The organism is Bifidobacterium sp. ESL0790 (assembly GCF_029395435.1).
In the GTDB taxonomy this organism is placed as follows: Bacteria; Actinomycetota; Actinomycetes; order Actinomycetales; family Bifidobacteriaceae; genus Bifidobacterium.
In genome coordinates this window covers 1,557,130-1,614,800 of sequence record NZ_CP113915.1, presented here as the reverse complement: position 1 = coordinate 1,614,800, position 57,671 = coordinate 1,557,130, and the positions used below count along the sequence as shown (strand labels likewise).

General features: G+C 56.0%; 42 protein-coding genes, 1 tRNA gene and 1 pseudogene (2 of these 44 only partly in view). 36 read left to right on the top strand and 8 right to left on the bottom strand.

The genetic code is table 11. From position 1 onward, the window contains the following. The 9 genes from OZY47_RS06015 to OZY47_RS05975 form a co-directional block, all read left to right on the top strand. A protein-coding gene (locus tag OZY47_RS06015; protein ID WP_277177445.1) for a DEAD/DEAH box helicase crosses the window boundary here: on the top strand, positions 1 to 2,870 show its 3' portion. 1,426 nt of this gene lie to the left of the window's left edge; the window shows 2,870 of its 4,296 coding nt (coding positions 1,427–4,296); the start codon falls outside the window, past its left edge; its stop codon occupies positions 2,868 to 2,870. Between the two features lie 27 nt (positions 2,871 to 2,897). After that, complete coding sequence (locus OZY47_RS06010) at positions 2,898 to 3,845, top strand: restriction endonuclease (protein ID WP_277177444.1); 948 nt, start codon at positions 2,898 to 2,900, stop codon at positions 3,843 to 3,845. 292 nt (positions 3,846 to 4,137) lie between these two features. Then, the gene (locus OZY47_RS06005; RefSeq protein ID WP_277177443.1) at positions 4,138 to 7,407 is read left to right on the top strand and encodes a helicase-related protein; all 3,270 of its coding nucleotides are present in this window, start codon (positions 4,138 to 4,140) and stop codon (positions 7,405 to 7,407) included. 2 nt (positions 7,408 to 7,409) lie between these two features. Next, positions 7,410 to 8,096, top strand: coding sequence for a DUF4391 domain-containing protein (locus OZY47_RS06000; protein WP_277177442.1), 687 nt, complete (start codon positions 7,410 to 7,412; stop codon positions 8,094 to 8,096). Between the two features lie 10 nt (positions 8,097 to 8,106). Beyond that, positions 8,107 to 10,071, top strand: a complete 1,965-nt coding sequence (locus OZY47_RS05995) for a site-specific DNA-methyltransferase (protein ID WP_277177441.1) — start codon at positions 8,107 to 8,109, stop codon at positions 10,069 to 10,071. A gap of 9 nt (positions 10,072 to 10,080) precedes the next feature. Then, entirely contained in the window at positions 10,081 to 13,323 is a 3,243-nt protein-coding gene (locus tag OZY47_RS05990; RefSeq protein WP_277177440.1) for a DEAD/DEAH box helicase family protein, read from the top strand. A gap of 47 nt (positions 13,324 to 13,370) precedes the next feature. After that, entirely contained in the window at positions 13,371 to 14,954 is a 1,584-nt protein-coding gene (locus OZY47_RS05985) for an RNA-directed DNA polymerase (RefSeq protein WP_277177438.1), read from the top strand. Positions 14,955 to 15,103: 149 nt separating this feature from the next. Continuing rightward, entirely contained in the window at positions 15,104 to 16,021 is a 918-nt protein-coding gene (locus tag OZY47_RS05980) for an ImpB/MucB/SamB family protein (protein WP_277177437.1), read from the top strand. A 10-nt stretch (positions 16,022 to 16,031) separates the two neighbouring features. Further along, positions 16,032 to 16,550 (top strand): Na+:H+ dicarboxylate symporter, encoded by a 519-nt coding sequence (locus tag OZY47_RS05975; RefSeq protein WP_277177436.1) that lies wholly within the window; start codon positions 16,032 to 16,034, stop codon positions 16,548 to 16,550. Positions 16,551 to 16,600: 50 nt separating this feature from the next. Here the strand turns inward: OZY47_RS05975 and OZY47_RS05970 are convergent. Next, positions 16,601 to 17,813, bottom strand: a pseudogene (locus OZY47_RS05970) (IS256 family transposase). A 161-nt stretch (positions 17,814 to 17,974) separates the two neighbouring features. On the opposite strand from OZY47_RS05970, the gene OZY47_RS05965 reads away from it, so the two are divergent. Next, entirely contained in the window at positions 17,975 to 18,280 is a 306-nt protein-coding gene (locus tag OZY47_RS05965) for a hypothetical protein (RefSeq protein WP_277177435.1), read from the top strand. Positions 18,281 to 18,345: 65 nt separating this feature from the next. On the opposite strand, the gene OZY47_RS05960 is transcribed toward OZY47_RS05965, so the two are convergent. Next, positions 18,346 to 19,221 (bottom strand): Abi family protein, encoded by an 876-nt coding sequence (locus OZY47_RS05960; RefSeq protein ID WP_277177434.1) that lies wholly within the window; start codon positions 19,219 to 19,221, stop codon positions 18,346 to 18,348. A gap of 227 nt (positions 19,222 to 19,448) precedes the next feature. On the opposite strand from OZY47_RS05960, the gene OZY47_RS05955 reads away from it, so the two are divergent. Beyond that, on the top strand, positions 19,449 to 20,048 hold the full coding sequence (locus tag OZY47_RS05955) for an NAD(P)H-dependent oxidoreductase (protein WP_277177433.1): 600 nt from the start codon (positions 19,449 to 19,451) through the stop codon (positions 20,046 to 20,048). A gap of 568 nt (positions 20,049 to 20,616) precedes the next feature. Here OZY47_RS05955 and OZY47_RS05950 read toward each other — a convergent pair. Both OZY47_RS05950 and OZY47_RS05945 read right to left on the bottom strand, forming a co-directional pair. Further along, positions 20,617 to 21,984, bottom strand: coding sequence for a CapA family protein (locus OZY47_RS05950; protein WP_277177431.1), 1,368 nt, complete (start codon positions 21,982 to 21,984; stop codon positions 20,617 to 20,619). Between the two features lie 255 nt (positions 21,985 to 22,239). Beyond that, the gene (locus tag OZY47_RS05945; protein WP_277177430.1) at positions 22,240 to 23,262 is read right to left on the bottom strand and encodes a hypothetical protein; all 1,023 of its coding nucleotides are present in this window, start codon (positions 23,260 to 23,262) and stop codon (positions 22,240 to 22,242) included. Between the two features lie 359 nt (positions 23,263 to 23,621). On the opposite strand from OZY47_RS05945, the gene OZY47_RS05940 reads away from it, so the two are divergent. The 8 genes from OZY47_RS05940 to OZY47_RS05905 all read left to right on the top strand — a co-directional run bounded on the left by OZY47_RS05940 (position 23,622) and on the right by OZY47_RS05905 (position 32,588). After that, positions 23,622 to 24,158: an NAD(P)H-dependent oxidoreductase gene (locus tag OZY47_RS05940; protein WP_277177429.1), complete on the top strand. Its 537-nt coding sequence runs from the start codon at positions 23,622 to 23,624 to the stop codon at positions 24,156 to 24,158. Between the two features lie 195 nt (positions 24,159 to 24,353). After that, positions 24,354 to 24,989: a CE1759 family FMN reductase gene (locus OZY47_RS05935; protein WP_277177428.1), complete on the top strand. Its 636-nt coding sequence runs from the start codon at positions 24,354 to 24,356 to the stop codon at positions 24,987 to 24,989. 536 nt (positions 24,990 to 25,525) lie between these two features. Beyond that, positions 25,526 to 26,869: a xylose isomerase gene (xylA, locus tag OZY47_RS05930; protein WP_277177427.1), complete on the top strand. Its 1,344-nt coding sequence runs from the start codon at positions 25,526 to 25,528 to the stop codon at positions 26,867 to 26,869. Between the two features lie 307 nt (positions 26,870 to 27,176). Continuing rightward, complete coding sequence (locus OZY47_RS05925) at positions 27,177 to 28,280, top strand: sugar-binding protein (RefSeq protein ID WP_277177426.1); 1,104 nt, start codon at positions 27,177 to 27,179, stop codon at positions 28,278 to 28,280. A 125-nt stretch (positions 28,281 to 28,405) separates the two neighbouring features. Then, complete coding sequence (locus tag OZY47_RS05920; RefSeq protein ID WP_277179188.1) at positions 28,406 to 29,944, top strand: sugar ABC transporter ATP-binding protein; 1,539 nt, start codon at positions 28,406 to 28,408, stop codon at positions 29,942 to 29,944. Positions 29,945 to 30,000: 56 nt separating this feature from the next. Continuing rightward, entirely contained in the window at positions 30,001 to 31,221 is a 1,221-nt protein-coding gene (gene mmsB, locus OZY47_RS05915) for a multiple monosaccharide ABC transporter permease (protein ID WP_277179186.1), read from the top strand. A 317-nt stretch (positions 31,222 to 31,538) separates the two neighbouring features. Then, positions 31,539 to 31,880 (top strand): hypothetical protein, encoded by a 342-nt coding sequence (locus OZY47_RS05910; RefSeq protein WP_277177425.1) that lies wholly within the window; start codon positions 31,539 to 31,541, stop codon positions 31,878 to 31,880. Positions 31,881 to 31,955: 75 nt separating this feature from the next. Beyond that, a complete protein-coding gene (locus OZY47_RS05905) occupies positions 31,956 to 32,588 on the top strand; it encodes a sugar O-acetyltransferase (protein ID WP_277179183.1) in 633 nt (210 codons plus the stop codon). 196 nt (positions 32,589 to 32,784) lie between these two features. Here OZY47_RS05905 and OZY47_RS05900 read toward each other — a convergent pair whose 3' ends face one another. After that, the gene (locus OZY47_RS05900; protein ID WP_277177424.1) at positions 32,785 to 34,305 is read right to left on the bottom strand and encodes an FGGY family carbohydrate kinase; all 1,521 of its coding nucleotides are present in this window, start codon (positions 34,303 to 34,305) and stop codon (positions 32,785 to 32,787) included. 336 nt (positions 34,306 to 34,641) lie between these two features. Here OZY47_RS05900 and OZY47_RS05895 point away from each other — a divergent pair, with 336 nt between their 5' ends. The 13 genes from OZY47_RS05895 to OZY47_RS05835 all read left to right on the top strand — a co-directional run bounded on the left by OZY47_RS05895 (position 34,642) and on the right by OZY47_RS05835 (position 49,079). Then, positions 34,642 to 35,871: an ROK family protein gene (locus OZY47_RS05895; RefSeq protein WP_277177423.1), complete on the top strand. Its 1,230-nt coding sequence runs from the start codon at positions 34,642 to 34,644 to the stop codon at positions 35,869 to 35,871. 356 nt (positions 35,872 to 36,227) lie between these two features. Further along, on the top strand, positions 36,228 to 36,812 hold the full coding sequence (locus OZY47_RS05890; RefSeq protein WP_277177422.1) for an ECF transporter S component: 585 nt from the start codon (positions 36,228 to 36,230) through the stop codon (positions 36,810 to 36,812). 136 nt (positions 36,813 to 36,948) lie between these two features. Further along, positions 36,949 to 37,025, top strand: a tRNA-Ile gene (locus tag OZY47_RS05885). Between the two features lie 244 nt (positions 37,026 to 37,269). Beyond that, positions 37,270 to 37,878 (top strand): ImmA/IrrE family metallo-endopeptidase, encoded by a 609-nt coding sequence (locus OZY47_RS05880; protein WP_277177421.1) that lies wholly within the window; start codon positions 37,270 to 37,272, stop codon positions 37,876 to 37,878. A gap of 57 nt (positions 37,879 to 37,935) precedes the next feature. Beyond that, the gene (locus OZY47_RS05875) at positions 37,936 to 38,349 is read left to right on the top strand and encodes a hypothetical protein (RefSeq protein ID WP_277177420.1); all 414 of its coding nucleotides are present in this window, start codon (positions 37,936 to 37,938) and stop codon (positions 38,347 to 38,349) included. Between the two features lie 1,546 nt (positions 38,350 to 39,895). Beyond that, positions 39,896 to 40,108 carry a 50S ribosomal protein L31 gene (gene rpmE / locus OZY47_RS05870; protein ID WP_277168027.1) on the top strand — a complete coding sequence of 71 codons (213 nt, stop codon included), beginning with the start codon at positions 39,896 to 39,898 and terminating at the stop codon, positions 40,106 to 40,108. Positions 40,109 to 40,270: 162 nt separating this feature from the next. Next, positions 40,271 to 41,359 carry a peptide chain release factor 1 gene (prfA, locus tag OZY47_RS05865; protein WP_277177419.1) on the top strand — a complete coding sequence of 363 codons (1,089 nt, stop codon included), beginning with the start codon at positions 40,271 to 40,273 and terminating at the stop codon, positions 41,357 to 41,359. A gap of 17 nt (positions 41,360 to 41,376) precedes the next feature. Beyond that, complete coding sequence (gene prmC / locus OZY47_RS05860) at positions 41,377 to 42,444, top strand: peptide chain release factor N(5)-glutamine methyltransferase (RefSeq protein WP_277177418.1); 1,068 nt, start codon at positions 41,377 to 41,379, stop codon at positions 42,442 to 42,444. 199 nt (positions 42,445 to 42,643) lie between these two features. Then, a complete protein-coding gene (locus OZY47_RS05855; protein WP_277177417.1) occupies positions 42,644 to 43,303 on the top strand; it encodes an L-threonylcarbamoyladenylate synthase in 660 nt (219 codons plus the stop codon). Next, positions 43,300 to 44,571: an MraY family glycosyltransferase gene (locus tag OZY47_RS05850; RefSeq protein ID WP_277177416.1), complete on the top strand. Its 1,272-nt coding sequence runs from the start codon at positions 43,300 to 43,302 to the stop codon at positions 44,569 to 44,571. Before OZY47_RS05855 ends, OZY47_RS05850 begins: the two co-directional genes overlap by 4 nt. Positions 44,572 to 44,682: 111 nt before the next feature. Continuing rightward, positions 44,683 to 46,233 (top strand): IMP dehydrogenase, encoded by a 1,551-nt coding sequence (guaB, locus tag OZY47_RS05845; RefSeq protein ID WP_277177415.1) that lies wholly within the window; start codon positions 44,683 to 44,685, stop codon positions 46,231 to 46,233. Between the two features lie 580 nt (positions 46,234 to 46,813). Continuing rightward, entirely contained in the window at positions 46,814 to 47,464 is a 651-nt protein-coding gene (orn, locus tag OZY47_RS05840; protein WP_277177414.1) for an oligoribonuclease, read from the top strand. A gap of 202 nt (positions 47,465 to 47,666) precedes the next feature. After that, positions 47,667 to 49,079: a PIF1 family DEAD/DEAH box helicase gene (locus OZY47_RS05835; protein WP_277177413.1), complete on the top strand. Its 1,413-nt coding sequence runs from the start codon at positions 47,667 to 47,669 to the stop codon at positions 49,077 to 49,079. Between the two features lie 64 nt (positions 49,080 to 49,143). On the opposite strand, the gene OZY47_RS05830 is transcribed toward OZY47_RS05835, so the two are convergent. Both OZY47_RS05830 and OZY47_RS05825 read right to left on the bottom strand, forming a co-directional pair. Next, positions 49,144 to 49,521 (bottom strand): XRE family transcriptional regulator, encoded by a 378-nt coding sequence (locus OZY47_RS05830; RefSeq protein WP_277177412.1) that lies wholly within the window; start codon positions 49,519 to 49,521, stop codon positions 49,144 to 49,146. After that, positions 49,508 to 49,711: a hypothetical protein gene (locus tag OZY47_RS05825; RefSeq protein WP_277177411.1), complete on the bottom strand. Its 204-nt coding sequence runs from the start codon at positions 49,709 to 49,711 to the stop codon at positions 49,508 to 49,510. Before OZY47_RS05825 ends, OZY47_RS05830 begins: the two co-directional genes overlap by 14 nt. Before the next feature lie 268 nt (positions 49,712 to 49,979). Here OZY47_RS05825 and OZY47_RS05820 point away from each other — a divergent pair, with 268 nt between their 5' ends. The 4 genes from OZY47_RS05820 to OZY47_RS05805 all read left to right on the top strand — a co-directional run bounded on the left by OZY47_RS05820 (position 49,980) and on the right by OZY47_RS05805 (position 55,412). Continuing rightward, on the top strand, positions 49,980 to 51,794 hold the full coding sequence (locus OZY47_RS05820) for a proline--tRNA ligase (protein WP_277179181.1): 1,815 nt from the start codon (positions 49,980 to 49,982) through the stop codon (positions 51,792 to 51,794). Between the two features lie 302 nt (positions 51,795 to 52,096). Beyond that, positions 52,097 to 52,945: a 3-hydroxyacyl-CoA dehydrogenase gene (locus OZY47_RS05815; RefSeq protein ID WP_277177410.1), complete on the top strand. Its 849-nt coding sequence runs from the start codon at positions 52,097 to 52,099 to the stop codon at positions 52,943 to 52,945. A gap of 453 nt (positions 52,946 to 53,398) precedes the next feature. Beyond that, entirely contained in the window at positions 53,399 to 54,250 is an 852-nt protein-coding gene (locus OZY47_RS05810; RefSeq protein WP_277177409.1) for a 3-hydroxyacyl-CoA dehydrogenase, read from the top strand. A gap of 520 nt (positions 54,251 to 54,770) precedes the next feature. Further along, positions 54,771 to 55,412, top strand: a complete 642-nt coding sequence (locus OZY47_RS05805) for a single-stranded DNA-binding protein (RefSeq protein WP_277177408.1) — start codon at positions 54,771 to 54,773, stop codon at positions 55,410 to 55,412. Positions 55,413 to 55,638: 226 nt separating this feature from the next. Here OZY47_RS05805 and OZY47_RS05800 read toward each other — a convergent pair whose 3' ends face one another. Then, positions 55,639 to 57,671, bottom strand: the 3' portion of a protein-coding gene (locus tag OZY47_RS05800) for a M13-type metalloendopeptidase (protein ID WP_277177407.1). Its footprint extends 46 nt past the window's final position; only the last 2,033 of its 2,079 coding nucleotides appear in the window; the start codon falls outside the window, past its right edge; it ends in the stop codon at positions 55,639 to 55,641.

Sequence of the window (57,671 nt, the reverse complement as noted above, 5' to 3'; positions counted from 1 at the left end):
GCTCTCTGCTTTCGGTGCTGTGCGGCGCGGACGAACGCGGCGACCTCTACCTGAGCGGCGACGATATCAAGGAGTTCTCGCGCACGATTCTGCCCGCGCTCGATCCCGTGGCCGAGAACGCTTCGGATGGCGCCTCCGGCGATAGTGATATGGCGAAAGACGGTTCTGACGGTGTTGCCGATGGTGTCGCTGATAGCGCTTCCGATATAGCTACCACTACCGCAAACCCAGCTGGTGAGGCATCGCTGACGCCATCCGTCCCCGGGGCTTCCCGCGGCACCTCGCATCATGGCATCGCCGTCAAACTGCCCCCAGAGCTCATCAAAATGCGCCGCGTGCCCTGCGTCATCGAGACCTACCTCGACCGCGACAGATACGGCATCACCTGCGACATCCAGGCCCGCTACGGCGACGACCGTTTCCACGTCTTCTCCGGCATCGGCCCCGACGAGCCCGTCGCCCGCGACCACGCCGCCGAGCGCCTGGCCGTGGAGGCCGCGCGCCATTATTTCCCCGTGCCGCAAGGCCCCATCGCCCGCATCAAAGAGGACGACGACAAGGCCATCTACAAGCTCCTGAACGAGGGACTGCCCGTGCTGCGCGGCCTGGGCGAGGTCTACTCCACGCCATCGTTCGACGGCCTCACCTCATCTCCGCACCCCGTCTTCAAGATCGGTCTCTCCGTCAAATCCGACCTGGTCGAGATCTCGCCGATCGCCGACGAAATCGACCCCTCCGAGGTTCCCGCGCTGCTCAACAGCTACCGCAAACGCCGCAAATTCCACCGCCTGCGCAACGGCGCCTTCGTCAACATGGCCGACGTCGACACCAGCAAACTCGACGAGGTGAGCGCCGACCTTGGCCTCAAGCCGGTCGACCTTGATTCCGGTTCGGTCACCGTGCCCGCCTACGAGGCCTATTATCTCGACGGCGAGGCGGACGACGCCGACAAAAGCGACGAGTTCCGCAGCTATCTCAACGATCTGCGCGTCATCGACCCCAAGACTTACCATGTGCCGGCCTCGCTCTCCAAGGTGCTGCGCCCCTACCAGGTCGAGGGATTCCGCTGGCTCAACGCCGTGTGCGACAAGGGATTCGGCGGCATCCTCGCCGACGAGATGGGCTTGGGCAAGACCGTCCAGATGCTCTCGCTGTTGGTCGCGCGCCAAGCCGAGCAGCGCCAGGTCGGGCCGAGCCTCATCGTCTGCCCCGCGTCGCTGGTCTACAACTGGGCCGCCGAATGCGCCAAATTCGCGCCGTCGCTCAAGGTGGAGGCGCTCGCCGGCTCCAAGGCCTCGCGCCGCGCCATCCTCAAGAACACGAAGGCTTGGTATCAGGGGAAGAGGGATTCGGAAGGTTCGGGCAATTCGGCTTCGAGTTCGGACCTACTGACTTCTAATCTGTTGCTCGCTGTGGATCAACAGACCGATGATTCGGGGGCTTTTGCGGCCAACGTCAATAATCCTGCGGTCACTTCGTCTGTAACCGAGCCAGACGACGACGGCTGGCAGAGCGCCACCAGCCCGCAACTTGATATCGACGAAGACGATACCGCGATGACCACGCCCCCCGACGTGCTCATCACCTCCTACGACCTGTTGCGCCGCGACATCGAAGACTACGAGGGCCTCGAGTGTTATTGCATGGTGCTCGACGAGGCGCAGTACATTAAGAACCACGCCACCAAGTCCGCGCGCGCCGTGCGCAAGGTCAACGCGCTGCACCGCTTCGCCCTCACCGGCACGCCGATCGAGAACCGCCTTTCCGAGCTGTGGAGCATCTTCGACTTCCTCATGCCCGGCATGCTTGGCGCCTACAAGCATTTCCGCGACCGCTTCGAGATGCCGATCATGAGCGGCGACGAGGACGCCCAGCGCAAGTTGCAGGCGTTCGTCGGCCCGTTCATCCTGCGGCGCCTCAAATCGCAAGTGTTGAAGGACCTGCCCGACAAGATCGAGAACGTCATCACCGTGCAGTTGGAAGGCGAGCAGCGCCGGCTTTACGCCGCCCTCGAGCAGCAGCTGCGCGCCACGCTCAACAAGCAGCGCGACATCGAGTTCAAGACTGGCAAGATCCAGGTGCTCGCCCAACTCACGCGCCTGCGCCAGGCCTGCTGCGACCCGCGCCTGCTCTTCAGCAACGTGGGCAGCAACGTCGTTAAGAAGGACGCGCACGTATGGGGCGCTCCGAGCCGCGAGGTCGAGCGTGCCGACGACGAACCGATTGACGAACTCAGTGAGACCGCCGATGCGTCAGCGAACGCGCTTGTGGGAAATGGCGATTTGACGGGCTTGAATGCTTCGGGAGCGTCCCAAACCGGCACCGCCACCAAGCCTCGCAAGGTCTCGTCGGCGAAGCTTGACGCCATCGAGGAGCTGGTCTCCAGTTGCCAGGACGCCGGCCGCAAGATGCTGATTTTCTCCCAGTTCACGAGCTTCCTCGACCTGATCGCTGAACGCCTGCGCAAGAACGGCGTCGCCTACAACGTCATCACCGGCGCCACCCCCAAGCGCAAGCGTCTCGAGCTGGTCGACCAGTTCAACGCCGACGACACCCCGGTTTTCCTGATCTCGCTGAAGGCCGGCAACACGGGCCTCAACCTCACCGGCGCCTGCGTCGTCGTGCACGCCGACCCGTGGTGGAACGCTGCCGCCCAGAACCAGGCCACCGACCGCGCCCACCGCATCGGCCAGACCCAGGACGTCAACGTCTACCAGATCGTCGCCAAGGACACCATCGAGGAGCGCATCTTGAAGATGCAGCAGTCCAAGAGCGACCTTGCCCACCGTTTCGTAGACAAAGCCGGTTCCAGCAGCGCCGGTGGCATCAGCAACCTAACGAAGGACGATTTGTTGCAGTTGTTGGGATAGTGGCTATCTAACGGTAATATTTTATGTATGACTGATTTCGAACTTAGCGACGCGCTCATACCAACATTGACGACTTATGCGATTCCGCTGGCGATAGGCGTTGTCGGTATTGTTCTCATTGTTCTGTTGCTTCGTCAGCTCTACCAGATTTGGTTAGCTGGGCAGGTTCGTAAGAACTGTAATGTTGAGGTTCCCAAAGGAATCAGGATTGGGCGGTCGGATGGTGAGGAAGGAATCGGCAATTTCACCTTGCATTTTCCATATTGGCAGTTCCCCAAGAAAGACGGAACCGCGGATCAGCGTCACTCGAACAACAAGATTTACCAGCCCAAAAGCGTTCTTGAGGTGGCTGGATTCTCGTTCAAATCCGACAATCCGTTGACCTTGTATAGCTTTGTTCTGGAAATGCGTAATCATGGCAATGCTATCGGCTATTCCAATATGGAATCCTTCAAACGTCAGCGTGCGGTTCAGCGGGCCAAAGTACGTCAGAGTTCCACATCCGTCGATGCGATAGTCGCTAGTTTCTCATCTAACCCCAGTGAGTTCGAGCCGTTCTGCGCTGATTTGTACCGGCATTTCGGCTACCGGGTTGCGGTCACTCCGTCCGCCAATGACGGTGGTTTTGACCTGAAAATGACCAAGAATGGCCGCACGTATATCGTGGAATGCAAGTGCTTCGAGCCTACTCACCATGTCGGTCTACCGCTTTTGCGAAAGCTCGTCGGGGCCAATGCGATACAGCATGCGCAGGGCCTGATCTTCATCACGACGAGCACCTATACGTCCCAAGCCATCAAGTATGCCAAGGAATCCGGCATCGAGCTCATCGACGGCAACGCCTTGGTCCGGATGTGCCAGCAAGCCTGGGGCAACTCCCTCCCTCAGCAATCTGTAAACCCGAGTGCCTTCGAGCTAACTCAAAACGACCTACTAGCCCAAATCCCCGAGGATATGTGGCACGAGTTTGTGTAATGTATTTCACCTTGAAATACATGTCCTTTTCAAGGGTAATGAAGAACAGTTCAAAAGTTTGGTAGAAGGAAAGCCACGGACGTCGAAAAGTATGTGTGTTCGACTTTTTAGTTGGGTCAAGAATTTTATATTTGGGGGGGCTCAAGAGACAGCTGGTTTGAATAGTACAACGGGCTATCCGATGAGTGAGTTATATGTAAGAGAGTAAGCTCTAATGTCCTTTTAAAAGGGATGGCAGAGAACTAAACAAATAGAGAATGCAAAGATGCAGTCATACTACTAGAATTGATAAATGATGAGTCAAGACTTTTTTGATAACAAGACGGTTATCGTCAAGGACGATTTGGTGCGTAGGCTGCATAGCGGCGATCGCATCGCAGTTGCTGCATCGATTTTTTCTGTGTATGCCTATGAAGAGCTGAAAGAACAGCTGGAACAAGTTGATGATTTTCGCTTCATTTTTACCGACGAAGCCTTTACTCCGGATATCGGTAGCCCAAAAGAAAAACGGGAGTTTTATATCCCGAAGTTGGAACGTGAGCAGGGGCTGTATGGTACCAAATTCGAGGTCAGGCTACGTAACGAGCTGACTCAGAAAGCCATCGCAGTTGAGTGTGCCGATTGGATTCGTCGAAAGGCGACGTTCAAGTCTCTTTCACAATCCAACGGAATGCCAACATTTCTGTCGATTTCCGATTGCGAAAATAATTGCATGTACAGCCCATTTGATGAGTTTTCTACTAGTCAGCTTGGCACGAGTAAGCCAAAATCCAAACTTGTAGCTATTAGTAGGCAGGAAGGCTTAGCGGCAAGGGGATTCCTTAATACCTTCGATCAAGCTTGGAATTCCGGAGAACTTAGCGATGTGACCGAGACTGTTATCAGCCGGATCACCCAGATGTATCAGGAGAATTCTCCCGAAACAATTTATTATTTGGCGTTATACCGAATTTTCCATGAGTTCCTTGAGGATGTTGATGAGGACACATTACCAAAGGAAGGAACAGGCTACCGCAAGAGTAGGATCTGGAACACCCTTTATGATTTCCAAAAAGACGCAGCGATAGCGATTATCAATAAACTGGAAACCTATAACGGTTGTATTCTTGCCGATAGCGTGGGCCTCGGCAAGACATATACGGCTTTGGCGGTCATTAAGTATTTCCAGTCAAGAAACTGCAGAATTCTCGTGTTGTGCCCTAAAAAGCTCGAAAGCAACTGGACATCGTATACTCAGAATCTGACCAGTAATCCATTGGTCTCGGACAAGTTACGTTACGACGTCCTTGCTCATTCGGATCTTTCGAGGGATGGAGGGACTAGCACAACGGGTATGCCTCTTGACCAAGTTAGTTGGGGTAATTACGACCTCGTCGTCATTGATGAGTCGCACAATTTCAGGAATGGAGCCGACAACGCTTCGAAGAATGATGATAAGCAGAACCGGTATCAAAAACTAAAAGAAAAGGTTATCAAGCAAGGCGTGAACACCAAAGTGCTCATGCTGTCCGCAACCCCAGTGAATAATCGTTTCCGTGATTTACAGAATCAGCTTGCTCTTGCTTATGAAGGATCAGATAAGGACTGGCAGGAAAGCATAGGGCTTCATAACGATTTGGACACTATTTTCCGACAGGCGCAGCAAAAATACAACGAGTGGAGCAAACTCGATGAGGCGGAACGTACTACCACGGCGCTCACGAACATGCTCGATTTTGATTTCTTCAAAATTCTCGATCAAGTCACCGTTGCGAGAAGCCGTAAACACATCCAAAGTTATTATGATATGAACGCCATAGGGCCGTTCCCCAAACGACGCAAACCATTGTCGTATTCACCGGCGTTATCTGTAGATGATGATTCGCTTAATTACGACATGATTTATGAACGTCTGGAACAGCTCAATCTCATGCTGTATTCTCCTTCATCGTTCTTACTATCCAGCAAAGTTTCCAAATACTTCGATGAGGATGGTCAGGGATTGACCACAGCTGGCCGAGAAGAAGGTATCAAACAGCTGATGGCCACCAATCTACTGAAACGTTTTGAAAGTTCGGTAGACAGTTTCCGAAAGACCCTGCAGCGCATTAGCGGCTTCATGGAACAGACTTGCGTTCAGATTGACGCGTACGAGCAGAAACGTAATTCTCATGCTGAAGATGGTAAGGATGCTCAGTTTGGCCTGTCTGATGTTGAAGAAGGATTCGACCTTGACCAGGATGATGACGATGAAATGGACTTCACCACTCAGGGTAAAAACCGATTTAGCCTCTCAGATATGGACTGGAAGACCTGGAGGGGCTATATCCGCCACGACATTGATACGATTCATGATCTTTTGGAGCTTATTCAAGGAATCGATGCTGAGCATGACGCCAAGCTTCAGCAATTGCTTTCATTGATTCAAAACAAAGCTGAGAACCCATTCAATACCGGAAATAAAAAGGTTCTGATTTTCACGGCTTTTGCAGATACTGCTGACTATTTGTATCAGAACGTTAGTGGATACGCCCAAAGTCTTGGTCTTGAAACGGCAGAAGTGACTGGTGCTCAAGTAGGGCGATCAACCATGGCTCAAGTCGGCGGTGACATGACATCGATTCTTGCGTCATTCTCGCCTGTTTCAAAGAACAGAGATCAAACAGCACCTAAGACCGGTAATGCCTCTATTGACATCTTAATTGCTACCGATTGCATCAGTGAAGGTCAGAACCTTCAAGATTGCGATGAGGTGATTAACTATGACATCCATTGGAATCCGGTTCGAATCGTGCAGAGGTTTGGTAGGGTAGACCGTATCGGGTCACCAAACAAAGAAATACAGCTGGTGAATTTCTGGCCAGCGACTGATCTTGACAAATATCTTAATCTCAAAGACCGAGTTAAGAACCGAATGAAGGCTGCCGTCATGTCAGCCACAGGCGATGATGACCCGATTAATGAGGAGGAACAAGGCGGACTCGCTTATCGTTCTCGGCAGCTTAAGGAAATGCGTACTTCGATACCTGACCTTGAAGATATTCAAGGAGGAGTGAGTATTACTGATTTGGGATTAAATGAATTCCGTATGGATCTCATCGATTATCATAAAAATAATCCCAATATTGAGTATCTACCTTCTGGTATTGACGCTGTCGTCGAAGGTGAAGATCCTGGTGTCATCTTCGTCCTTAGAAATATCAATGGAGGAGTCAACATTAACGGCAGTAATAGGCTTCATCCGTTCTACTTGGTATACGCCAGGTCGGATGGGTCCATTCTGCATGGGCATCTTGATCCTAAGGCGACGCTTGATATGATGCGGATTCTTTGCAAAGGGAAAGATAGGCCAGACGAGACGCTCTACAGGCCTTTTAATCGGGAGACTAAAAATGGCAAAGACATGCATAGTGTCTCACTGTTGCTTCAGACTTCGGTCGAATCGATTGTCTTTGGGAATGATGTCAATGCCATGGAGAGTTTCTTTGGCGATAAGGGAACCAGCTTTCTTGACAAAGATGTGCAGGGACTCGATGATTTCGAGCTGATTTGCTTCCTTGTGGTCCGAGCGAAGAGGAGGTAAATATGACAGTTGTGTCATGTGGGCCCATAAACGCCATCAGTCTGGGGCTGCCAAGCGTAACAGCGGTGGATCAGCGTAGGGGCAGGCTGCCCAAGGAAACTTTCTACCGACACAATAAGATAAGCGCCTCATTGAAACGCAGTTTCATCGAGGACGTGGATTCGATTACGGTCATCGCTTCAATCAGGGAGAAAGAAACACGCATTCCTGCCGGCAAGGATGTCAGCGAAATTCTGGTGCTTGCCCTTATGGTGAAACGGCATGTGTTGCCAACTGACGTCATTGAACACATCTCTCGAAACAACGCCAATAAAATAGCCTTCATTTGTAACGATGGTTTGCAGACTATCGCATGCGCATGGCGTCCGGCTCACCAGAGTGTGGGTTTGGAGTCGTCCGTTATTCTTCATGGGGAGTGGCTGGAAACGAGTGAGCTAAGTTTCAAATTATCGGGAGAGGATTTAGACGTGGCATGGGACTCGATATGTTCGCAAATAGAATTTGGCTCGCTGGAAGGTGCTGATTTCGACTGTCGTCTTGCTTTGAAGATTCGGCGTGAGCAGTTGGAGGATGAGCTTGACACTTTACGGGAACGACACATGCGCACTGTGCAGGTGGCGACACGGAACAGGCTGTTCAGTAGAATACAAGATATAAAACGAGAGCTTTCGGAAATCGATGGCATGTAGGAGCAGCAGGATGGAAGTAAATAAGCCAATGATGGACGAGATCAAGACAGCTACAACTGACATTACCGACGAGAATATCCAAAGGATTATCGAGTTGTTTCCGAACACGGCCACTGAGGTTCGTGACGAAGAAACCGGTGAAGTAAAAAAGAGTATTGATTTTGATGTATTACGCGAAGAGCTAGGTGATGTCGCCGAAGGCACACGCGAACGCTACCAGTTCACCTGGCCGGGCAAACGCACCGCGAAAGTCGAGGCTAGAACACCCATCTCCAAAACCCTGAGACCAATCAAGGAATGTAGTAAAAACTGGGACACAACCAAAAATCTTTACATCGAAGGTGACAATCTGGACGCGTTGAAGATTCTCCGCGACACCTATGCCGGCAAGGTGAAGATGATTTATATCGATCCGCCCTACAACACGGGTAATGATCGTATCTATAAAGATAATTTCGCCAAAACGGCTATTGAGAATCGTGCTGACGATGGTACATATGATGAAAGTGGTGGCCGGTTAGTTTCGAATTTAGAAAGTAATGGTCGTTTCCATTCTGATTGGTGCTCGATGATTTATCCGCGCCTGCTGTTAGCGCGAGATATGTTAACTTCAGATGGAACGATTTTTATCAGTATAGATGATAACGAGGTAAATAACTGCGAGCGGATATGCGATGAGATATTCGGAAGAGATAATTTTGTCGCCTGTTTTATTTGGAGAAAAGTTGATAGCCCTAACGACAATCATGCTGTAATTACTCCAGACCATGAATATATTCTTTTGTACTGCAAAAATAGTTCAACAGCTAAGCTGAGGCAGCGTTATGCGCCAGATCTTGTTAAGGCGTATAAGGGTCCTGATAAGCAAGGAAGATATTGGCGCGATAGGTTACTGCGAAAAAATGGTAAGAATAGTCTTCGAAGTGATAGACCAAGCATGTTTTATCCACTTATTTCGCCGGATCAAACCGAAATTTGGCCGATTCGTGAAGATGGTCGAGAAGGGTGTTGGTCTGCTGGTCTCGACAAGGTTAATGAACTTGATAATCATGGGGATTTAATTTGGAAACAGAGAAGTGGGACATGGATTCCATATACCCGTGAGTATGCTGCAGAAAATCCGACAAAACCCTGGATGACTATTTGGAATGATTTACCTGCGATGAGACAAACTAAGTCAGGTATGAAGGAACTATTTAAGTTATCAAATGTGTTTGATACCCCAAAGCCTCCTGCTTTGATAGAGCGTTGTATGGAACTTGCTGGAGTGGATAGGCAAGATATTGTGCTTGACTTTTTCTCGGGTAGTGCAGCAAGTGCACACGCTACAATTGAATTGAATGCTCATGATGGGAATAATCGTAAGTTTATTATGATTCAGCTTCCTGAATCATGCAATAATGACTCCGAGGCCGCCCAAGCCGGGTATAGTACGATTTGCGAAATCGGCGAAGAAAGAATTCGTCGCGCTGGAAATCAAATAGTGCAGCAGATTGAAGAATCGAATACGCAGCTTGAACTTGATGCTAGTCCTAAGAGAGTTCCAGATATTGGGTTTCGTGTGTTTCGTATAGAAGATTCCAATTATAAGGATGTTCGTGTGTTGCCCGGGCAGGTGGAGCAGGGTGCTCTTACTGATTTTGTCGATAACGTGGAGTCTGATCGGTCTCCGATGGATTTGCTGTTCGAAGTGTTGCCGACTTTCCAGATTCAGTATGATGCCGACATCAAGACAATGGACGAAGAGGAATTTGATAGTTTCACGGTCTTTAACGTGAATGACGGCCAGCTTATTGCTTGTTTCGATGCCGATCTTCCAGAGAAGGTGGTACGTGCTATCGCGGAACTCCATCCTTCATATGCAGTTATGTCTGAAAAAGCGTTCCCGAACAGTGCCGCGAAGACTAATTTCGCCGAGATTTTTAAGCAGTGCGGTGTCAATGGTAAGCCAGTGACTATTACCAAGGTGTTGTGACCAAAAGTTATGAAATTCAAATTTTCACAGTACGAGTATCAGTCTGATGCTGCCAAAGCCGTGGTTGATGTGTTCAAAGGTCAGCCTCTGCAGGGGCGACTGAGCTATGTCCGTGACCTGGGTGTCAGCAAGACCGATATTAGGCAGAATATGCTTCATGGGAACGTAGGTCTTTTCGCGGGTTCCGATATGGACGATTCGGCTGGCTACCGTAACGCGGATATCGCGCTTGACAAGCACGGTCTTCAGGACAATCTAAAGAAGGTACAGGGGCGCCAGGGGCTTCCTACGTCCAACGAGCTGTATGAAGGCAATGGAGCGGTCGAACTTGATGTTGAGATGGAGACAGGCACCGGCAAAACCTTCGTCTACACTAAGACGATCCTTGAGCTCAACCGCCAGTACGGGTGGACGAAATTCATCATTGTCGTTCCGTCGATAGCCATACGTGAGGGCGTGGCTCAGTCGTTGGAATCTACTAGGCAGTATTTCTATACCGCTGGTGTGGATGGGACTGAGGGGTATCGTAAACGACTCAATTGGTTCATTTATGATTCTGGCAACCTTACTGAATTGGATAGGTTCGCGGGCAGTTCCGACATCCAGGTCATGATTATCAACATGCAGGCGTTCAACACCTCAATGAAAGAGAAGGGGAAAAGTAAGGCTTCTCGCATCATGTTTACCGAACGTGACGAGTTCGGCTCCCGTAGGCCTATCGATGTCATCAGCGCTGTGCGTCCAATCGTGATTCTCGACGAGCCACAAAAGATGGGTGGCAAAGCGACCCAGAAGGGCATCGGCCTGTTCAAGCCGCTGTTCGTGCTGAACTATTCGGCCACGCACAAGCAACACCATGATCTGGTGTACAAGCTCGACGCGCTGGATGCATATAACCAGCGTCTGGTAAAACGTATCGAGGTCAAGGGTTTCGAACTGAGGAACATGAGCGGCACCGATGAGTATGTGTATCTGCAGGACATTCGTGTAAGTCGGAACAAGGCCCCGCAGGCAGTGTTGGAATACAAAAAAATCAATGCAAGCGGACGCATTGTCACTGCGATGGGAACCTTCAACGAAGGCGATAACCTATATACCGCTTCCCGTGAGATAGAGGCCTATCGCGATGATTGGCAGATTGCGCCCGATGGTATCGTCCCGGATCAAGATGGCAGGCTCGGATACGTTCGTTTCCTCAACGGCGTCGAAGTGCATCGCGGTGAAGTCATCAATGATTCCAGCGAGCGTGATCTTCGGCGTGTGCAAATTCGGGAGACGATTTGGAGCCACTTGGAGAAGGAAGAGTCTCTCTGGGAACGGGGCATCAAATGTCTGAGCCTGTTTTTTATCGATGAGGTATCCAAATACCGCCAGTACGATGAGGACAACAAGCCTGTGAAAGGCGAGTACGCGCGCATCTTCGAGGAGGAATACGACAAATGTGTCCATCTTTTCCTCCAGGGGCGGCTTGACGACGGACACGGCTATCTCGATTATCTGCGCAGGGCCGATGCAGGTGATGTTCACAAGGGATATTTCAGTATCGATAAGAATGGCCATAGCGTCGATACCAAAACCAAGGGTAAGGAACAGGTCGGCGACGACGAGAGCGATTACGATTTGATTCTCCGCGACAAGGAACGGCTGCTGAGTTTCGACGAGCCGACGAGGTTCATCTTTAGCCATTCTGCACTGCGTGAAGGATGGGACAATCCGAACATTTTCCAGATTTGTACCCTGAAGCACTCGAATTCCGAAATTAGCAAACGCCAGGAGGTCGGTCGCGGCCTGCGCCTGTGTGTTGACAAGAATGGTGTCAGGCAGGATATCAATGTGCTTGGTGACCAGGTCCAAGACATCAACAAGCTTACTGTCATTGCTTCAGAAAGTTATGCTGAATTCACCGATGCACTTCAGAAGGACATGAGCGCTGAACTTGATCAGCAGCCTGTGTCCATTGACGATGCATTCTTTGCTAAACTTAAGCCTTTCCCGGTGCAGTTACTTTCTGAAGCCGATGATATTAGTAACGATGAGCCGAAAAGATATATTACGTTTAGCAAAGAAGAGTCTAAGAGACTTCACCGTTTGCTCATACACCATTACCTTGTCGATGATGATAATGATCAGTTAACGGATAAATATAAAGAAGTTGGACTGCAACTAAGCAATGAAGAGCTAATAAAGCTGCATATGTCTACGGAAAAGATTAGTGCTGTCACCTATGTTCTAAATACAGTTTTGGAACAAGCGACTGCTAAGAACATGATAGCTAACGGCATGGCTGCCAAGATTATCTCGAATCCACTGAACGACAACTGGGACAAGCGGGAATTCCAGGAACTCTGGAAACGTATCAACCACAAGTATGCGTACACTGTCAACTTCGACGACAAAGAGCTTGTCGATAACGCTATTGAAGCCATCAACGGTACGAATAGTGAGCGAGGTCTTACAGTCAGTAGGCTCTCCTACACAAAGACACAAGGCATCCAGGAAACTTACGCTTCCAGAGACGATCTTGAACATGGCACTCATTTCACAGGCAAGCGAAGCGAAACCTACAATCTAGACTCGGACGCCAACAATGATGTCTCCTATGACCTGCTGGGCGAGATTGCCCAGGCGGCCACGATCACCCGCAAGTGCGCTGCTGAGATTCTCTTCGGCATCAGGGCTGACAAGTTCAGCCAGTTCAAGGTCAACCCCGAAGAATTCATCGCCAAGGTCGCGCGGCTGATTGTTCAGGCTAAGGCCGACATAGTCATTGACCGTATCACGTACAACCGCATCGAAGGGGAGTATGATTCAAGTGTCTTTACCGAACATGTCCCCCAAGACCAGTCTAAGGCATATCAAGCGGATAAGAACATTCAGGACTACGTTTTCCCTGACGGCACTTCAGCTAACAGTGTGGAGGCAAGGTTCGCGCGATCTCTCGATGAGGCCGGCGAGGTTGCGGTCTATGCCAAACTGCCCCGAGGTTTCCAGATTCCGACACCAATGGGAGGCTATGCCCCTGATTGGGCAATCGCATTCAATGAGAATGGAGAAATCAAGCACCTTTACTTCGTTGCTGAAACTAAAGGAACGATGGAAGCTCCAGAATTACGTAGCATCGAGAAAAGTAAAGTCGACTGTGCATACAGGTTGTTCAACAAGTTCCATCTCGCCGATGATGTCCGCTATGAGCAGGTAAACAATTATGAGAATCTGCTTGATTTGGTAAAAGGCCTGGAGAAGAATAACTAATATAATTTTAGGTGCTTGAGATACTGCAGAAAGCTTAATTGAATATTATGGATATAAATGAAGTTCAAAGCGCAGATGGATGTTTACGCGAAGGTAGCGATTCTGTCAGTCCAATAGCACTTAGCAAAGCTGATCATCTTCAGGCCCGTGCTTTTTACTTTTCTACGGCTGCTTATTATACGTTTATCTTGCCTTCATATTTTGACTTTCAACCATTGTTGTCAAACTTATCTGAAAAGTATCCTGAATTTTATCGTCTTCAAAATAATGAAAGGACTGAGGTTCGGTCCAACGTTGCAAACTATCGCTTGTTGTGGAACAAGGATGGAGCTTATGCATGGCGCCCTATGGAATTGGCGCATCCGGCTCTTTATGCTAATTTAGTAGCGTTAATGACGACGGAAGAGAATTGGAAAAAGATTCAGCAACGGTTTCGTTATTTTAGCGATGAGTGTGAAGGCAAAGTTAAAGTTGCTAGTTTGCCTACTATTTCACTTGATCAAGATTCTATTGCAGAGTCGAATATTATGACATGGTGGACAACAATTGAACAAGAATCCATTCGCTTGTCATTGAAATATAAATACGTAACGATAAGTGATATAACAAATTGTTATGGTTCTATGTATACGCATACAATTGCTTGGGCTTTACACGGGAAAGAGGAAGCCAAACGTCATAGAGGTAAATTTGATTTATTGGGGAATACAATCGATTGCTTCATGCAAGATATGAATGCAGGTCAGACCAATGGCATCCCACAAGGTAATGAAATCTCCAATCTCATTTCTGAATTAGTGCTAGGTTTTGCCGATACAGAGCTGGTGCACAAGATTCAGGAAAAGCATGGTGGTTGGGAAACAGGACGATATAAGATTTTACGTTATCGAGATGATTATAGGATTTTCACTAATACTGCTGAAGACAGTAATGAGATTATGCTATTACTTACGGGTGTATTAGCTGATTTGAATCTGAAAATAAATAGTTCAAAGACGAAAGTTTCTGATGACATTATCTCTGTCTGCATTAAAAAGGATAAAATTGACAGACTTATAACTCATCATTTCGATAGAAATTTACAGAAAAATTTATTATTAATCCGAGAATCAGGTAAACGTTATAGGAATAGCGGAAGCTTAAATAAGAATCTAGCGGAATTTAGAAAGAGGCTTGACTGGGTTAAAACAATGCCCAAAGATAATGATGTTTTGTTACCAATAGTGGTAGATATTATGCATGCGAATTCTAGAACATATCCTACTTGTGCTTCCATTATTGGTAAACTTTTGGATTATGAGCGCAATGACGATGGAAAAGTTGGACTCATTGATGCAATTCTGACAAGATTTAATGATATTCCCAATATTGGTTATCTTGAAATATGGTTACAACGAATATCAATAAGCGTCAATCAGAGGTTGGAACATCATTACGACGACTCTTTATGCAGGATACAAACCAATCAAGATCGTTCCATATGGAATAGTGATTGGATTCATGAGAACTTGGATATTCGTGATGTTGTTGAATCGACATGTGTTGTAAATCAAGAAGAGTGGGGCCGTCTAAGTGATGTAATCCCGGTAGCTGAAACAGAGTTGTTCGTAAATGACAGTTATCCAGGCTAATCGTTAGTTTGATTTGGACTATAAAGAAAAGATATAAGTTGGATTCTACTTAAGATGAATAAATTTCAATAATAATCTATTCTATCTGTAGTGCATCAGAGATGTTTTATAAATGTACAGTAGCAATTGTTTCGAGGAGGAAGCGCCCTATGGAAAAAATGATGCAGCGCACAGTTGCGTTTTACCGACTTCAGTTGAGGTCTCGTGAAGATGTTGCGTATAAGAATATTGAAGGCGTCAATTGGGAGAAGCATCTCTCTGAATTTTCAAAATTAAAGTGGGAACAGAAAGCTATAGGAAGTGTACGATATGATGCTTTATTTGTTAAAAAATATCCAGTATTGAGCGTTAGTGAGCAGTTCGATCCCGCTTTTATGCAATTTGTAGATGGAGAGCATCAACGAGTAATGGATTATATGGATAATTATTTAGCTGATGGGAATGGAAGACTAGCTAAATCTTCAGCGTTTGCATTTTTCCCTGACCATGGGTTGGTTGGGCGTGTAAGCGGGTCGTCTGGTAAGAGTACAGAACCATTGAAAAAAGCTTTAAATAATTACTGGCCAGCAGATACTGGATGGGAATGGGACGTTATGCCAGTTATCACAACTGATAGTCTTGAACGCTTTGAAAATGAGCTAAAGGGCTTAACGTCGTTTACAGCATGTTTTACTACTGAACGTAATCTTAGTTCACGTCCTGAAGATGGGGGCGATACCGGCGTTTTTTATAGTAAAATGTCTGATCGGATTGGTGCTGATCTAGATATTGAGCTTAAAGTTTCGCTATCGCGAGGCGGGCCGTTTTCCGTATCTAGTCGAAAGTTTAAAAAAACTGTAAGTGACTTGGTTCATTTTGTTGCTGGTCAAGATAAGCAAATGCATGTCGTTGGTACTGACTTTGCGGATAAAATGCTTGAGCTCAACCTTGTCAAGCATCCCGTAGTAGAGCAGGCGAATATTGTTATCGAAGAGAATGAGCCTCGGCAATTCACTCTTCTGATAAATCATCTTATCGAGATTTGTGCTCAAAAACAGGATTATTTATATGAAATCGTCCAAGAATAATAATCATTTTATGAGCATTGTATTGGGGTTGGAAGACTTCTTAGTTGCTCATCCCAGTATTGATGTTGTAATTTCTGTGCTTATTCTTATCACGTGGATTATTTGCGGAAAGCCAATTCCTGATATTAGTAAGACAGGTTCTAATTTATTTGTCGCGCTGTCAACACTTTCAGGTCTTGTGATGGCTGCAGCTACTTTTATTTGTACAATGACTTATCAATCTGAGTCAAGACACATGCGAATAGTACGTAAACGCTACTCAGGAGAATTATCTAGGAACTGGATAAGTGTAATAATTTGGACTTTCATTGCTGCGGTTCTGCCGCTTATTTCTGTAGTCATCTGGGAGACTCATTTAGTAATTGCAGTCGCATTTTCGTTGTTCGCTTTGGCGATGTTGGTTATAAAGTTCGTAAGATGCCTACATTGGTTGAAGTACACGTTGTTTATGCAAAAAGTGTCTACAATTATTCAAGAACCATTTACTGAAGATGATATGCGACCATTAGTCAAAAATGAGAATAGATAAATGTAAACACTCGATTTGATAACGTCCGGTAAGTTGCGCACTTTCGGTTTTCAGCCTTGATTGCCTGTGTGCGGTGTTCCAACCGTGTCTTTCATTATCGGTTCGAGCAGTGACATGTCCAGGTAGCGGCGGTCCTGCCAGTCCTGGGTGACGTAGCGGATCCTCGCGGTGACGAGCATGAGGGCGCTGCGGCCGTCGGGGAACTGGCCGACCACCCTTGTCCTGCGCCGTATCTCGCGGTTGAGGCGTTCGATCATGTTGTTGGTGCGGATCAGCCTCCAGTGCTCCGGCGGGAACTCGGGCAGCTGGTAGACGGTCGTTTCGCCGATGCCCCCGCGAAGGCACTTGGCGGCCTCCTTCAGTCTTTCCGAATCGAGTTCGGCGGCCACCGATTCGGCCTTGGCCAGGGTCTTGTCGCGGTCCTCCATCGCGAACACGGCCTTGAGCTTGGCGGCGACGGGCTTGCGTTTCCTCCTCGGCACCTTGGCGAGCACGTTGCGCTGGAAGTGGACCATGCACCGCTGGTAGCGGGCATCGGGCAGCAGTTCTCCGACGGCGCGCACCAGCCCCGGGTTACGGTCGCCTATGGCAAGCCTGACGCCGGAAAGCCCGCGGCCGATCATCGAGCGGATGAACGACTCCCAGCTGGCCGAGTCCTCCTTCATGCCCTCGGCCACGCCGATGACCTCGCGCCGCCCGTCGTCGCCGACGCCGATGGCGACCAGAACGCTGACGTTCTCGACGCTCCCGCCCCAGCTCCGTTTCAGCCAGATGCCATCCATGAACACGTAGGGGAACGCGCGCTCGAGCGGCCGGCAGCGCCATGCGTCGATGTCCTTGCAGACTTTCTTGAGGTCGTCGCTCAGGCTCTGGGGCGGCATCCGCTCGCCCCAGAGCACCTGGCTGATGTCGTCGACCTGCCGGGTGCTGACGCCCCTGAAGTACATCTCCATGAGCGCCTCCTCGACGCTCGACTCGCGCGTGCGGTAGCGCTGGATGACCGCCGACTCGAACAGAGCGCCCTTGAGCTTGGGAACCCTGACGGCCATGCTGCCGGCCTTCACGGTCAGCCTCCGATCATAATGCCCTGCGCGATAGGCCTTCCGGCCTTCCCTGCGCTCGTATCGGGCGGCACCGGCCACCTGGTCGGCCTCGGCGTCGAGCATCGCGTTCAAAATCTCCTCGACCTTCGAGGAGACCAATCTGTCGAGCTCGGTCCCGGTACTTGGACTCGTCGACCTGTATGATTCTGCTGGCGGGCATGGTTCCCACCTGCTTTCCAATCAGCGATTATTTGATCTGGCGATTGAAAATCGTACACAGGCAAGGGGCCACGCCCCCTATCAAATCCCAAAACCCAATTTGCGCAAACTAACGGACACTACCTGTTGTGGATAGTGTAAAACCTATATAAAAGTACTGCCGTGAGTATAACGATCGAGGCGTGTAACCATCCACCGGCCAGAAGCCGAAAGCGCGGCGTCGTGGTGCTCGTGGGCATGGGCCGGCTCGAAAGCACCATCAACACCAAGGCGCTTATCATGAGCCAGGTCGACCTGCGCGGTTCGAACGGCGGCACCAAGGAAGACATCGCCGGTGTCTACGAGCTCATGACATCCGGCAAACTCGATCCGGTCACCACCAAGATCCCGTTCAGCGAGATTCCTGAAGGCCTCAAAAAGCTGCAGGCCGGCGACGTCCGCGGTCGTCTCGTTGCCGTGTACGAGTGAGGAGACAGCATCCGTTAAGGTGCAACTAGTCTTTGTTCCGTTGAAGTTGAAAAGTCGGTCAGAATTTAATATTTCGAGTGCATAAGTCCGGATGCGTAGCTGCTATCGGGTTCGACGAACTTCAAGAGAGAATTGGAATAGTCTTGGTTCTCTTTAATGCCATCCACAAGATAAGCAAGTGTTATCAACGATATCCAAACGGATTCTGAATCATAATTAAATTGGCTATATTGCTGTTTTAATGACTTCAGCAAAGGCGGTTCTATCGTCATTTTGCGGTTCCATAAGCGGCAATGATGGGAGCAAAGATTTCGGAGATAAACCATACCGTGAATGATTCCAGCCGCTCGACTTCGGTTCTTACCCAACCGCATCGAGCTACACACTGCGTCAATGGCATGCGTGTTGTTATGCAAAGAGAAGATTTTCGAGACGGTATCGAAGGGGAGTATTTCTACCAAAGCCCAGATCGGAACAACTTCATTGCCCTGCAAGAAATGGTGGATGGAAGATTCGCTGGATTTTCCAACCCATTTATTGATATTTTCGATGAGAGATAGCCGTATTTCTTTGCCGTTTCGGTACGTCTTGTTTCGGTAGACTCGTCGGTCTAAATAGCTGTATGCGTCTCCATGAATCGCGAGTGAATAGGCTAAATGAGCGCGTAGCGTCTGCTCGACGACTGAAGTTCCTTGGAGTATACGTGCACGAAGTTGTTCGTCCTTGAGATATGGAACCATAAAATCTTTGACTGTCGTTCCAGGGCGAAATATATCGTTGCCTTGTTCAGGATTAATTTGGAAACAGCGAAAGTATCCTGAAAGACGGTAATAATTGCAATCCAAGAGAATTCTTCGCAGAGTTTCGGTATCGCGAACTTCCAGTTGCCGTTCGTTGACTAGCAAATCGACCATTTGATCTACTGTTTTTGCCTCTTTCATTCCCTGCCTCTGCGTAGGTGTGAAAGGACCCTCGATTTGAGCACTGTAAGTAGGCTTGAGGGTCACTGTTACTATTTAATATCTCATACGGCATGGATTTCGTCTGTTTTGAGATATTTTATGTCTCAGATGATACGCGACATGTCTCGCATGCTTCATTTATTGCTCTATATGCTACAAACGAAGGCACGGCTGTCGAAATCGGCTTGCGTTCGTACAATGGCATTATGACCAAATTCCTCGTATTTACGGCGAATCCGGAACCGGAGTCGCTGACGCAATATATCGGCAAGGCGTTCCTCGAGGGCGCGAAAAGCAAGGGCGCGGACGTCGAGTTCGTCGACCTGCACGCCATCGGTTTCGACCCGACCTATCGCATGGCCGACCGCAGGCAGTACCTCAACGAAGGTCCGATGCCCGACGACGCCGCGGCCCTGCAGCAGAAGATTCTCGACGCCGACGTCATCGCCATGGTCTGCCCGATTTACTGGTGCTCCATGCCCGCGATGATGAAGGGCTTCACCGAGCGCGTGCTCTGCCGCCACTTCGGCTACAACCCGGACCACAGCAAGTCCGTGATCGCCGACAAGAAGTTCCGCTTCATCATGCTCACCGGCAGCTCCGAGCAGTGGTACCACGAGTCCGGCATCCACGACGCCATCTACAACCAGGTCATCTACTACATGTTCCACCATTACTGCGGCGTGAAGGATGCCGAGTTGGTCTACGTCGACAACCTTGAGATGGGTGACGATTCGGTTGAGGCACGTGAGGCCGCGTCCAAGCACATCGAGCGCATCAAGGAGCTTGGCGCCTCGATGGTGTGAACGCGGAATCGGTGAACGCTGCCAGCAGAGGTCAACGCAAGCGCGAAAGCGGAGACTGGTGCGGGATGCGAGCGGCAGCCAATCCTCAGATGTAGTTGCATGAGCGGGTCATATTCGTAAGATCGACCCGCTTTTCATTTTCGCAGCACGGAATTCATTTGACCGATTTATCATGATTCCGTGCTGCCGCAAAATAATAGCTGCTTTTCGGATTGTTGGAATTCCAACGATTAGCCAATCGTCAAAATGATGCCAGAGTCGATTCCGCAGCATTGAAGCCACAATGAACCCGAATTGATCGTTCAATGCTACGAGCGCACAGCACCGAAGTCGCAATGGGTCTATTCCGATTTTTCAGTGTTATGTCAACCTTCCAATGCTATATATGCAGCACTGAAGCATAAGACACCGCAAAATATCATTGAATGCTTTCGAAAGTTCCGTTTCCGGCAATGGTAATCGCCGGCCGCGTGAATTTCAGCGTTCCGTAGCCGTTCTGTAGCTCTTCCGTAGCAGCTTCGTATCCGTTCCGCCGCCGTTTGTGCCGCGGAACAAGGCGATGAACGCCCTACTTCCGCTCGTCGGTGATTCGCCACTCGCGCACGATATTGCCGTCGGCGCCCAGCGAATAGATGACGTTGTGAATCCGTTGCTCCACCCTCGCGTCGGTCGCCTGGTCCCAACAGACGCCGTCGGGGTGGTCGCTCGCGATCGGACACCATCGGTACTGCCCCTGCCGCATGTTGGCGGTGGGCACCCAGTCGATCCGGTTGACCCGCCACGTACCCGGCTTGCCGCGCTTGCCCGCGAACTGGATGCGCGCGCTCACGCCCTGGTTATTGACCTCGTTGCCGGGAATGTACGAAGTCACCGTCACCGCGTTGCCGAGCCCATAGACGATCCACGTATTGTGATAGTGCTCGATGGGTTGTGCGCAGTGGCATCCGGCCCCGTAGATCACGTCGAACGCCCCGGTGTCGGCGAGCTCGTGCGCCTCCGAGACCTGCCACGAATCGGCGTAATCCAGGTATTCCTGCACCGAGTGCATCGCGATCGCCACCACGTCCGCGCCCTGCTTGCGTGCCGCGTTCGCCTTCGTGACGGCCTTCTGAATGTCGGCCTCGTGGTTGGGGTCGCCGGCCTCGCGCAGCCGGTCGACCTGCCAATCCTGGTCGGCGGTCATGCCGTTCAGGGAGACGGTGCCGGTCAGGAGCCCGAGCTTGCCGCCGCCGGTGGGGGAGGTGATGACCAGTGGCTTCATCGAATCGGCCTGCGTCTTGTACGAGCCGGTCTGCGCGATGCCGTCGGCCGCGAGCGTGTCCCACAGCCTCGCGATGCCTTCGCTGCCTTGGTCCCAGGAGTGGTTCGTGCCGTGCGTGCAGGCGGTGTAGCCCACGTGCGCCGCCGCGTCCGCCACCTCAGGAGGAATGTTGAAGATCGGATACGCCGTGTATGGCCCGCCGCGTTGCGCGATGGGCGTCTCGAACTCGCAGATCGCGATGTCGGAGGACTGGATATACGGCTTCATCGGCGCGAAGAGCGGATCGAAGTTGAAGGCCGTGCCGTCCGTGGCGCTCGGATTGTTCTGGAAGTTCTTCCACAGCCCCTCGTGGAAGAGCAGGTCGCCGTTGACGAAGATGGAGATGCAGTCGTTGTCGGGGCAGTCCGGCGAGTTGCCGTGGTGCGTGGTCACCGGTTTCGGCGTGGCCTTTTTGCTGAGCGCGACGGTGTTGCCATTGGCCCCGTTTTCGCCGGACGCGGTCGATGAATGATAGTGCTCGAAGCCGATGAACAGCGCGACGCAAGCTACGACGATGATGGCCAGGATGACGAGGATCGGCGTCACCGTGCGGGTTGATGCGCCGGTTCCGCTCCGCCTCGCATGCGCCGAATGATAGGCCGTATGCCTCGCGTCGTGTCGTGCCTTGTGTCCCATCGCACCGCTCTTTCTCTCACGTCATTGTTGATTCCACCATACCCGCGTTGGCTTTGGGCCGTGCCGAGTAAGAGTATTTTGTATTGCGTCGCGTTGGCGGATGGGAGATTGTTGAGGAATGGTTTGGGGAATTAAGTTGCAATGGTTATTGAATAACGCCCATTAATTAATGGCATTATTTTTAGTACCCAAAATGGTGAGAGCGAAATATGCTCGCATTTGCGCATTCGGCTATTGCCGACGTTGGTATTCCAGTTAGTTGAACCCGAGATAACGGCGACGATTCCGCTGAAGCATCCACGGGTCGGGGGAATAGACGTTCGCTTCAGGAATGGCCCGCCCGTCGGCCGAACGGAACGTGCCATCGGATTGCCGTAATATCCGTGAATCCCTGATGGCATTGAGGAATACCCGAGTCTCGCGGTCGGTCTCGAAAGGGTAAGGAGTGGTGCACCACACCGGGTCGGCTTCGATGATGAAAGTGTCGGGTTGGCTCCGTGTTCGCGTCTGTATCTGCACCTGTGCCTCTTCTTTGTTTCTGCCCTTCTGAGCGCGGAAACCGACGATGATGCTGGCGTCGCCCAGCCCTCCGATTCGCGCGGCCTCGCTTGCCGCCTGTTCCGCAAGCTGCTGGTATTCGCCATGGAACGTCGCCCTGTCGAACACGGTGGCGATCTCATGGCTGTCAGGTGTCAGATGCACGCAGTATCCGCAGGACGCCACCGCATCTCCGTCGTGGACGATGACGCACCATTCCTCTGCGATCCCAGGTATATGGCCGTTGACGGTGACCAGCGAATCCAACGGTGCGCTCGCAAGATCATGCTGCAGCGTGGCCAGGTCGCGTCGCGCCGCGCGGAACTCGGGCACCCGTCCCTGGTCAAGTTGCGACCAAGGTTCCTCACCCAATTCAGCAGGCATCCGTGTCCAGCTCAAAATGTCGGCTACGGAGGTGGTCAAGGTCGTGCGTCCAAGCAGTTCAAAAGGCAATGACGACATCCATCCAGCAGCCGGCGTCTCAAAAAGCAGTGGCTCCATGCCTTTGGCTTTCCGCCATTCGTTGAGTGCGATGAGCAGGTCCGGCGTGACCCAGATACCCTCGGAATCCTTGATATCAAGCGCCGGAGCAAGCCCGTTGTCGTGCGCGAGCGTCCACGAATCCGAAGAATCCGAAGCGTCTGCAAGTCCGGCAGTTCCGCAAATGTGACATTTGTCCAAATAGTCCTCGAAGGCGTTTTGGACCCAGGAAAGTGTGCAGATTATGCGCATGATGACCATTCTGGATATCTTTCTGGCAAGTGGAGCAATCGGTTCTCCAAGCCTACCCAGCCTGACGAATATCCGAAAACCGTTGAGAAGTCTTACGTTTGGGTTGCGGAGCCGGAGAAATCCAAAGTCTTTCTGCCACTCGCGTCCGGCCCCTTGCCTTATTCCCGCTTATCTGGCAGCGCAACAAGACAGACAGTTTTGCATTGCTTAGTATGGCTTCCATGAGGCGGCAACGCTTCTCAAACACAAGTGAATAAGCCAAACACGCGTTTCGTCCCGTCGCGGGCACCATTGTTCAACGGCCTGGCAGACGTTCGAAACAAGTGACAACAACAAACCAGCAAACGCAACAAACAAGGAGCAACATCATGACCAGGATCGCCGTTTTCGTCGGATCGCTGCGCAAGGACTCATTCAACATGAGCCTCGCCAAGAACATCGAGCGTCTCATGCCCGAAGGCTTCGAGTTCGACTACATCGATATGGACCTGCCGCTCTACAACCAGGATCTCGACGGCGACATGCCCGCCAAGGTCCTCGAGATGAAGAAGACCGTCGAGGCCGACGACGGCGTGCTCTTCGTCACCCCCGAGTACAACCGCAGCTTCTCCGGCGTCATCAAGAACGCCATCGACTGGGCCTCCCGCCCGTGGGGCCAGAGCTCCTTCGGCGGCAAGTCCGCCGCGATCATCGGCGCCTCCATGGGTGCCCTCGGTGCCACCCAGGCCCAGCAGGCCCTGCGCAACGTGGCCCTCTTCCTTGACATGAAGCTCATGGGCCAGCCCGAGGTCTACTTCAACGCCGCCGCCAGCCTGGACGAGGCCGGCAACGTCGTCGAGGGTTCCAAGGACTTCCTCAAGGGTTTCGCCGACGCCTTCGCCAACCACGTCGCGGCCAACAAATAAGTCATTTCAGGCCTCGATGTGTGAATGCTGTCACGTTTTCCCGTCCTCGACGTCCCATAAAGGGGTGCTGGGCGGGAGAAAGTGATAAATTACCAGTAGACTTGTGTCTTATAGACACATTGCGGACGGCCGCACAACCAAGCCGATGGGGTTGGGGTGCGGCGACGAGTTTCGATTCTGCGGAAGGGGAGTACATTGGCTCTTGAAGAGACGGACATCGTGGCGTTGGCGGCCAAGGCCGAGACTGGAATCCAGCAGTACAGCCTGACCGTCGTGAACGCGGGCATCTCCGAACCTTCCAGCACGCTTCGGCTGGCGAACGAGGTCGCGCAAAAGACGGCCGAATACATGGGCAAGCAGGGCAAAGAGGTCATCGTCACCACGGTGACGCTCAAGGATTACGCCGACGACATCGCCGAGGCGTCGATCACCTTCAAGCCCTCCGAGCGCCTCGCCGAGGCCATCAAGACCGTGACCTCCAGCGACGGCCTGATCGCCGCCTCGCCGATCTACAAGGCTTCATATTCCGGGCTGTTCAAGGAGTTCTGGGACGTCGTCGAGCAGGACGCCATCGCCAACATGCCGGTGGTGCTCGCCGCGACCGGCGGTTCCGACCGCCACGCCCTGGTGCCTGACGTCGTGATGCGCGGGCTCTTCGCGTTCTTCCGCGCCGTTCCCGCCGCCACCAGCCTCATGGCCACCAAGGAGGACTTCGATACCCCCGAGTTGGTCAGCCGCGAGGAGCGCGCCGCCAGCGAGCTTGGCGCGTTGATGCTTTCCGGCGTGCGCCATCAGGCGCCCGTTGAGCCGGCGAGCAACTTCAACTGGTGATGAACCGGCGATGAACCGGCGACGTGCTGGCGATATGTTGAATGAGTCGCCGCGGTCGACTGGTTGATCGCACGAAGCGCCACTTGATGGTTTGGCGCTTTTCGAAACCGTATGGCTATGAATGGGCCGGGACTTTGGTTCCGGTCCTTTTTTCTATGTATGGGGCATGGTCTGCTGGATGGGGAAGGGCGGTTCGATAGTCCATAAATGTCTCGTTTCCGCATGTCCCGCAACAAAGTAATCCCGCCCGGGCTTGCAGGTTGGTGTCCATAATATTTGGATGTGGATTTTGAGGATTTTTGGTGTCGCGGCACGCCGATGTGTCAGCCGAAACCATAAGATTCTTGCATGTCAGAACTTAGTGATTTGTCAAGCGCCAGTAGGCCTATCACCTAACGATAAACAAGTCGAACCAATGGTCGAAATGGCGTTTAATTAATTCATTTGACATACTTAGGAAATCCGTTGTACTATGTCTCTAAGCGTTGAGAGACGTGGATTCAGTGGCATATAAAACACTCGCAAAGGAGCATCATATGGGTTTGTGGGACGTTGACAAGATTGAATATGTCGGGCACGACAAAGGAGTCAAAGAAGAGCTCGGCTTCCATTACTATGACGCGGACCGTGTGGTCGCCGGCAAGCCGATGAAGGACTGGCTGCGTTTCGCCGTGGCCTGGTGGCACACCTTCGACCAGCAGCTCGTCGACCCGTTCGGCGATGGCACCGCGCACCGTCCTTATTACAAGTACACCGATCCCATGGATCAGTCGTTGGCCAAGGTCGATTACGCCTTCGAACTCTTCCAGAAGCTCGGCGTTCATTACTTCTGCTTCCATGACCGCGACCTGGCGCCTGAAGGCGACACGCTGCGCGAGACCAACGCCAATCTCGACAAGGTGGTTGACAAGATCGAGGAGAACATGAAGGCCACCGGCATCAAGCTGCTGTGGAACACCTCCTCGCTCTTCACCAATCCCCGCTTCGTCGATGGCGCCTCCACCTCGCCGTTCGCCGACATCTTCGCCTATTCGGCCGGCCAGCTCAAGCACAGCCTGGAGATCGGCAAGCGCCTCGGCGGCGAGAACTACGTCTTCTGGGGCGGCCGCGAAGGCTACGAGAACCTCTGGAACACCGACATGGCCCGCGAGAAGGACCACATGGCCGAGTTCTTCCACATGTGCGTGGACTACGCCAACGAGATCGGCATGAACGCGCAGTTCCTGATCGAGCCGAAGGCCAAGGAGCCCTGCAGCCTGCAGTATGACTTCGACGCCTCCACGGCCATCTCGTTCCTGCAGAAGTACGACCTGATGGGCACCTTCAAGCTGAACCTCGAGGGCAACCACGCCAACCTCGCCACCCACACCTATCAGCATGAGATCCGTGTGGCGCGTGACGCCGGCGAGCTCGGCTCGCTCGACGCCAACCAGGGCGACAAGCTCATCGGCTGGGATATGGACGAGTTCCCGACCGACCTCTACGAGACCACCGCGGTGATGTGGGAGGTCCTCGCCGAAGGCCAGATCGGCCCTCACGGCGGCCTGAACTTCGACGCCAAGCCGCGCCGTAGCTCCTTCGAGGCCGAGGATCTGTTCCGTACGCACATCGCGGGCATGGATTCCTTCGCCGCCGGCCTGCTGGTCGCCGCGAAGATGCACGATGACAAGTTCATCGAGGACCTCGTCGCCAAGCGTTACAGCTCCTACGACTCCGGCATCGGCAAGACCGTCGAGGACGGCACCGCCACGCTGGCCACCCTCGAGGACTATGCGATCGACAAGCCGCAGAGCGAGCTCATCGCCTCCACGCACTCCGATCACCTCGAGAGCGTCAAGGCCACGATCAACAACTACATGATCGAGGCCCTGAGCGAGTAATCCGTTCAATCCCAAGGAACCTGCCACGCGGTGAATGCGTGGCGGGTTCCGCCCATACCAACAAGCGATGCAGTGTTATCGGTTTCACATCGCCGTGCGATAGCTGTGCCAGCAACGTGTTTCATTTCAGCCCTCGAGGTTGAGCAACCTGGAACGAGATGCGATTTTCAAAGCAATGTGCCATGAAAGTGGCACAGCTGTAAGTATTTGACCATCAATAAGTCATATCTTTTGATTTTTTGCGCAAGGTGTCATCCCTTGCGTGAATGCAGTAGGAGAAGTTCCTCCGAAGGAGAAAGGGAAATCAATGAATAAATGGATGAAGGGCATCGCTCTCGCCGCGGTGGCCGCCATGGTGGTGCCTGTCGCCGCCTGCGGTGGCTCGCGAAGCGGTAACACCGGAAGCAGCAAGTCCGGCCAGACCAACATCGGCATCTCGATGCCCGAGCAGCAGCTCGAGCGTTGGCAGATCGATGGCACGAACCTGAAGAAGCAGCTGGAAAGCTACGGCTACAAGGTGACGCTGCAGTACGCGGACGGCAAGACCGACCTGCAGTCCTCGCAGATTCAGAACATGGCCAACCAGGGCGCCAACTACGTGGTCATCGCCTCGATCGATGGCACCGCGACCGGTGCCGCCGCCGAGCAGGCCGCCTCCAACGGCGCGAAGATCATCGCCTATGACCGCCTGATCATGAACACCGACGCCGTCGACTACTACACCACCTTCTCGCTGACCGAAGTCGGCAAGCTGCAGGGCCAGTACATCGAGAAGAAACTCGGTCTGAAGGAAGGCAAGAAGGGCCCGTTCAACGTTGAGCTCATGTCCGGCTCCCCGACCGACAACAACGCGAAGTACTACTACGAGGGCGCTTGGTCGGTGCTCGGACCCTACTTCAAGTCCGGCGTGCTGCAGTCCAAGTCGGGCAAGGTCCCGAAGTCCCCGGCCGACTACCAGTCCATCGGCATCGACAACTGGGATCGCCAGAAGGGCCAGGCCGAGATGGAGAACCGTATCAACTCCTTCTACAACAACGGCACCAAGCTCGACGCGGTCCTCGCTCCGAATGACGCCATCGCGCTCGGCACGGTGAACGCCGTCGAAGGCGCCGGCCTGAACTACTACCCGGTCATCACCGGACAGGACGCCGAGAAGGCCAACGTCCGCGCGATCTTCCAGGGCAAGCAGTCCATGACCGTCTACAAGGACACCCGTAAGCTCGCCAAGACCACCGCCGTGCTGATCAAGGATCTGGTCGACGGCAAGAAGCCGAAGGCCAAGGACACCTTCGACAACGGCAAGAAGAAGGTTCCCTCCTCGCTGCTGACCCCTGTCTCCGTCGACAAGGACAACGCCAAGCAGGAACTGGTTGATTCCGGTTACATTTCCGCCAAGGACGCGGGAATCTGACGGAAGCGTAGTTGAGGTGCCGTGCTGTGTTATTAGCTGTGAATTGATAAGCGGCACGGCACCTTTTCTTTATATCGGTCTACGAAGGAGTAATTGTGCCTAATCAACAGGATGTGATTCTCGAAATGAAACACATCACCAAGCGGTTTGGCCCGGTGACGGCGTTGAGCGACGTCAACATCAGCGTCAAGCGCGGCGAGATCTTCTCGGTGTGCGGAGAGAACGGCGCTGGAAAATCGACTTTGATGAACGTGCTTTCGGGCGTGTATCCCTATGGGTCTTACGATGGGGACATCGTCTACGACGGCCAGACCTGCGAGTTCAAGACCATCCGCGATTCGGAGAAGCTTGGCATCGTGATCATCCACCAGGAGCTGGCCTTGGTGCCCTACATGACGATCGCCCAGAACATCTTCCTGGGCAATCCCATCAAGAAGGGGATCTTCGTCAATGACACCGAACAGCGCAAGATCGCCAAGGAGGTCATGGACACCGTCGGGCTCGATGAGAACCCCGACACCCTGATCGCCAACATCGGCGTCGGCAAGCAGCAGCTGGTCGAGATCGCCAAGGCGTTGACCAAGGACGTCAAGCTGCTCATCCTCGACGAGCCGACCGCGGCCCTGAACGACGAGGAATCGGCGAAGCTGCTTGACCTCATCGACAGATTGCGTCGTGAACGGGGGATCACCGCGATCATCATCTCCCACAAGCTCAACGAGATCGCCGCCTCCGCCGATACCGTCCAGGTCATCCGCGATGGCCAGACGATATCCCACTACGCCATCGACAAGGAGCATCCGCTCGACCAGGACGCCCTGATCCGCGACATGGTCGGCAGGTCGCTGACCAACCGATACCCGGACCACACCTCCAAGATCGGCAAGGAGGTCTTCCGCGTCGAGCACTGGACCGTCCACCATCCCTTGGATGAGGAGCGACTCGTCTCCAACGACGTGAGCTTCAACGTCCGCGCCGGCGAGATTGTCGGTCTGGCGGGTCTGGTGGGTGCGGGCAGAACCGAGACGGCCATGAGCATCTTCGGCCACCAGTACGGCACCGGAGCCACCGGCAAGCTGTTCGTCGAGGGCGAGGAAGTCAAGTTCCCCAACGTCAGCTCGGCCATCGACCACGGCGTCGCCTACGCCACCGAGGATCGAAAGGTCTACGGCCTCAACCTGCTGTCGACCATCAGGGAGAACACCTCGATGGCCAACCTCAAGGGATTGAGCAAGCACGGCGTCATCGACCGCCAGCGTGAGGTGCAGGTGGCGGAGAAGTACCGCCGCGAGTTCCACACCAAGGCGCCCACCATCGAGATGCCCGCGGGCAACCTCTCCGGCGGCAACCAGCAGAAGGTCGTGCTCGCCAAGTGGGTCTCCGCGGATCCCAAGGTGCTGATTCTCGACGAGCCCACCCGTGGCATCGACGTCGGCGCGAAATACGAGATCTACGAGATCATCGACGAGCTGGCCGACAGCGGGAGCGCCGTGGTCGTCATCTCCTCGGAGCTGCCCGAGCTTCTGGGCATCTGCGACCGCATCTACACCATGAACCAGGGGGTGCTCACCGCGTGCCGCAACGCGAAGGACACCAACCAGGAGGAGCTGATGCGTTTCATGACCGACGACACCCGTATGGACTTCGACGAGGCTTTCGCCTAAGCGCCGCTTCTCAACGGTTTTAAGAAAGGAAACTTTAGATTATGGCTTCAGCAGAAATGAAAAGCACGCCGGAAGGCGGCGAGGCGGAGGCTCCGAAGACCGCCTCGATCAAGAGCCTGTTGTTTGGCAACGTCCGCTCCTACGGCATCTACCTGGCACTGGTCCTCGTCATCATCATCTTCCAGATCCTGACGGGCGGCAGGCTGCTCTACCCGAACAACGTGGTGGCGCTCTTCCAGCAGAACGCCTACGTGCTGATCACCGCGATCGGCATGCTCATGCTCATCATCGCCACACACATCGACCTCTCCGTGGGCTCGGTGGTCGCCTTCATCGGCGGCGTCGGCGCGTTCGCCATGAAGAACTGGAACATGAACTGGATGGTCGCCATCGTCTTCATGATCGTCATCGGCCTCCTGATTGGTGTCTGGCAGGGCTTCTGGGTCGCCTTCGTGGGCGTGCCCGCGTTCGTGACCACGCTGGGCGGTATGTTGATCTTCCGTGGTCTCGCCACGGTGGTCGCCGGTGAGTCCATCCCGTTGCAGTCCACGCAGTTCCGCGCCATCGCCAAGGATTACGTGCCCAATATCCTAGGATTCTGGGGCCCGTTCGACGGGCTGACCATCGTCCTCGGCGTCGCGGCCATCGCGCTGTTCATCTGGTCCCAGCTCAACAAGCGCAAGAAGGCCATCAAGAGCGGCGTCACCGCCGATCCGATGTCCTGGATCATCTTGAAGTGCGTCATCGCGGTGCTGGCCATCGGCTACGTGACCTACCTCTTCGCCACCTCCGGCAACGCCAACGCCGGCGGCATCCCGATCGTGCTCGTCATCATCGTGGCGCTCGTGGCGATCTACTGGTTCGTGCTCAACCGCATGGTCCTCGGCCGCGACATCTACGCCGTGGGCGGCAACCGCAAGGCCGCGACCCTCTCCGGCATCAACACCAAGATGGTGGACTTCAAGATCTTCCTCAACATGGGCTTCCTGACCGCCGTCGCGGCCATCATCACCCTTTCCCGTTTGGCTTCGGCGACGGCCCAGACCGGTATGGAGTTCGAGATGGACGCCATCGCGGCCTGCTTCATCGGCGGCGCGGCTGTGGCCGGCGGTGTCGGAACGATTCCCGGCGCCATGGTTGGTGCTCTTATCATGGGCGTCTTGAACCAGGGCCTGTCGATCATGGGTGCCGACGCGGCAATCGTCAAGACCATCAAGGGCCTTGTCGTCATCGCCGCCGTCGCCTACGATCTGGTCAGCAAGAGGAAGAAGGCCTGACGCGCGCCTTGTGGCGTCAGGTGGAATCGACCATCGTGCCGCGTGCCGTCGAAAGCTGAGGCGGCGCGGCGCGGTGGCGTTCCTCGAGGAGCGTCGGAGGCTTGGCCGGGTTTGGCAAGTCCCCGACGTTCTTGTTGTGGTGCCGCCGCGTGTGCGGTGGAGGATATAAGGAATATACGGAATATATAAAGGGTGACGGCTGCGGGCGTGTGGCCCCGGCGGTCGTCTGGCGGTGAGCGGAACGGATATCCTTTGGCGGGTGTCTTTGACCGGGTGTTCTGTCGTGGCCGCCGAATTGTTCGCGAAGAAGATGGACTATGAGCAACAAGGCACGTTTGGGATTCTATGCGCTGGGGAGCATGGCGGCCATCATATGGCTGGCGCAAACGGTGGTCCAAACCATGCAGGACGGCACGCTTTGGAGCGTGGCCAACATCATCTTCATGCTGTGCCTGCTGGTCGCGGCGCTGTATTTCCTCGTCTCGGCGATATTGCTGTGGAGGCGCGGAAGCAAGGGCGTCGATGAAGATGCGAAGGCCGCGGACAGGCATACCGGCAACGGCAAAAGTGATGGCTCTGGCAAGGCTGTCGGCGCTGGCAAAACCGGTGGCGCTGGCAAAACGGGTGGCAAAAGCCATCAGACAAAGAGCAAGCGTTGACGCTGGACGTGACGGTAGACGTTGAATACGAAAAACGTGGGGGACGTTGATATGGATGACGAAGCGAATAATGGCATGGACGACGAGGTTAAGAGGCTGAGGCGGCAATATCCCGATGTCGACAGGCTGTTCGCCGACAAGTGGATGCGATACCGCAAGTCCGAGATCCTGCCGAAGCTGACGTGGAAGTCGCAGGCGACCTGCGCCAAAATCAACCAGATTTACTTCGACGACCCGAAAGAGGCCATGAGGCTTTTCAAGGAGCTGGTGCCCGGGGCGGGGGAGGGCGTTGATTTTCGCCCGCCGATTTACCTAGATTACGGGCTTGGGCTCACCATCGGCGACCGCACGTTCATCAACATGGACCTGCTGATTGTCGGCGGCGGACCGATCTCCATCGGCTCGGACTGCCTGATTGGCACCCGTTGCAGCATCTGCACGCCGAACCACGCCGTGCCAGTCAAGCCGCGGCTCGAGGGCTGGCAGCACAACCAGGACGTCACCATCGGCGACAACGTGTGGCTGGGCAGCAATGTCGTCGTCTGCCCCGGCGTCACGATTGGTGATAATTCCGTCATTGGCGCTGGCTCGGTGGTTGTGCGCGACATCCCCGCCAACAGTGTGGCCGTGGGCAATCCGTGCAAGGTGATTAAGACCGTGCCGGAGGACTGGAGCGCCGAGATGCGCCGTCGGGCTGAAGAGGAATAAGGGATAAGGACGAACCGTGAACTGTGAATGGTTATTGACCGTTTATACGGCTCAGGACGCTAGTTCTGGTCGCTGTCTATATAAAACAAAAACCGTTGTTTCCGCTGACCAATACAAAAGGACCGTTGTGGCTTTCTGTTGAATTGCCACGACGGTCCTTTTCTCTTAGGCAAAGGCGTCTTGAATATTATCGATTTCAGCCGCGTGCCTTAGCGTAGGCCGCGTAGACGGCCGGGGTGGGATCGGCCTCCTCGGTGCCGTCGATGGTCAGCTGCCATTGCGGGGGCTCCGGGGCGCCGGAGAGCACCCACGCGGCCTGGCGGGCGGCGCCGATGGCCACGTATTCGTCGGTGGTGGGGCGGGTGACCGGCATGTCGAGGATCGCCGGGGCGAGCTCTCGCACGGCCTTGGATTTCGCGCCGCCGCCGATGAGCAGGATGCGGTTGATTTCGGCGCCCAGGGCCCTGATGAGCTCGAGGCAGTCGCGTTGCGAGCAGAGCAGGCCCTCGACGAAGGCGCGGGCCAGGTTCTCCTTGGTGGTGTTGGCCAGGGTCATCCCGCTGAGCGTGGCGCTCGCGTCGGGACGGTTTGGGGTGCGCTCGCCGTCGAAATAGGGGACGAGGGTGAGCCCGTCGGCTCCAGCATTGGCGGCCATGGCGAAGCGGCCGAGCTCGTCGTAATCCACGCCGAGCGCGGCGCATCCGGCGTCGAGGATTCGCGAGCCGTTGATGGTGCAGGCCAGCGGAAGATAATGGCCGGTGCAGTCGGCGAAGCCTGAGATGGCGCCGGTCAGGTCGTAGACCGGGCGTTCGGCGATGGCCGCGGCGACACCCGAGGTGCCCAGCGAGATGCTGACGTCGCCCACCGACATCCCCAGGCCCAGCGAGGCCATGGCGTTGTCGCCGCCACCGGGGCCGATGATGCAGCCGCCTTCGATGGCCTTGCCTGCCACGGCTGGCGAGGCCTTCACCGGGGCGATGTCGCGCGGGCCAAGGACCTTCGGCAGGATGATGTCGTGCCGTCCGAGCGCCATGTCGATGAGGTCGAGGCGGTAGGCGTCGTTGGCGGAATCGTAGTAGCTGGTGCCCGAGGCGTCGGAACGGTCGGTGAACAAGGCGTCCAGATGGGCGTCCTCGCCCTCGGCCACGGGCCCGAAGCCGGCGATGCGCCAGCTCAGCCAGTCGTGGGGCAGACAGACCGCCGCAATCTTCTCCACGTTCTCAGGTTCATTCTCGGCCACCCACGCCAGCTTGGTCAACGTGTAAGAGGCGACGGGGGAGGAACCCACGGCCTTCACCCAGCGCTGCTTGCCGCGGGCGGTCACGTCCTCGGGTTCGCCTTCGTCCGCTGGCTCGTCCTCGCCCAGTCGTTGAATGAGGTCCGCCGCCTGGGGCGCCGAACGGGTGTCGTTCCAGAGCAACGCGTCGCGGATCACGCGGCCGCGCTTGTCGAGCAAAACCATGCCATGCTGTTGGCCGCCGACGGCCAACGCCGAGACGTCGTCGAGCCCGCCGGCCTGCTCAGCGGCCTGGCGGAACGCCTGCCACCAGTATTCGGGGTCGACGCTCGTGCCGTCGGGGTGCTTGGCCTGGCCGAAACGCACGAGTTTACCGGTCGCGGCGTCGGTGACGCGCACCTTGGTCGATTGGGTGGAGGTGTCGATGCCCGCCACCAGCGTGGAGGATTGGTGATTCGCCCCTGTTGTCTGACCCGTCATGAGCCAACCTGCCTTTCAGCTTGCCATTTCTTGCCGTCGAGCATCTGCGTCATTCGCTTGGACGCCTTGTGCCGCTTCGTCGCCGCGATGTGGTGTCCGTTGGAATCCATATGCCCAAAGTCACGCAAAATCTGTTTGGAAACGTGGAAAATCCATGGGACCGATACCCACGATGGCCTCTTTGTTGTACCATGGATTATATTAGTTAAATCAATGAATTATCGCAAGTTGACTATCGTCTTGCGGGATATGAAAAGGATTGACAAAGGCCTTGAGGTAGGATATTGCGCTGGTGTGACTGATAACGTGAAAACAATTGACCAAAAGGAGTAATGAATGGCGCTGAGAAGCATCAACCAGGAAGATCTACGCAACCACAACCTCTCTGTGGTGCTCAGCACCTTGCTCCAGTCCTCGAAGCCGATGAGCCGCGCGAAGCTGGCGAAGGCCACCGGGCTCACGAAGGCGTCGATGTCGCTTTTGGTGCCCATGCTCATCTCCTCAAAAGTGCTCGATGAGGGTAAGCCCGTCTACCAAGGCGCGAGCTACGGGCGACCCAGCACCCCGCTGACCGTCTCGGGCAGCCGTTTCTGCTCGATTGGTATGCAGATCAACACCGATGGCTACGGCTGCATGGTGCTGGGGCTCGACGGTACCGTGGTGTTCGAGCATTGGGTGAGCCAGCCGATGGGCGGCAGCGACCCCCAGGAGGTTTTTGAAAAACTTGACGGGCTGGTTGCCAAAGGTGAGGAGGAGATCGGCAAGAGAGGGTTGTGCATGGTCGGCTCGGGTCTTGCGATTCCCGCTTTGGTGACCGACGACAAGCAATTGCTTTCGGCTAGGAACCTGGGGTGGGGGGAGCTGCAACTCCCCGATTTCCCCGTGGTCAGCCGGTTGGACGTGGTGGTGGAGAACGAGGCCAACCTGGGCGCTTTGGCCCAGATACCCGGCTATGCCACGCCGCGCACGCGCAAAGGTGTGATCCGCCCTTCCGACTCGTTCCTGTATATCTCCACCGACATCGGCGTCGGCGGCGCGGTGGTGCGCCATGGGCGCGTCGAGCAAGGAGACCGTGGGTTCGCCGGGGAGCTTGGGCATGTCTCCGTCGCTTTGGATGGGCCGCAGTGTGCATGTGGCCGCTGCGGATGCCTCGAGATGTATGCGGGCAGAAGGGCCCTGGTGGAGGCCTCCGGAGTGGCGGGCCCCGAGGCCTCGACGAGGATCGAGGCCGTGGACGAGGTGCTCGAGCGCTGGAGGAAGCGTGACGGGCGCACCGTCGCCGCCGTCGACAGGGCCGTGCGCGCTCTGGCCTCCGCGCTGGCCTCGGCCATCAACATCCTCGACATCGATTCCGTCGTACTCGGCGGCTTTTGGAGCAAGTTCGGCAAGACGCTGACTCGCCGGCTCGGTCACGAGTTGGAGATGCAGGTGGTGAGTTACCCCAAGGTGCAGCCGCGCGTGCTGCTGCCCGATGTGAGCGACAGGCCGGCGCTGCTGGGGGCCGCGCAGCTGGGGTTGCGCCGGTTCATCGACGACCCGCTGCGTTATATCGACCAGGATGCATAGACGGTTCCGTTGCTGATCGCGTGTTCCTGATTGGCTTGCCGTGATATCCGTGATATTCGCGTGCGTGCCAGCTGGTTCGCATGTTGCCTTTTGCAGCATGCCATAAGCTGCGCCGATAGCGCGGTGGCGCGGCGGCCGTATGCCGGATGCTAGAGTGGCGCGTGGCGTCTCCGCCCGAGCTGCGCAGGTCAAGGGGCGTCGGATAAGCAACCGCTGTGCGCAGTCTTGGAACCAAAGGCCCCATCATGCCCAAAACCGTTCGAAAACCCGACAAACAATCCTCTGAAATCTCTTCTTCCCATTCCCTATCTTCCTCTAACGGTCAGGGCGGCGGCATCCGCTCTGGCGCTGGGCGTTTGCGCTGGCGTTCGGCCGATATCGCGGTCGGCGCGGCGCTCGGCGTGGCCTGCGGCGTGGTGTTCTGGGGCTTCAACTTCGCCTACTCGTGGATCTCGCCCCTGCTCGGCGCCATCCTGCCGGGCGTGTCCAGCCTGCTACACGCCTTCTGGTATTTCTCGGGCCCGCTGGCGATCCTGATCATCCGCAAACCCGGCGCGGCCGTCTATGTCAATTTCATCGGCAGCGTGGCGGAGATGCTCTTCGGCAACCAGTATTCCTTCGGGTTCGTCTTCATCTCGGCGCTGCTGCAGGGCGTCTTCGCCGAGATTCCCTTCGCCTGCCTGCGCTACCGCAAGTTCAACCTCGGCCTGAGCGTCGTCTCGGGGGCGCTGGTCGCGCTGGAATACGGCGTCTACGTGCTGCTTTTCAAGTTCCAGGGCGTGGCGTTTGCCAGCCCGCGCGGCATCACGCATATGATCTGCGAGCTCATCGGCGGCGTGCTGATCGCCGGGGTGATGAGCTGGTTCCTCTATCTCGCCATTGCCAGGACCGGCGCGCTCGACCGTTTCGCCTCGGGGCGGGCCGTGCGCAAGGAACGGTGAACTGGCGGGTCGAGTTGGTTCTAATTGGGGCCTTTGGCTCAATTATCAGGAGAATCCGCTGGTCGAAACCCCGCGTCGCCAGCGCGGCGATGGTCAGAGCATTTGTTAAACTGGATTGGTTGGCTTTGGCCAGCTTGGGGATTTAGCTCAGTCGGTTAGAGCAGCGGACTCATAATCCGTCGGTCCAGGGTTCAAGCCCCTGAGTCCCCACCACTCGGAGTCTCTGTAATAACAATGGTTTGGTTGGTTTTCTTTTTCATTCGCAAAGGTGTGGAAATGGAAAACTGTGTGCCAACTGTGTGCCATCTTTCATGTTTTCAAATATCGCGGCACCGCATGGGGCGGACAAAGAGGGATTATGGGTTTGCGATGGCATGTCTATAAGCTGACACCTGAAACCGCGAGTTAACTTTTGTCTGTTAACATATAGAGAACAAAACAGTTTTAGGAGGTCAAAATGGGTGATACAACTTTCGCTTCTGGCGCTCTAAAAAAAGCTGAGAAATATTCCGAATATGCAGGAGAACGGATTGATAAAGCTGTTGGGGATGATGCGATTCCCGCTGAAGCTGCTATTGAGACAATCAATAAGTTATTAAATCAAGCTGGACAGTTGCATATTCCGGTGGATTTATTTTGTGTGGCGCAAAAACTTGGCATTGATGTCAAGTATGAGCTGATGGAACATGGTCAGGATGGTAGGCTACAGAAACCCGAGGGTGGAAGATTCGAAGCTGTGCTCAACATAGCTCAACACCCTCATCGTCAGCGTTTTACTTTGGCGCATGAGCTTGGGCATTATGTTCATCAGCACCAAGATACTATGATGAAGGAAGCCGTGGGAGGGGATAATCGTGATGAGATATCTTCACTTGGCGTCAAGCCAGATGAAATTTGGGCAAATCGTTATGCTTCTGCTCTGCTGATGCCGGGGGCTGCAGTGAAAAGCTATTGGAAAAACGGGATGTCGCGTTCGGATATGGCTCAGATTTTTAATGTTTCTCAACAAGCCATGGATTTGAGGATTGCAAGCCTGGGGCTTGTAGATTTGCCGCAACAAAGGTGATATTTCAGTATGTGCGACATAGACCAACGAAGTGGAACTCAGATTTATACAATTCCTTTGAGTGAAGTCCATATCAATGAGGAACGGGCGGATAATAGATCCTCTGAGGCGAGCAACAAAGATCGCCATAAGAAATATATGGATTTTCTTGATGAAATGAATGGCCAAAATGATTTGGCTATGCGGAAGAGTCTTAAGAAGTGGGCTTTGGTCTTTGTGGCTATTCAACTTTTGGCTTGTGATGTTGGTATGGGTTTGTATATGATGCAGATGGTCTCCAACGGCTTGGTTGCTTCTATAAGTGATGGGGTCCTTATAGCTTGGATGTCCTCGAGTCTTGTTGAAGTAATCGGCATTCTGTGGGTTATCGCCAGGAATCTCTTTCCGTTCCGTGATAACCAGCGGGATAAAGTTGCTGAGAAGGAGTTCAATCGGATGACCAAGCTTATAGAAGCGGTCAACAAACACTAAATAACGGATTGTTGGACTAATCTGTTTGAGAACCTAATGATGTCCTTATTGTAAGATTTGACAAGTGATTTTGAGCTGTAGTTGATATCGATTATGTAGGGAATGTCCAGCTTGCCCGATTCGATGCTGACAATCAGACATGACGGATTCATAAGAGAACTCACTAACGTCCTTGATGCATCTAAAAGCTCCTAATGATCTCATGTCTTGTTTTGTGGGGATATCGCCGCTTTTCGGAATGAGCTGTCCACAACTATGATAGATATGATCCGATAAAGAAATAAATTTGTCCTGCCCGATAATGGAGTCCTCTGGGACAAGATTGTAACGTGGATATGTAGCCGATGTCTTCTGTTTTAGTTATCGGTTATGGCTATTTTCGCCCTTTCGTCCTCTGTTTGCCAGCTGCGTGTTCTGCCGGGAGCAGTACCCTTGCCTTGGTCCCCTTTCGTGAAAGCTTGGTCCAGATCATTATGTATTTTCCTTGGTATTCTCCCGTTTTTTAGGACGCATTGGGTGAGTTCAAGATCATATTTACTGCCATGATAAGGATCTTCTGTAAGGGTAAGAGTGCCATGGTCAAACGTTGCGTCACATTTTCTGGCGAGATCCGCGAGAGATGGTGGTGGCTGCAGACTGTAAACACTCCAGCTGATGACGAGCAATACCGTTACTAAAATCACTCCGATAATGAGCGTGGCTACTTTGGTCGTGTGGCATGTGTCTTTGCGATTTTCCTTCCAGTATAATTCTGATTCTGTGTGTTGCAAAACTGTCGCGAAATCTGGTAATGGAATCCTGATGGTTCTCTTCGTTGATTTATACCTTCTGGTTGTTGTTCTGCTTTAGGCATGTCTATGCCCCTCTTTCGATTTTGTAATACCGGTTAGGAGAATCCTATCGCGTCGGCAACTGTGGCAGCGCCGATTCTAGGTAAGCATGGATGATTTACCGCAATCATCGAATCGTTGACGAGTTCATCGCATCAATTGCTTGGACAACTCATAAGTGGACAATCTAGTTTTAGTGGTTGCTTTGGAGGTATTTGCGTCTTACCGCAATCTATATGGGAAGGTATGGGCCGCTATGTATCTAATGGACCAGGGCGCAGCATTTTTGCGTGTAGCCAATTTTGTCGTCAAAGAGAATCCTGGTGTTTTTGCTTGTCGTCTTCTGGGCGGGATTGGAACTGTGAATATGATTTAACTAGACAGTTGCGTGATTTCTTCGATTTCTCCTTTGGGTCCTATCTTTGCTAGGTGCTCATGACGAGAGATTTTATGGTTGGGTAATTCCCTGCGAATTAGTCGGAATCTAACTATACGCCCAAGGCGAACGCTTGGTATGGCGGGCGTCGCTTGCCTGTTGAACGGTATGCGAGATGTTCCTGAGAATGGAGACGGGGTTTCGCGCCAACGATTGCGGTTCCGCAGTGGCCTTGGCGTGGTTCCCGGTCAGCGCTCGCTGTTATAATCCCATTGTTCCGGTTCACGTCTGACCATCGGGGTTAGGCGACCCGGGTCACCTGAATTCCTTAGGAGACATTATGAAGCAGGGTATTCATCCCGATTATCACACCGTGCAGGTCACCTGCTCGTGTGGCAACACGTTCGTCACCCGTTCGACCGCCAAGGGCGATCACATGACGGTTGATGTGTGCTCGCACTGCCATCCCTTCTACACCGGCAAGCAGAAGATTCTCGACACCGGTGGCCGCGTGGCGCGCTTCGAGAAGCGTTATGGCAAGAGGAGCAAGTAGCTTTTCGTTATTCGCCAGCCTATGGTTCGGGTCGTTTCGGCCCGGCTTGGGCTGGCGTTTTTATTGGTGCGGTGTGTGTTCACACCTATGGCTGCGCACATCGGGTAGCCCGCGAATACCGCAATAAACAAGGTATGGGCAGGCAGAAATAAAGGACTTTATATGGCAGACGAGCAATTTCCGGCGGCGCAAAGCGCTTTGGAGGAGTACCAGGACATCGAGCGGCAGATGAGCCAGCCCGAGGTCGCCTCCGATCCCAAGGCGATTCGCAAGCTGGGCCGTCGCCATGCGCAGCTCGGCACCATCGTCGAGGCCTACCGCGGCTGGCAGCATGCCAAGGAGGACGCCGAAGCGGCCAAGGAGATGGCCGGCGAGGACGCCGATTTCGCCGAGGAGGCCAAGCGGCTTGAGGCGCTGGTGGCGCCTGCCGAAGAGAAGCTGCGCAGCGCGCTGATTCCGCGCGATCCAGACGACGTGCGCGATACCATCATGGAGATCAAGGCCGGTACCGGCGGCGAAGAAGCCGCGCTCTTTGCCGGCGATCTGCTGCGTATGTACACCCGTTACGCCGAGAAGCGCGGCTGGTCCACCACCATCCAAAGCGAGAACAGCACGGAGCTCGGCGGTGTCAAGGACGTGCAGGTCGCCATCCGCGCCAAGGGCAATCCGGCGCCCGAGGACGGGGTGTGGGCGAGTCTCAAATACGAGGGTGGCGTGCACCGCGTGCAGCGCATCCCCGTCACCGAATCGCAAGGGCGCATTCAGACCTCAGCGGCCGGCGTCATCGTCTTCCCGGAAGCCGACGAGGACGACGACGAGATCGAGGTCGATCCCAAAGACCTCAAAATCGACATCTTCATGAGCTCCGGGCCCGGCGGCCAGTCCGTCAACACCACGTATTCCGCGGTGCGCATGACCCATATCCCCACCGGCATCGTGGTGAGCATGCAGGACGAGAAGTCGCAGATTCAGAATCGTGCGGCCGCGTTGCGCGTCTTGAAATCGCGCTTGCTGGCGATGAAGCATGAAAAGGAAGCGGCGGAAGCGGCCGATATGCGCCATTCACAGGTCCGCTCGCTCGACCGTTCCGAACGCATCCGTACCTATAATTTCCCCGAGAACCGCATCGTCGACCATCGCACGAACTACAAGGCTTACAACCTCGACCAAGTGCTCGACGGCGACCTGCAGGCCGTCATCGACAGCGACATCCAGGCCGACGAGGCCGCGCGTCTCGCCAAAACCGACTGAGCGAAGGTAGGCGGGCAATGGCGGAGGACGTGGCGCGTTCGACATCCGAGATGGTGCGGCAGGCGGCCGATTGGCTCAAAGCCGCCGGTGTCGAAACACCACGAAACGACGCGAAGCTGCTGCTCGCCGAGGCGTTTGGGGTCAAGCCCGGCGATGTCGAGAAATCGATCTTGCTGGATACGCCGTTGCATAGCACTCTCAATAGCGATGCAACCGATGGCGTCGACATGCATCGCATCAATGGTGATGACGATTCTGGAGGGGCTTTGCAACCGGGCTTGGAAACGAGCGAATCGAACGGGTCTTCTGCGAATGCCGATAGTGACGATAGTGATTCGGAAAACAGCGATGCCGATGACGCGGCGATTCGCCGGTTCGCCGTGATGGTGGCCAGGCGCAAGCAGCGCGAGCCGTTGCAATATATCGTCGGGCACGCTCCATTCCGCTATCTGGATCTCGAGGTCGGTCCGGGCGTCTTCATCCCGCGACCCGAGACCGAGACGGTGGTGCAGGCCGCGATCGACTGGATCACGCGCGAGAAGCTCTGCCCATCGCGCGTCGTCGATCTGTGCGCGGGCAGCGGCGCCATCGGCCTTTCGGTGGTCACCGAGGTTCCCGGCAGCGAGGTGTGGGCCGTGGAATATTCGAAAAGCGCCATCCAATGGGCCAGACGCAACGAGCGTATCGTTTTCGGCGAACATTCCCTGGCAGGCTACAACTATCACCTCGAACAGGGCGACGCCACCGACGCCACCATGCTTTCGCAACTCGACGGCACCATCGACGTGGTGGTGACCAACCCACCCTACGTCCCCGAGGCCGATGTCCCGGAACAGCCCGAGGTGCGGGACCACGACCCGAAAATGGCGTTATATGGCGGTTCCTCCGATGGCGTGCTCATTCCCGAGCAGATCGTGACCCGTGCGGCCCATCTGCTGCGGCCCGGGGGAGCGCTGGTGATGGAGCACGACATCTCGCAGGCCGAGCGCCTGGTGGATTTCGCCCGCGTCAACGGGTTCGGCGAGGCGAGGACCGGAGAGGACCTTACCGGCAGGCCGCGCTATCTTTTCGCGATCAAAGACTGAGGGCTTTGCGGAGGAGAGCAGGATTAGCTTAGCTTCGCCATGTCTTGTCAGATGTTTCGAGCCTTGTCGCGCCCGCGAATTCTCACTCGCTATACGTAAACACGGAGAGCCGAGGCGACGGTGCCCTGACATCGCCGCGGTGGTGGTGAAGTCGTGACGGAATGGTGCAATGGTGGGGTATTCGAAGCCGGGAGGATGTATGAGCGAAGTATGCGCGATCAATGACGAGAACCTTGCGAAGGCCAAGGAAATCGTTGCCGGTGGCGGCCTGGTGGTGCTGCCCACCGACACGGTCTACGGCATCGCCTGCGACCCGTTCAACGAGCGTGCGATCTCGCGCATCTACGAGGCCAAGCAGCGCCCGAGGTACAAGGCCCTGCAGATCCTCCTCGCCTCCGTCGATGACCTTGACAAGCTGGGCCTGTATCTGCCCGTCCCGCTCAACCGTCTGGCCGCCGCGTTCCTGCCCGGCCCGTTCTCACCGATCGCCGTGGCCAAGGCGGATTCGAAACTGTGCACCTTGCGGCGGGAGCAGAACGGTGCCCGCACGCAGGGGGTACGCGTGCCCAATTCCAACGAGTGCCTCAAGACGTTGCGGGCCACCGGCCCCCTGGCCTGCTCCAGCGCGAATCGCAGCGGCCAGGAGAGCGCGCAGACCGTCGAGGAGGCGGTCGCGGCGTTCGGCGACGATGTGGACCTTTACCTTGACGGCGGTGCCACCGGTGGGCATGTGGCCAGCACCGTGGTCGCCGCCGACGCCACCGAGCGCGACGGCATCTCGATCGTGCGCGAGGGCGTGATCAGCGAGAAGACCATCCGCGAGGCGCTGCACATCAACGGCGGGAGCCTGGGCGCGTGAGAGTCTACCTGTTCATCGCCGCGATCGCGGGAGGGGCCACATGGCTGGTCACCCCCCTCGTGCGGCATCTGGCCATCGAGCTGGGGGCCGTGGGGGAGGTGCGCGCCCGCGACGTGCACACCGTGCCCACGCCCCGCATGGGTGGCCTCGCCATGCTCATCGGGCTGATCGTCTCGGTGCTTTTCGCCAGCAAGATGCCTTTGATTTCGGGGCTGTTCGTCGGCTCGCACCAGGCTTGGATCGTGTTGGCCGGGGCCGTGCTGATCTGCCTGCTTGGCATCGCCGATGACCTGTGGGACCTCGATTGGATGCTCAAACTTGCCGGGCAGCTGCTCATATCCGTTTTCGTGGCCTGGGGCGGCGTGCAGATCATCTTCCTGCCGTTCGGCTCGCTGGTCACGGCTTCGCCGAGCATCTCCATGGCCATCACCGCATTCCTCATCGTCGCCTCGATCAACGCGGTCAATTTCGTCGACGGCCTCGACGGCCTCTCCTCGGGCATCGTGGCGATTGGCGGCATCGCCTTCGGTGCCTACTCCTATATCCTCGCGCGCTCATCGCCGAGCTACGCCTCGATGGCCACCATGTTCGACATGGCGCTGGTGGGCATCTGCGTCGGCTTCCTTTTGCACAACTGGCATCCGGCCAAGCTCTTCATGGGCGATTCCGGCTCGATGCTCTTGGGCTACCTCATCACCTGCGCGTCGATCATCATGACCGGCCACCTCGACCCGGCCTCGATCCACACCAGCGTCTACCTGCCGGTGTTCATGCCAATCCTGCTGCCGATCCTCGTGCTCTTTCTGCCCGTGCTCGACATGTGCCTGGCCATCGTGCGCCGCCTGAGCAAGGGGCAGTCGCCGATGCACCCGGACCGCATGCACCTGCACCACCGCATGCTGCGCATCGGCCACAGCGTGCAGGGGGCGGTGCTCATCCTCTGGGGCTGGGCCGCGCTCATCTCCTTCGGCTCGATCATGATCCTCTTCTTCAAGGCGCAGTATGTGCTCATCGGCATGGCCATCGCCGCCGTCATCCTCACGGTGCTCACGATGTTCCCGTATCTGGTCCGGCGTTGGCTTGAGATTCAGAAGTTCGAGGGCGAGGCGCCCCTTGTCGAGCAACCGGCTGAGAAGGCCCCCACCATCCGTGGGGCGCAGCATGGTGCTCCGAGCGAGGAATCGTTCGATAATCCTGATGCGAAGTCTGGGACTGCGGTAAATATCGCGGGGAATGCCACTGATTATTCGGATGAAAGCGTCAATTGACAAGGTGTAAAGGGCCGCTGAAAATCCTGTAATACAATAATAAAAATCAGATACGAAAAGGCTCGTTGCCCGGATGTCGCCTTCGTCACCCCGCGCCCATATAGTTGTGCTATGGCTATAAATCCTCAATCTGATATCCAGTCATCCTACAATCCGTTGCCTCCCGTTTTCCAAAAGCTGGGACTGGCATATGACGACGTCCTGCTGCTCCCCAACGAGACCGACGTCATCCCCTCGCAGGTCGACACGACCACGCATCTGACCCGTGAGATCACCATGAAGGTCCCGGTGCTCTCGGCCGCCATGGACACGGTCACCGAATCCGACATGGCGATCGCGATGGCCCGCAACGGCGGCATCGGCGTGCTGCACCGCAACCTCTCCATCGACGACCAGGCCTCGCAGGTCGACATCGTCAAGCGCAGCGAGTCGGGCATGATCACCAACCCGCTCACCGTCAACCCCGAGGCCACCCTTGCCGATCTCGACAAGCAGTGTGGCCGTTTCCATATCTCGGGCCTGCCCGTGGTCGACAACGACAACAAGCTGCTCGGCATCATCACCAACCGTGACATGCGCTTCATCGATCCCGATGACTACGAGCACCTCAAGGTCAAGGACGTGATGACCAAGGAGGGACTCATCACCGGTCCCGCCAATATTTCCCGCGCCGACGCCCACGACCTGCTCGCCAAGTACAAGGTCGAGAAGCTGCCGTTGGTCGACAAGGAAGGCAAGCTCGCCGGCCTCATCACCGTCAAGGACTTCGTGAAGACCGAGCAGTACCCCGACGCCACCAAGGACGACCAAGGCCGTCTGCGGGTCGCCGCGGGCATCGGCTTCCTCGGCGACGCCTGGCAGCGCGCCTCCGCGCTGATGGAGGCGGGCGTCGACGTGCTGGTAGTCGACACGGCCAACGGCGAGGCGCACCTGGCGCTCGACATGATCAAGCGGCTCAAGTCCGACAGCGCCTTCAACGGCGTGCAGATTATCGGCGGCAACGTGGCCACGGCCTCGGGCGCGCAGGCGATGATCGACGCCGGCGTGGACGCGGTGAAGGTCGGTGTGGGCCCCGGCTCCATCTGCACCACACGCGTGGTCGCCGGCATCGGCGTGCCGCAGCTCACCGCCGTCTATGACGCGGCCCAGGTCTGCCGCGCGGCGGGCGTGCCTTGCATCGCCGACGGTGGCATCCACTACTCCGGCGACATCGCCAAGGCGCTTGTGGCCGGTGCCTCCACCGTCATGCTCGGCGGCGCGCTCGCCGGCTGCGACGAGACTCCAGGTGAGAAGGTGCTGCTGCACGGCAAGCAGTACAAGCTCTACCGTGGCATGGGCTCGCTGGGCGCGATGGCCCCGCGTGGCAAGAAGTCCTACTCCAAGGACCGTTACTTCCAGGCCGACGTCACCAGCAAAGACAAGGTCATCCCCGAAGGCGTGGAGGGCGAGGTGCCGTATCGCGGCTCGCTCAACGCGGTGCTCTACCAGATGATTGGCGGCCTGCACCAGTCGATGTTCTACATCGGCGCGCACAACATCAAGGAGATGGCCGAGAAGGGCCGCTTCATCCGCATCACCACCGCCGGGCTGCGCGAATCGCACCCGCACGACATCGTGATGACGACGGAGGCCCCCAACTACAGCGGTTTCCACAACGACTGATTCCTTTTCCACTTTAGCAATCAGTGATTGACGTGGCTGGGCGGAGATATATGACGTTCGGGACGCTCCTTGGCCGCTCGGCCATGTCTTACGCCCGAACATCACATATCTCCGCCCAGCCACTCAACTGTCAGAACGATAATGAGAATAATGTATGAGATGTTGCCCAAATCCAATGGCGTTTGTGGGCGCACCTATTTAAGCGGAATAAAACTGGTTAACCATAGACTGTTTTTGGAATATTACTGTTGTTGATTTATCAATGTAAAAGAGCTCTAAGACTATTCTCCATCTTTTCGTCGTTTATCTCGTTGAGTGGTGGGGTGGGGATGTTCGATGTCAGACCGTAAAGACTTGGCCGCAAAATCAGGGATTTTGCCTTCGCGCTCGTACGTCGCGCTCACTTCGCCTACAGGAAGTCCACCGGACTTCCTGCTTAACGGCTCAGCCCGGAGCGTGTCGGACATTGAACATCCCCACCCCGCCACGTCAGTTGTTGAAAAATCGAGAACCAGGATTTCCGTCACGCTCGTGAGATAGTGTGTAGAGTTCTGTAGTCGGCAGTGAAAGAGGCAATATTATGGTGAATGCTCAGGATGACGAGACGTATTCGGCGGCGGATTCGCGGCTGATCTGGATTGATTGCGAGATGACCGGGCTCGATATCTTCGGCGGCGACGAGCTGGTCGAGGTCTCCGTGGTGCCGACCGATTTCGATTTGAACGTGCTCGACGAGGGCGTGGACTTTGTCATCAAGCCGTCGCAGAAGGCCGTCGACCACATGGGCGACTTCGTGCGCGCGATGCACACCCGTTCCGGCCTGATCAACGAGTGGGAGAACGGACTGAGCCTGGCCGATGCCGAGAAGAAGGTCACCGAGTACGTCGCCCGATTTACTCCTGATGGGGTCAAGCCGCTGCTCGCCGGCAACACCATCGGCAGCGACAAGAAGTTCCTCGACCACTTCATGCCCGATTTTATGAGCCACCTGCACTATCGCAGCATCGACGTGAGCACCATCAAGGAGCTGGCGCGTCGTTGGTATCCGGCGGTCTACATGAACCGTCCGCCCAAGAACGGTGGTCATCGTGCGCTCGCCGACATCATCGAGTCGCTGGACGAGCTGCGCTACTATCGTGAGGCCTTCATGGCCCCGTCACCCGGCCCGGACGAGGCAGAAGCCAAGAAGATCGAGGCCGATATCGAGGCCACGAGTCTCATCAACAAGTAGATACGTGGCAGGAAAGGTGTTTTTCTCCTCAGTTACTATGTACTTAGTGGTGAAAAGCACCATTTCAGGCCGTTTCTGGTGCTTTTCCCACAGGTCGAGCACCAGACTGAGGAGAAAAGCATCTTTTTGAGACGTTTTTGGTGCTTTTCCCACAGTGTGGGCAGCGGGTGGGTGAGTGCCGGTTGAGTGAAGGAGTAGGGGTATGAAGCAGGCGGAGGCGCTGACGATTCTGGACGCGGGGGCGAACGCGTTCATCACCGGTGCGCCCGGTGCCGGCAAGACTTATGTACTCAACGAGTTCATCAAGTTGGCCCGCGCTCGCGGAGCCTCCGTTGCGGTCACCGCTTCCACTGGCATCGCCGCCACCCATATCAACGGGCAGACCATCCACTCGTGGAGTGGGGTCGGGGTCTCGCAGGTCATGACCGAGCAGCTGATGAAGCGCATCAGGTCGCGCCGCAAGCGCAAGATCGAGTCCGCCGACATCCTCGTCATCGATGAGGTGTCGATGCTGCCCGCATGGCTGTTCGATATGGTCGACAACGTCTGCCGCGTGCTGCGCCATAGCCCCGAGCCGTTCGGTGGCTTGCAGGTCGTGCTGTCCGGCGATTTCTTCCAGTTGCCGCCGGTCAAGAAGTCGTTCCGTCGCGACGACGTGCCGCCAAGCCCGGAATTCCTGATGTCACGCCAGCGTTACGCCGACGCGGGCAAGGACGCCGATGGCTTCGTCACCGAATCGTTGGTATGGGACGAGCTCAACCCGGTGGTCTGCTATCTCACCGAGCAGCACCGTCAGGACGACGGCCAGCTGCTGACGGTGCTCACTGACATCCGTGAGGGCGGCGTGACCCAGGAGGACCATGACGTGCTCGCCGGTCGCATGGGCAAGTCGCCAGCGGCGGGGGAGGTGGCCGTCCATCTTTTCCCGGTCAATCGCCAGGCCGACACGTTGAACGACCTTCGTCTCTCGCAGATTCACGATGAGACGCACGAGTACCACGCCGAATCCGCTGGTCCTGCCAATCTCATCAAACGACTCAAGAAGAACATGCTCGCCCCCGAGACGCTGGAGCTCAAAACGGGCGCCGCGGTCATGGCGCTGCGCAACGACGCCGACCACCAATATGTCAACGGATCCATCGGCAAGGTGGAAGGTTTCGTCTCCGAGGCCAAGGGCGGCTGGCCGATTGTCGCCTTCGAGAACGGCAACACGGTGACCATGAAGCAGGCGTCGTGGGAGATGATGGACGGCGAGACCGTGCTGGCCAGCGTCAAGCAGGTGCCGTTGCGCTGCGCGTGGGCCATCACCATCCACAAGTCCCAGGGCATGACGCTCGATCGCGCCGTGATGGATTTGCGCCGCACCTTCGCGCCGGGCATGGGCTACGTGGCGCTCTCGCGTGTGGAGAACCTCGACGGCCTTTACCTGGACGACATCAGTGAACGCGCGTTCCTCGTCTCACCCGACGCCGTGCTGCTCGACGGCAAGCTTCGCGACAACTCCAAGGCCGCCTGCGCCCGCCTCGCCGACGAGGGCAGCGAAGCCTTCACCAAGCAGGCCGCCGGCCAGCTACCCGACGACGATGACGAGTTCGCCCAGGACGAGCTGTTCTGAGTCTCAGTTACTTGGTGCTGAGCAGACGAAACAATTTCTTGTTTGCGTTTGGTATTTCGGAAAATCACGAATACTGGAGCGCACTTACCCGTTGCGTCGTCAGGCCGATGATCTTGGCGATGTCCGCCAGCTTGAACCCACGCTTGCGCAACGATGATATGGTGTGACGCGTCAACGCCGAGGCCTTGCTCTGAGCCTTTTCGGCCTCATCCCGTGCCTCCAACAGCTGGCTGACCATCTCATCGTCCCGCTCGTCGCCGAGCTTGATCTCGAGATGGACCGAATCGACGGGCTCTCCCAAGGCTTTCGCGGCGTCACCGACCATGGCCTCGACCTGATCGAGACGCCTGACCTGGGTGAAAAGCCCCGGCCGTTCGGGCACTTCGATGGCCCACCATGAGCCGGAACGAGTCGCGATCGCGGTGACTTCAGTGCTTGCCATCCAAGTTCCTTTCGAAATATCTGATGATGCTGGCCGCCGTGATCTCGTTGATCTCACGATGCCGCGGGATGGAGCTGCGCACATTCCCGATCGAGGCGATCGTATGGTTGCCGCCCTCGCGAAAGGTCAGGTCGAGATGGTGCGCACGTGCGATTTCCCTCAGTTTTCTTTCCAACTTCCTACGTTTCACATCATATTCCTTACCTATTGATATTTCAATTCAATGACTGTTGATTTTCGTTTTCAGATATGCCTATTTGGTTTTGCTGTTTTTCGCCAAGGTAAGGTTGTGAAATCAAGCTCAGCAAGCCGGAGCGGGTGGTGTGGTCGAACGGTCGGGGTTTTGGCGTGTTGTGACCCAATGTGGATAGTTCGAGACGTATCCACAACCGTGTCTTTTCACCGGTTCAATGTCGGCTCGCGCGAATATTTTAGGAACCATGACAAAAGCACTTCGTATGTCCACCATGTTCCTGCGCACGCTGCGCGAGGACCCCGCCGACGCCGACGTCGATTCGGCGCGCCTGCTCCAGCGAGCCGGCTATATCCGCAAGGCCGCGCCCGGCATCTGGACTTGGCTGCCGCTTGGTTTGAACGTCCTCAACAAGATCGAGGCCGTGATCCGCGAGGAGATGAACGGCATCGGCGGCCAGGAAGTCCATTTCCCGGCCCTGCTGCCGAAAGAGCCCTATGAAGCAACGCATCGTTGGGAGGAATACGGCGAAAACATCTTCCGTCTGAAGGACCGCCACGAGGCCGATTACCTGCTCGCCCCGACCCACGAGGAAATGTTCACCCTGCTGGTCAAGGACATGTACTCCTCGTACAAGGACCTGCCCGTCACGCTCTACCAGATCCAGACCAAGTACCGCGACGAGTTCCGCCCACGCGCCGGCCTCGTGCGCGGCCGTGAGTTCATCATGGAGGACGGCTACTCCTTCACCATCGACGAAGACGGGCTCAAGAAGGCCTACGTCGAGGAGCGCGACGCCTACGAGCGCATCTTCAAGCGCCTCGACTTGGGTTACATCATGGTCCACGCGGTCTCCGGCCCGATGGGCGGTTTCGAGTCGCAGGAGTTTCTGTCGCCGATGGCCATCGGGGAGGACACGTTCGCCAAGGCGCCGAGCGGCAAGGCATGGAACGTCGAAGCGCTGACGACACCTGAGGTCCTGGCCATCGATTGCTCCAAGACCCCGGCGATGAGTCTGCGCGACCTGCCCGACGCCGGCAGCATCGACGAGATGGTCAGCCAGTGCGACAAGCTCTATCCGCGCGAGGACGGCCGCGGCTGGGCGCAGACCGATATGCTCAAGAACGTGGTCATTGCGGTCAAGCACCCCGGCGAGCCTGATGACGAGATTGAAGAGCACCGCAAGCCATGGCGCGAGGTCGTCGTCGTGGCGCTGCCCGGCGATCGCCAGATCGACATGAAGCGTCTCGAGGCGCAGTTCGCGCCCGCCGAGATCGAGGAGGCCAATGAGGCTGACCTGAAGGCTCACCCGGAACTGGTCAAGGGCTATATCGGGCCCAAGGTGCTCGGTCCGCAAGCGCGCGTCGAGGGTTCCGCCATCAAGGATCCGGTGCGTTACTTGGTCGACGCTCATATCGCCGAGGGCTCCGCATGGGTCACCGGTGGCGACAAGGATGGTGTCGACGCCTTCGACATGGTCTATGGCCGTGATTTCAAGGCCGATGGCACCGTCGAGGCCACCGAGGTGCGCAATGGCGACATGAGCCCGGACGGCTCCGGCCCGCTGAGCTTCGAGCGCGGCGTGGAGATCGGACAGGTCTTCCAGCTCGGTCTCAAGTATTCCGAGGCGCTGGGCCTCAAGGTCCTGAATCAGAACGGCAAGGCCGTGCCGGTGTGGATGGGCAGCTATGGCATCGGCGTCTCGCGCGTCATGGCCTGCATCGCCGAGACCCACCACGATGAGAAGGGCCTGGCCTGGCCGGTCAACATCGCGCCCGCCGCGGTGCATGTGGTCGCCACGGGCAAGAAGGACGAGGCGTTCGACGGTGCCGAAAAGCTGGTCGCCGAGCTTGAGGCCAAGGGTCTTGAGGTCATCTACGACGACCGCAAGAAGGTCTCGCCTGGTGTCAAGTTCAAGGACGCCGAGCTGCTCGGCGTGCCGCTGGTCGCCGTGGTCGGCCGCGACTTCCTCAACGACGGCACCATCGAGGTGCGTGACCGCAACGGCGAGAACATGGTCAAGGTGCCTGCTGCCAAAGCCGCCCAGACCTTGGCCGAGCGGTATGCGGCAATGCGGTAAGCATATCTGTCGCTAATTCGATAATTGCGTCCGGTTGTTTCCACTAAGGGAACGACCGGACATTTTTTGATATGATAACGCGCTCCTTGCGCCGCATATGCCCGTATACTAATTTCGCAGTAGACACGCCATGTGAAAAGTAGCTTATTTCACGGTGTCAAGGTGCCCCCACTCCTGTATCATGAAAGCGTAATCGGACATGAGTCGCAGACTCGATTTATCGGTTTGTGGCAAGATGTTCACAGTGCGGTTTCGGGAACACATGACATTTCCCCTGATCGCAACAAAGAAAGAAGGCAACGATGCAGAATCTAACCGTTTTGGGCACTGGTGTGCTGGGCTCCCAGATCATTTTCCAGTCCGCCTACATGGGCAAGAACGTGGTGGCCTACGATATCAGCGACGAGATCCTCTCGAAGCTCCCGGAGCGCTGGGAATATCTGAAGAAGCAGTACAAGAACGACATTCCCGACGCCACCGACGAGAAGCTCGACGCCGCGGTCTCGCGCATTCGCGCCACCGCTGATATCAAGGATGCGCTCAAGGACGCCGACATCGTCATCGAGGCTGTTCCCGAGCGTCTTGACATCAAGCAGGACACCTGGAAGAAGGTCAGCGAGAACGCGCCGGCCAAGACCGTCTTCTGCACCAACTCCTCGACGCTGCTGCCGAGCAAGATGGCGCCGTTCACCGACCGCCCCGAGAAGTTCCTGAGCCTGCACTTCGCCAACGAGATCTGGAAGTTCAACACCGGCGAGGTCATGGCCCAGCCGAAGACCGATCCGGCCGTGTTCGAAGAGGTCGCACAGTTCGCCAAGGAGATCGGCATGGTCCCGATCCGCGTGAAGAAGGAGCAGCCGGGCTACCTGCTCAACTCGCTGCTGGTGCCGCTGCTCAACGCCGCCGCGGACCTGTGGGTGCGAGGCGTGGCTTCCGCCGAGGACATCGACGCCACCTGGCGCATCGCCACCGGCGCCCCCGCCGGTCCGTTCCAGATTTACGACACCGTCGGCATGATGACTCCCTACAACCTCTCCAAGGACAGCAAGGACCCGGTGCAACGCGAGTTCGCCGAGCGCATCAAGAAGGAGTACATCGACAAGGGCAAGCTGGGCAAGTCCACCGGCCACGGCTTCTACGACTATGAGTGATTGACCTGATCGCCTTCGCGCGCATTCATCCGGAAGATAACGGGCGGTAGAGTTTCCCGCTTAATGGAAGTCAGGTGAAGCGAAAGTAACGCAAGGCAATGGGTGCTCTAGGTTCGGTGGCGGCGCCGCGTATCGTTTGGTACGTGGCGTCGCCACCGTTTTGCTGGTTAGACTCGTTTTGCTGAGTCTATTCGTTTCGGCAATCCGCTGTGAGATGCTGTGAAAGGCGATTCATAAAAGTGCTGTTGTCCTCAAAGTGCAGTCATATATATGGCCATATGTTATATAAATCACTAAAATATATGTCAAAATGACAAGTATTGTACAAAATGCTTTTTTATAATGAAATTGAGGAATGACGAAAAGGCAACAGTGGTCTCAAGTTTTCCTTAGGTTTTCAAAGGTTTCAAGCTTCCAATAGCGTAAGTTTGAAATGATTGACGAAAGAGGACAATGATGCAGAATCTAACGGTTTTGGGCACGGGTAATCTTGGGTCTCAGATTATTTTCCAGTCCGCGTACCATGGCAAGAACGTGACGGCCTACGATATCAGCGACGAGGTCCTGGCGAAGTTGCCGGCCCGCTGGGAGCAGCTCAAGGAATGCTACAAGCGTGATGTCGAAGGTGCGACGGACGAGAAGCTCGATGCGGCGGTGGCCCACATCCGCCCGACCGCCGATATGAAGGATGCCCTGAAGGACGCCGACATCGTGATCGAGGCCGTTCCCGAAAGACTGGACATCAAGCAGGACACCTGGAAGAAGGTCAGTGAGAACGCGCCGGCCAAGACGATCTTCTGCACCAACTCCTCGACCTTGCCGCCAAGCAAGCTCGTCTCGTTCACCGATCGTCCTGAGAAGTTCCTGTGCCTGCATTTCGCCAATGAGGTGTGGAAATACAACATCGGCGAGGTGATGATGCAGCCGAAGACCGACCCGGCCGTCTTCGAGCAGGTCGCGCAGTTCGCCGAGGAGATCGGCATGGTCCCGATTCGTATCTATAAGGAGCAGCCGGGCTATGTGGTCAACTCCCTGTCGGTGCCGCTGCTTGACGCCGGCGGTGACTTGTGGGTGCGTGGTGTGGCCTCGTTCGAGGACATCGACAAGACCTGGCGCATCGCCACCGGCTCGCCCATGGGGCCGTTCCAGCTGATCGACTTCGTCGGCATGATGACGCCGTACAACCTGATGAAGGATTCCCCGAATCCGGTCAAGAAGGAATTCGCCCGTCGTCTCAAGGTGGATTACATCGACAAGGGGCGTCTGGGCAAGATCAACGGCCACGGCTTCTACGACTATGAGTGATCTTGGCTGTTGATGATTGCTGCTGTTGGTGATTGCTGGACGGCGCTTTTTCGTAGGTGTTGTTTGGGATGTATAGGGCGTCGCGCATCTTCGGGTGTGCGGCGCCTTTTGCGTGCTCGGAGAAGTGTTTGCTAGGAGTATATTGCGAGGCTTTATCCGTGGGGGGGCAAACCCGTAAGGCCATATCTAACAGATAAAGCCATTTTGCATCCGGGCTTGCTTTTCATTGAAAGTTATCCACAATAAATTTCCTGACGTGGTGGATGGCTCGAAAATTATCCACATTTTTGGCGCGACACGCCGGGACCCCCAACCGTTCGACCACAGTGCCCGTTTTCACCACTGTTTCAATTCGATTCGCCGCATACTGGGGTCACCGCAGGAACCGTGGGATCGATCAGCCGGAAAGACGCGTGCGGCGCTGGCGCAAACCGTGGCGCGTGCATCTCATCCGGACGGTTCCTGCAGTCCAACTCAGGCGAAAGGCGTATGGCGGAAGCCACGGAACAAAGGAGCAAGCATGGCGCAACAAGGTGTGGTGACGATTTCGGGATTTGTGGGTGCCGACCCGCAGAGTTTCGGCAAGGAGGGAGGTCCGGCCGCATGTTCGTTCAGGATTGGCTGCACCCCACGGTATTTCAACGTGACGGCCAACGAATGGCGTGACCGGCCGACCACATGGCTGACGGTCAAGGCGTTCCGCATGCTGGCGGTGAACGTGCTCTCCAGCGTGCACAAGGGCGACCCGGTGGTGGCCACGGGCAACCTGGTCACCGAGGAGTGGACCCGTGATGGCACGACGCACACCAAGATGGTGATGGAGGCGACGAGCGTCGGGCATGATCTGAGCTTCGGCATGTCGGTCTTTCAACGGGTCAAGCCCGGCGAGAAGGGCGCGGGCGGCGCGAACGGCCAAGGCGGGCAAGCCAAGGAGCTGAGCGGGCAGGATGCGAATGCTAGTGGGCAGGTTGGTAATGGCTCATCGGCATCTTTGGCAGCCAATTCGGACCAAGGCGCGACGCATGAGACCGTGGGTGTCGGGGCGAAAGACGGCGTAGGCCTCGATGGCAGTGAAGGGGCCGGCGACGATCCCTGGGATGGAAGCCCGGTGCTCGGTCCGCAGGAGGAGTCAGCTCAACGTCAGCCGGTATCCGTCGGTTAAAGAGCTAGACTTCACGGTTTGGCGTCTGGGTCGCGAACCTATCTATTGCTGAAAGCTAAACAGTAAGAAAGGAGTGGAAGGCAATCAGATATGGCTGTTCCGCGCAGTAGGCGACGAATCTGGTCATGGATGGAACCAGCAATAGGGCAGACATAACAATATCGCCTTGGTTTTCACACGCTTACCAGGCGCGGAAACCAAGGCGATGGACGCGATAGGCGGGGGACTACCAGATATGCACGCGCTCGGAGGGAGCGAGCCACAGCTTCTGTTCGGGGCTCACGTCGAAGGCCTGGTAGAAGAGATTGACGTTGCGCACGATACCGTTGGTGCGGAATTCGGCGGGGGAGTGCGGGTCGATCTGTAGGTACTGCTCGGTCAACTCCACACGCTGCGCCGTCCTCCAGATCGAGGCGTAGCTCAGGAAGAAGCGCTGCAGGCCGGTGAATCCGTCGAGCGTCGGGGCCTGGGCCAGCGTGCGGGCCACACCTTCGTCGGAACCGTCGAGCGGCTGGCCGTTGGCCTTGTCAATCGCGAAGGCGTAGGCCTTCAACGAGATGTTGACCCCGCTCAGGTCGCCGATGTTCTCGCCGATGGTGAGCGCGCCGTTGACGTGCGGCGCCTTGTCCGGGTTGTCGGCGTACTTCTCCTGGAGCTGCGAGGGCACGAAGCCGTTGTACTGCTCGATGAGCGCGCCGGTCAGCTTCTCGAAGTTGGCCTTGTCGCTCTTGGTCCACCAGTCGTGGAGCTTGCCATCGCCGTCGTACTGGCTGCCTTGGTCGTCGAAGCCGTGGCCGATCTCGTGGCCGATCACCGCGCCGATGCCGCCGTAGTTCGCGGCGTCGTCCGCTTCGGGGTTGAAGAAGGGAGGTTGGAGGATCGCGGCCGGGAAGACGATGACGTTCATCGACGGCTCGTAATAGGCGTTGACCGTCTGCGGATTCATCAGCCATTCCTCACGGTCCACCGTCTTGCCGACCTTGGCCAGCTGGAAGCCGAGCTCGTAGATCGTGGCGGCGCGCAGGTTGTCGACCAGGCTCGCACCGGGGCGGATGTCGAGCGCGGTGTAGTCGCGCCAATGGTTGGTGTAGCCGATCATCGGGGTGAACTTCGAGAGCTTCTCGAGCGCCTTCGTCTTGGTGTCGTCGCCAAGCCACGCGCTGTCGGTGATGGAGACGCGGTAGCCCTCGATGAGGTTCGAGACCAGCTGTTCCATGCGCTCCTTCGAGCTTTCGGGGAAGTGGCGTTTGACATATTCGCGCCCGACCTCCTCGCCGCAGACGCCGTTGACGGTGGCCACGCCACGCTTCCAGCGGTCACGCTGCTTCTTGGCCCCGGAAAGCGTGCGGCCGTAGAAGTCAAAATGCGTCTTGTCGAAGTCGGAGCTCAGCGCGCTGGCCCAGCCGGAGATCAGCGAGACCCTCGCCCACAGCTTGAGCTCGTCGAGCGAGGCCTGGTTCCAGAAGGCGTCGAGCCCGGTCAGGAAGCTCGGCTCATGCACGATGACGCGCGAGAACGCCGCCTTGAGGTCGATCGGCTGGGCGACCGCGGCGGGGGAGGCGTCGTAGGCCTGCTGCCAGGCGTCGATCCAGGTGGTGATGTCGAAGCCGGCCAATGTGGCGGCCAGGTCGGCGAAATCCGTGGGATTGTTGGTCTTCTGCGAGTCCCTAGTGGCCACGTTGTCCCAATGGTTGGCGGCGATGCGGGTCTCGACGTCGAGCAGACGTTGCGGGTCCTCCTGGGCCGTGGCGGCATCGCCGTAACCAGCCAGCGTCAGCAGCCTGGCGACCATCGCGGTGTACTGCTCGCGGATGGGGGCGTACTGGTCCTGACGGTAGTAGGCCTCGTCGGGCAGCCCGATGCCGCCCTGCTCGATATGCAGGATGTTGTGCTCGGGGTCCTCGGGGTCGCCGTAGACGCCGAAGTCGAAGAGGTCGGGGCCGCCGGTGACGTTGAGCGTGCCGAGCGCCTTGGTCAGCTCGGCCTTGCTCTGCGCCCCGTCGACGAGCTTCAAATCGGAGGCGATGGGGGTGATGCCCGCCTTGTTGATGGCGTCGGTGTCGAGGAAGGAGCGGTAGAGGCTTTGCGATTTGCGTGCGGGGCAATTCTCGTCCTCGAGGATGTCGCGGATCTGCGCTTCGGCGTCCTCCGCGAGCTTGTCGAACGCGCCATAGCGGGAGCGGTCGTCCGGCAGGTCGTAGGTGTCGATCCATGGTCCGTTGACGTAGCGGAAGAGGTCGTCGCCGGGGTTGATGGTGC

What these genes read in the sequence shown, in the direction of transcription:
- OZY47_RS06010 (WP_277177444.1), top strand. Translation starts at nt 2,898, where the DNA reads ATGACTGATTTCGAACTTAGCGACGCGCTCATACCAACATTGACGACT.
- OZY47_RS06005 (WP_277177443.1), top strand. Translation starts at nt 4,138, where the DNA reads ATGATGAGTCAAGACTTTTTTGATAACAAGACGGTTATCGTCAAGGAC.
- OZY47_RS06000 (WP_277177442.1), top strand. Translation starts at nt 7,410, where the DNA reads ATGACAGTTGTGTCATGTGGGCCCATAAACGCCATCAGTCTGGGGCTG.
- OZY47_RS05995 (WP_277177441.1), top strand. Translation starts at nt 8,107, where the DNA reads ATGGAAGTAAATAAGCCAATGATGGACGAGATCAAGACAGCTACAACT.
- OZY47_RS05990 (WP_277177440.1), top strand. Translation starts at nt 10,081, where the DNA reads ATGAAATTCAAATTTTCACAGTACGAGTATCAGTCTGATGCTGCCAAA.
- OZY47_RS05985 (WP_277177438.1), top strand. Translation starts at nt 13,371, where the DNA reads ATGGATATAAATGAAGTTCAAAGCGCAGATGGATGTTTACGCGAAGGT.
- OZY47_RS05980 (WP_277177437.1), top strand. Translation starts at nt 15,104, where the DNA reads ATGGAAAAAATGATGCAGCGCACAGTTGCGTTTTACCGACTTCAGTTG.
- OZY47_RS05975 (WP_277177436.1), top strand. Translation starts at nt 16,032, where the DNA reads ATGAGCATTGTATTGGGGTTGGAAGACTTCTTAGTTGCTCATCCCAGT.
- OZY47_RS05960 (WP_277177434.1), bottom strand. Translation starts at nt 19,221, where the DNA reads ATGAAAGAGGCAAAAACAGTAGATCAAATGGTCGATTTGCTAGTCAAC.
- OZY47_RS05955 (WP_277177433.1), top strand. Translation starts at nt 19,449, where the DNA reads ATGACCAAATTCCTCGTATTTACGGCGAATCCGGAACCGGAGTCGCTG.
- OZY47_RS05950 (WP_277177431.1), bottom strand. Translation starts at nt 21,984, where the DNA reads ATGGGACACAAGGCACGACACGACGCGAGGCATACGGCCTATCATTCG.
- OZY47_RS05945 (WP_277177430.1), bottom strand. Translation starts at nt 23,262, where the DNA reads ATGGTCATCATGCGCATAATCTGCACACTTTCCTGGGTCCAAAACGCC.
- OZY47_RS05940 (WP_277177429.1), top strand. Translation starts at nt 23,622, where the DNA reads ATGACCAGGATCGCCGTTTTCGTCGGATCGCTGCGCAAGGACTCATTC.
- xylA (WP_277177427.1), top strand. Translation starts at nt 25,526, where the DNA reads ATGGGTTTGTGGGACGTTGACAAGATTGAATATGTCGGGCACGACAAA.
- OZY47_RS05925 (WP_277177426.1), top strand. Translation starts at nt 27,177, where the DNA reads ATGAATAAATGGATGAAGGGCATCGCTCTCGCCGCGGTGGCCGCCATG.
- OZY47_RS05920 (WP_277179188.1), top strand. Translation starts at nt 28,406, where the DNA reads ATGAAACACATCACCAAGCGGTTTGGCCCGGTGACGGCGTTGAGCGAC.
- mmsB (WP_277179186.1), top strand. Translation starts at nt 30,001, where the DNA reads ATGAAAAGCACGCCGGAAGGCGGCGAGGCGGAGGCTCCGAAGACCGCC.
- OZY47_RS05910 (WP_277177425.1), top strand. Translation starts at nt 31,539, where the DNA reads ATGAGCAACAAGGCACGTTTGGGATTCTATGCGCTGGGGAGCATGGCG.
- OZY47_RS05905 (WP_277179183.1), top strand. Translation starts at nt 31,956, where the DNA reads ATGGACGACGAGGTTAAGAGGCTGAGGCGGCAATATCCCGATGTCGAC.
- OZY47_RS05900 (WP_277177424.1), bottom strand. Translation starts at nt 34,305, where the DNA reads ATGACGGGTCAGACAACAGGGGCGAATCACCAATCCTCCACGCTGGTG.
- OZY47_RS05895 (WP_277177423.1), top strand. Translation starts at nt 34,642, where the DNA reads ATGGCGCTGAGAAGCATCAACCAGGAAGATCTACGCAACCACAACCTC.
- OZY47_RS05880 (WP_277177421.1), top strand. Translation starts at nt 37,270, where the DNA reads ATGGGTGATACAACTTTCGCTTCTGGCGCTCTAAAAAAAGCTGAGAAA.
- rpmE (WP_277168027.1), top strand. Translation starts at nt 39,896, where the DNA reads ATGAAGCAGGGTATTCATCCCGATTATCACACCGTGCAGGTCACCTGC.
- prfA (WP_277177419.1), top strand. Translation starts at nt 40,271, where the DNA reads ATGGCAGACGAGCAATTTCCGGCGGCGCAAAGCGCTTTGGAGGAGTAC.
- prmC (WP_277177418.1), top strand. Translation starts at nt 41,377, where the DNA reads ATGGCGGAGGACGTGGCGCGTTCGACATCCGAGATGGTGCGGCAGGCG.
- OZY47_RS05855 (WP_277177417.1), top strand. Translation starts at nt 42,644, where the DNA reads ATGAGCGAAGTATGCGCGATCAATGACGAGAACCTTGCGAAGGCCAAG.
- guaB (WP_277177415.1), top strand. Translation starts at nt 44,683, where the DNA reads ATGGCTATAAATCCTCAATCTGATATCCAGTCATCCTACAATCCGTTG.
- orn (WP_277177414.1), top strand. Translation starts at nt 46,814, where the DNA reads ATGGTGAATGCTCAGGATGACGAGACGTATTCGGCGGCGGATTCGCGG.
- OZY47_RS05835 (WP_277177413.1), top strand. Translation starts at nt 47,667, where the DNA reads ATGAAGCAGGCGGAGGCGCTGACGATTCTGGACGCGGGGGCGAACGCG.
- OZY47_RS05830 (WP_277177412.1), bottom strand. Translation starts at nt 49,521, where the DNA reads ATGGCAAGCACTGAAGTCACCGCGATCGCGACTCGTTCCGGCTCATGG.
- OZY47_RS05820 (WP_277179181.1), top strand. Translation starts at nt 49,980, where the DNA reads ATGTCCACCATGTTCCTGCGCACGCTGCGCGAGGACCCCGCCGACGCC.
- OZY47_RS05815 (WP_277177410.1), top strand. Translation starts at nt 52,097, where the DNA reads ATGCAGAATCTAACCGTTTTGGGCACTGGTGTGCTGGGCTCCCAGATC.
- OZY47_RS05810 (WP_277177409.1), top strand. Translation starts at nt 53,399, where the DNA reads ATGATGCAGAATCTAACGGTTTTGGGCACGGGTAATCTTGGGTCTCAG.
- OZY47_RS05805 (WP_277177408.1), top strand. Translation starts at nt 54,771, where the DNA reads ATGGCGCAACAAGGTGTGGTGACGATTTCGGGATTTGTGGGTGCCGAC.